Below are 57671 nucleotides of genomic sequence, written 5' to 3'. Positions count from 1 at the left end.
TTCCAATTTTGGCAGGTATCTTTTTGGTAGAAAATTTATCAGTGATTTTACAGGTAAGCTATTTTAAATACACCAGAAAGAAATTTGGTGAAGGAAAACGCATATTTAAAATGTCTCCATTGCACCATCATTATCAAAAATCAGGCTATCATGAAAGTAAAATTGTAACCAGATTTTGGATTGTTGGAATTATGTTAGCGGTATTAACCATAGTAACTTTAAAGTTACGATAAATGAAAAAGTTAGTTGTACTAGGTGCAGGTGAAAGTGGTGTTGGAACAGCGATACTTGGTAAACAAAAAGGGTATAATGTTTTTGTTTCAGACAAAGGAGCAATTGCAAATAAATACAAACAAGTTCTTTTAAATAATGATATTTCTTTTGAAGAAGAAAAACATACAGTAGCTAAAATTGTTGATGCAACAGTTGTGATGAAAAGCCCTGGAATACCAGATACAATTCCTTTAGTAAAAGAATTAAAGGAAAAAGGTGTTTCGGTAATTTCTGAAATAGAATTTGCGTCTAAATTTTCAAAAAGTGTAGTTGTTGGTATTACCGGTTCAAACGGAAAAACCACCACTACAATGTTGGTAAATCACATTTTGAAAAAAGCCAATTTAAGTGTTGGAATGGGTGGGAATATTGGAGCTAGTTTTGCGCAACAAGTTGCAGAAAGCCATGTTGATATTCAGGTGTTAGAATTAAGTAGTTTTCAATTAGATGGTATTGAAGAATTTGCACCACATATTGCAATAATTACCAATATTACACCAGATCATTTAGATAGATACGATTATAAGTTTGAAAACTATATCGCGTCAAAATTTAGAATAACAAAAAATCAAACAGCAAACGATTTTTTAATTTATGATGCTGATGATGAAGTGATTGTGAATTGGTTAAAAAACAACCAAGTTAAAGCCACTTTATTGCCTTTTTCTTTGAAAGAAGAAGTTGAAAAAGGAGCATACATAAAAGATAATAATATACGAATTAAATATAATACAGACGAAAATATAATGAAGACTAAAACTTTAGCATTAAAAGGAAATCATAATACCAAAAACGCTATGGCTGCAGCTATGGCAGCAACCTTGTTAAAAGTAAGAAAGGAAACAATAAGGGAAAGTTTGGAAGATTTTGAGGGTGCTGCTCATAGATTGGAACCTGTGTTAAAAATTAATGGAGTTCAATATATAAACGATTCAAAAGCAACAAACGTAAACGCAACATATTACGCGTTAGATTGTATGCAATCTCCAACCGTATGGATTGTTGGTGGTGTAGATAAAGGAAATGATTATTTAGACTTAATGCCTTTAGTTAGAGAAAAGGTGAAAGCAATTATTTGTTTGGGTGTAGATAATCAAAAAATAATGCAAACTTTTCACAATGTAGTAGATTTAATTGTTGAAACTGCTGGAGCTGAAGAAGCTACAAAAGTTGCTTATAAAATTGCAGAAAAAGATGATACCGTATTATTGTCTCCTGCTTGTGCAAGTTTTGATTTGTTTGAAAACTATGAAGATAGAGGTAATAAATTTAAACAAGCTGTAAGAGAATTATAAATGAAACGTATCCTTAAAAATATTGAAGGTGATCGTGCTATTTGGGCTATTGTTACAATTTTAGCAATTTTGTCCTTTTTGCCGGTATACAGTGCAAGTACCAATTTGGTGTATGTAGCCAATAATGGTACCACTACCTATCATTTATTTAAGCATGCTTTTTTATTATTTTGTGGCTTTTTTATAATTTATGCGGTGCATAAAGTACCTTATAGATATTTTAGTGGAGGTTCCGTACTAGCGCTGCCTCTAGTTATTGTTTTGTTAATTTATACGTTGTCTCAGGGAACCACTATTGGAGGTGCAAATGCAAGTAGATGGATTCAAATACCAGTAATTGGTATTGGTTTTCAAACATCAACTTTGGCGGCATTGGTTTTAATGGTGTACGTTTCAAGGTATTTAGCTCGAAATAAAGAAAAAATTATATTATTTAAAGAAAGTATTTTACAATTATGGTTGCCTGTAGCGGTAACTTTAATGTTTATTTTACCAGCAAACTTTTCAACTACCGCCATTATTTTTTCAATGGTTTTATTACTTTGTTTTATTGGCGGATATCCATGGAAATATTTAGCATCTGTTGTGGGGATAGGTGTATTTGTGTTAACTCTGTTCGTGCTTTCTGCAAAAGCATTTCCAAATGCAATGCCGAATAGAGTTGATACCTGGATAAGTAGAATTGAAAATTATTCTGATAAAAACGGAAGTGAAGGCTATCAAGTTGAAAAAGCTAAAATAGCCATTGCAAGTGGAGGAATAAAGGGTAGAGGTCCGGGAAAAAGTATTCAAAAAAACTTTTTACCTCAATCGTCTTCCGATTTTATTTTTGCAATAGTGGTTGAAGAATTTGGACTTCTAGGTGCAGGAACTTTAATCTTTTTTTACCTCTTTTTGTTGATTCGAATTTTAATTGCAGCAAAAAAAGCAACAAGCATTTTTGCTACTTTATTGGTAATTGGTGTAGGCTTGCCAATTATTTTTAGAGCTATTATAAATATGGCTGTGGCTGTAAATCTGTTTCCTGTAACTGGGCAAACACTACCATTAATTAGTAGTGGAGGTACATCAATTTGGATGACCTGTATTGCAATAGGAATTATACTTAGTGTAACAGCAAACAATGAAAAGTCAACTAATGAAATTAGTGATGAAAACCCTTTAAATGTACTGCATGAAACAATCGGTTAATATCATATTAAGTGGAGGTGGAACAGGCGGACATATTTATCCGGCTATTTCTATTGCAAATGAATTGAAGGCAAAATATCCTAATGCAAATTTCTTGTTTGTAGGAGCGCAGGATAAAATGGAAATGGAAAAAGTTCCGCAGGCAGGTTACGCTATTGAAGGGTTGTGGATTTCAGGTTTGCAACGTGAATTGACTTTGAAAAATTTGTCGTTCCCGTTCAAGTTAATTAGTAGTTTGTGGAATGCACATAAAATTATTAAAAAATTTAAACCAAACGTAGTTATTGGTACGGGTGGTTTTGCTAGTGGTCCAACGTTGTATGCTGCAAGCAGAAAAGGAATTAAAACTTTAATTCAGGAGCAAAATTCATACCCGGGAATTACCAATAAATTATTGAGTAAAAAAGCAGATAAAATTTGTGTTGCTTATGATGGTTTAGATCGGTTTTTCCCTGCGAATAAAATTGTAAAATCTGGGAATCCTGTTCGTCAAGATTTATTAACTATAAATGATAAACGATCTGAAGCTATTGAGTTTTTTAAGCTAAATAAAACTAAGAAAACCTTAGTGATTATTGGTGGAAGTTTAGGAGCTAGAGCTGTAAATAACTTGGTTGAATCGCATATTAAGTGGTTGGTTGAGTTAGGAGTGCAGGTTATTTGGCAAACAGGTAAATTGTATTACGAAGAATTTAAAAAATACGATAAGCTAGTAGGTGTTCAAACATATGCATTTTTAAATAGAATGGATTTAACCTACGCAGCTGCCGATGTTCTAATTAGTAGAGCAGGAGCAAGTTCTATTTCAGAATTGTGTATTGTTGGAAAACCAGTGATTTTTATTCCATCACCAAATGTGGCTGAAGATCATCAAACTAAAAACGCCTTATCAGTTGTAAATAAAGATGCTGCATTATTGCTAAAAGAATCAGAAATAACAGTGTTTAAAACAATGTTTTCTGAACTGATTAAAGATGAAGAATTACAACAAAAGTTAAGCGAAAATATTAAGAAACTAGCTTTGCCAAATGCTACAAAAGATATTGTAAAAGAAATTGAAAAATTAATGATTAGTTAAGAAATTTGAATTTAAGTAATATACATAATGTTTATTTTATAGGTATCGGAGGAATCGGTATGAGCGCTATTGCAAGTTATTTTATTAGCAATGGAAAGCAAGTAGCTGGTTATGATAAAGTGCCAACTGACATAACAACATCTCTTGAAAATTTGGGTGTTCAAATTCATTTTGATGATGCTGTAGAGCTAATCAATTCCAATTTTAAAAACAATCAAAATACAATAGTAATTTATACGCCTGCGGTTCCTAAAAATCATGCTGAATTAAATTATTTTTTAGATCATAATTTTAAAGTATTGAAGCGCTCTGAGATTTTAGGTGAAATTACCAAAAATACTATTTGTTTGGCTGTAGCTGGTACACACGGAAAAACTACAACTTCAACAATTTTAGGGCATATTATGAAAGAAGCGCAAACAAATGCAACTTCTTTTTTAGGTGGAATTTCAGAAAATTATAATTCAAATTTAATTTTAGGCGGAAATGAAATTTCAGTAGTTGAAGCTGATGAATTTGACCGTTCATTTTTAAAACTATCTCCAAATATTGCTTGTATCACTTCAATGGATGCTGATCATTTGGATATTTATGGTAATTCAGCAGCGTTAGAGGAGTCGTTTAAAGCATTTGCAAATAAAGTTTCAGACACGTTATTTGTAAGAAAAGGATTGCCAATAAACGGAGTAACTTTTGGAATTGAAGAGCGAGCAGATTATAACGCTTCAAATATTAGAATTCAAGAAGGAACGTACATTTTTGATGTTGCTACACCTTCAGAAATAATAAAAGATATAGAACTTAATTTACCAGGAAAACATAATGTGCTAAATGCAGTGGCAGCTTTAGCAATGGCACATAGTTTTGGAGTTTCCTTAGCTAACATTGCTAAAGCTTTACTTTCTTTTAAAGGAATTAAAAGGCGTTTTTCTTATAAAATTAAGACAGATAATCTGGTGTTAATTGATGATTATGCGCATCATCCAACTGAAATAAATGCGGTAGTTGATTCGGTAAAAGAAATGTACCCATCAAAAAAAGTACTTGGTGTTTTTCAGCCACATTTATTTAGTAGAACAAACGATTTTATTGACGATTTTGCAAAGGCACTTTCAAGGTTTAATGAAGTGATTTTATTGGACATTTATCCGGCAAGAGAATTACCAATTGAAGGGGTAACTTCGGCTTGGTTATTGGGTAAAATTTCCGCCGAAAACAAGCAAATTTCAACCAAAGAAAATTTAGTTGAAAATATTTTGAAATCTAACGCTCAAATTATTGTTATGATTGGGGCAGGAGATATAGGAGAATTAGTGGTAAATGTTAAAAATATTTTGAGCGTTGAAAATTAATTGGAATTTCATAAAAGGCCCTGTTTTACTGGTGTCAGTAGCGTTTTTGGTTGGGTTTTCTCATGTGAAAAACAATGCCAAAACAGTGCGTGAAATTACCATAGAATTTGAAGAAGGAAACAGCCTTTTTATGGATTATGAGATGGTTAATAAATTGTTAATACAAAATGGAAAGACGGTTGTAAATGAGCCCAAAACTGTTATAGATTTACACAAACTAGAGTTGAATGTGCTATCGCACCCCATGGTAGAAAATGCTTCAGTTTTTTTAACGATTGATGGTTCGCTTAAAACAGTAGTAAAACAGCGAACACCTATTGCAAGAGTTATATCAAATTTAGATAGTTATTATATTGACAAACAGGCAAAAAAAATGCCTTTGTCTAAAAATTACTCGGCGAGAGTTATAGTAGTTTCTGGGGATATAAGTGAAGAGGATCATACGCAAATTCATACGTTGATTACAAAAATTTTGAAAGATGAATTTTTGAAAAAACAAATAATTGGAGCGCGTAAATTAGAAAATAATGAGTTTGTTTTAAGTACTCGCATTGGAGATCAAAAAATTGAAATTGGGAAAATTGATGATTTAGATCAAAAATTTAAGAACCTAAATTCATTTTTTAGTAAAACAATGGCAGACCAAACAATAGATAATTATTCGTTAATAAATTTAAAGTACAACAACCAAGTTGTGTGTAGTAAAAGGTAAGGTATGGAACACAATGATATTTCAGTAGGATTGGATATAGGAACAACAAAGATTGTTGCTATGATTGGACGCAGAAATGAATATGGTAAAATAGAAATACTTGGTATTGGAAAAGCCAAAAGTTTAGGTGTACATCGTGGTGTGGTAAATAATATTACACAAACCATTCAGTCTATTCAAATGGCGGTTGATGAAGCTATAGCAGTTTCAGGAATTAAAATTACAGATGCCGTAGTTGGTATTGCTGGGCAACATATTAGAAGTTTACAACACAGTGATTATATTACACGTGCAAATTCTGAACAGGTTATTGATGATGATGATTTAGACATGTTAGAAAAGCAAGTGCATAAATTGGTTATGCTTCCTGGTGAAGAAATAATTCATGTGCTTCCGCAAGAATTTAAAGTTGATGGTCAAGGAGAAATTACTGAGCCTGTTGGAATGTACGGAGGTAGATTAGAAGCTAATTTCCATGTAGTTGTCGGCCAGGTTTCTTCCATAAGAAATATTGGGCGTTGTATTAAAAGTGCTGGGTTAAATTTAGCTGAAATAACATTAGAACCATTAGCATCTGCAGAGGCTGTTTTAAGTGCTGAAGAAAAAGAAGCAGGTGTTGCTTTAATTGATATTGGAGGTGGAACAACAGATTTAGCTATTTTCAAAAATGGAATTATTCGTCACACAGCTGTAATTCCGTTTGGAGGAAATGTAATTACTGAAGATATTAAAGAAGGTTGTTCTATTATTGAAAAGCAAGCCGAATTGTTAAAAACAAGATTTGGATCTGCTTGGCCTGGTGAAAATAAAGACAATGAAATTGTATCAATTCCTGGTTTAAGAGGAAGAGATCCAAAAGAAATTACATTAAAAAATCTTTCAAAAATAATTAATGCACGTGTTGTTGAAATTATTGAGCAAGTATTTTTAGAAATAAAAAATTACGGCTACGAGGAATCAAAGAAAAAATTAATTGCCGGAATTGTGATTACAGGAGGAGGAGCCCAATTAAAACATTTGAAACAATTAGTTGAGTACATCACAGGAATGGATTCAAGAATTGGTTATCCTAATGAAAATTTAGCTGGTGATTCTGATGAGAGTTTATCAAGTCCGCAATACGCAACCGCAGTAGGTTTGTTAATGAACGGTTTAAAACAACTTGATAAGGAAAACGCAAAATTGGCAGAACAACCAAAATTAGAAGAAGAAGTTATTGAGCAGAATGAGCCTGAAATAGAAAAGGTTGAGGAAGAAGAAAAGGAGGAAGAACCAAAACCACCAAAGAAAACCTTATTTGAAAAATGGGGAGAAAAATTCAAAGAATTTTTAGATAACGCAGAGTAATAAAAAGTAAAGAAAAAGAATCAACATACCAAAATACATATTTATGAGCAGTTCAGATTTTAGCAACATTTCATTTGATTTACCAAAAAATCAGTCCAACGTAATAAAAGTCATCGGAGTAGGTGGTGGTGGTAGCAATGCTGTAAACCACATGTACTCACAAGGAATTAACGGAGTAGATTTTGTAATTTGTAATACTGATGCTCAGGCATTACATAATAGTCCTATTCCAACAAAAATTCAGTTAGGTGCTGATTTAACTGAAGGTTTAGGTGCTGGTGCTAATCCTGAAGTTGGTGCACAAGCAGCTGAAGAAAGTATTGAGGAAATTAGAGCTATGTTAGGTACACATTCTAAAATGGTATTTATTAATGTAGGAATGGGTGGAGGAACCGGAACCGGAGCTGCGCCAGTTATTGCAAGAGTAGCAAGAGAATTAGATTTGTTAACTATTGGTATTGTAACAATTCCTTTTACTTTTGAAGGTAAAATGCGTAATGATCAAGCTCAAAAAGGAATTGAGAAGTTACGTGAATATGTAGATTCTTTAGTAGTAATTAATAATAATAAATTAAGAGAAGTTTATGGAAACCTTGGCTTTAAAGCTGGTTTTTCTAAAGCAGATGAAGTGTTGTCAACAGCATCAAGAGGTATTGCTGAAGTTATAACACACCATTATACTCAAAATATAGATTTAAAAGATGCAAAAACAGTATTGTCAAATAGTGGTACAGCTATTATGGGATCTGCAACAGCATCAGGAACTAATAGATCTGAAGAAGCAATTTCAAAAGCGTTAGATTCTCCATTGTTAAATGATAATAAAATAACAGGAGCTAAAAACGTACTATTGTTAATTGTTTCTGGTTCTGAAGAAATAACAATTGACGAAATTGGAGAAATTAATGATTTCATTCAATCAGAAGCCAAGTCAAACGTAAATATAATTATGGGTGTTGGTGAAGATGAAGCATTAGGTGACTCAATCTCAGTAACTGTTGTGGCTACTGGTTTTACTAAAGATCAGCAGTACGAAATTTCAAATACAGACCCTAAAATTGTTAAACATATACTTGGAGAAGAGCAAGAAGCTACTTTTGATTTGACAGATAACAAAGGAGTTGAAGTAACAAGTAAATCGCCAACAAACCCTTTAAAAGAAGAGGCGGTGAAAGATGAAATAATTGTTCATGATTTAGGTGAAGAAGTTGAAGATGATTTCAAAATTATTCCAACAACTGAATTTATAAATAATTTAGATGTTATTTATGAGGAAGTTGCAGTAACATCACCTGAAGATTTTGTAATTACAGATGTTACACCTAAAGTTGAAGAGCCTAAGGTTGAGCCTGAAGAAGAAAATCAAATTTCATTTACATTTGATATGCCACTTTCAAAAGCACCTGAACCAGTTGCAAAAGAAGAAAAGATTGTTGAAAATTTGGAAGTTGAGCCTAGCTTAAAAATTAAAGAAATTGAAGTTGTAGATCATCAGGTAATTGAGCCTGAAGCAGCGCCAATAGAAGAGCCTGTAAAAAAGGTTGAAAAGGATGTGTATTTTAGCTTAGAAGATTATACTGAATTAGAAGATAATTTAGTGAATGCTAAACCAAAACCGGTTGCAAAAGTTGAGGTTGAAGAAGAGCCGTTAGATATGAATATTACACTTCGTTCAACAGAAGAAATTGATATTAATGAACAAGAAGTAGTTGATCATAAAGAAATTTCTCCATTAGATTTAACAATTTCTGAACTTCAAAAAAGAGCTTCAGAAAGAAGAGAGAAAATGAAGAAGTTCAATTATAATTTTAAGAACAATGTGAGTTCTAATATAGAAGAAATTGAAAAAGTTCCGGCCTATAAAAGAATGGGTGTAAACTTAGAAAATAATTCGCATTCATCAGAAACAAAGGCTTCTAGAACTACACTAGAAATTAATGATAATGATGATATTCAGTTTAGATCAAATAATTCATTTTTACACGATAACGTAGATTAAAAAATATTGCCCAAAGACGATTGCCCTTAGACTATTTTTCTAAGTTTAGACTCGAAAATCTTCTCTTGTTATTGAAGATTTTCGAGTTCTTTTTTTTTATATTCGCAGTATAAAATATGACAAGATGAGTTTACAAGCAGAAATAATGGTTAAAATGAAAGAAGCAATGAAATCTAAGGATGCCGTTGCGTTAGAGTCTTTAAGAGCTATAAAAGCTGAAATATTATTAGCTAATACTAAAAATGGAGGGTCAGAAGGTTTAAGTTCTGAAGATGAAATTAAATTACTTCAAAAATTGGTGAAGCAACGTAAAGATAGTGCTACTTTGTATATTGATCAAAATAGAAAAGATTTGGCTGAACCTGAGTTGGCTCAAGTTGAAATTATTGCTCAGTTTTTACCAGAACAAATGAGCGCAGATGAGTTGCAAAAAGTTGTAGCAGCTATTATTTCAACTACCGGAGCTACTTCTATGAAAGATATGGGGAAAGTAATGGGAATGGCTTCAAAACAATTGGCTGGTAAAGCTGATGGTAAGGCAATTTCTGCTGTAGTAAAAGAACTGTTAGGATAACATATTAGGCCTTGTGGCGCAACTGAATAGCGCACTGGATTTCGGCTCCAGCGGTTGCAGGTTTGAATCCTGCCAGGGTCACTAAATAGAACCTTCAACTTTTTAAGTTGGAGGTTTTTTATGTTAAAAGAAAAGTGCATAAAAAGTACTATTAGTTAACTACTTTAGTACTTTTAGTTGTTGTTTAACTTGTATTTTTATAAAATATAAAAGTTGTTTAAGTAGCTATTTTTTAGGGTTCTGTGAAAAGTGAGTTGCAGTTGTTTTTAAATATTATTAACTTCAAATTTATACAATTTAGCTTCTTTTAATAATTATCAGTTCCAAAAAAGGTTGGATAAAAATTAAAAATGTAATACATTAGAAAAATACAAAATCTAGAAAAATACAAATTAATGCGTCGTAGTTTTAACTTATTAATAGTTTTAATAGTTGTTTTTTCAAAAGGATTTTCACAAACCTCCAATTATCGATTTAGAAATTTAACCACTTCCAACGGACTTTCTCAAAGTTCTGTAATAGCCATTCATCAAGATCAACTAGGACAAATGTGGTTTGGAACTAGAGATGGTTTGAATAAATTTGATGGTACAAGTTTTGAAATATTTAGAAACAATCCAACTGATTCACTAACGTTAAGTAATAGTGATATTTTGGCAATTGAAGAAGATGCCTCAGGATTAATTTGGGTTGGTACTTATAACGGATTAAACAGCTACAATCCTGTTGAAAAGACATTCAAAAAATATTTTCACACAAATAATTCTACGTCTTTATGTAATAATACAATTTGGAGTATTAAAGAAATTAAAAATGAAATATGGATTGCTACTTCTAACGGAATTTCAATTTTTAATAAAACAACAGGTGTTTTTCTGAATGTATTTCATATCCCTTCAAACCCAAAAAGTTTACCAAGTAATTTTGTGCTAAAAATTATTGAAGTTGCTAATGGTGATATTTGGATAGCTACTTCTAAAGGTGTTTGTAAATTAGTTGAAAGAGATGGAGCAAATTTTGTTTTTAAAGAATATAAAACCAACTCTGGCGATTTAAATACTGAAATTTTTGTACAAGACATTTTAGAAGACGAAGCTCATAATTTATGGGTGGCTACAAAATCAAAAGGTTTACTAAAATACAATTCAAATACTGATGTTCTTGAGCTTTTTTCAACCAAAGAAAAATTAGATTCAGATGTAAGAACTTTGCATATGGATGTACATCATAATTTATGGATTGGCGGTTATAGCGGTGTTTATGTGTTGAAACAAAAAAACAGCAAGCAACCTAAAGTGGTAGCTATTAAAGATAAAAATATAACAAAAATAAAATCTATTTTTTCTGATGTAAAAGGATCAGTTTGGGTAGGAACCTATTATGGAGGTGTACATTTGTGGGATAAAACAAATGTTAATTTTACAAATTTAAATCAAAATTCTACCAATGCAGCATTGAGTTTTAATGTTGTAAGTGCTATGGTTACAGATGGTGAAAAAAATATTTATTTGGGAACCGAAGGAGGAGGAATTACGGTATTAAATACAAAAGAGAATAGTGCCGCTTACTTAAATATGGATAATGTATATGGTTTGCCTACAAACAGCATTAAATCTTTATTGTTTGATGATAAAGAAAATTTGTGGATTGGAACCATTGGACAAGGTTTGGTTGTTTATAATGTTAAGAAAGAAAAAGTTTTAGATGTTGCTTTAAGTGCAGAATTAAAAAGATTGTTAAAAGGTGTTGGTGTTTATGTAATTAAAAAAGATGGAAATACTATTTGGCTTGGTACTTTTGGAAATGGTTTAATAAAATATAATAGTAAATATAAATCTTTAGAGGTTTTTAAAAGTGATAAAGAGCATAAAATGTCGCTTACAAATAATAGAATTAGATCACTTTTAATTGATTCAAAAAAGCAAATATGGGTTGGTACTCAAAGTGGTTTAAATTTAATTTCTTCAAATAATGATACAATAAAACATTACTTTTTTAATTCTGAAGCATTTTCTGGAGATGATATTTTAACGCTCTTTGAAGATAGTAAAGGCGCAATTTGGTTAGGTGTTAAGGCAAAAGGCTTTTATAAGTTTAATGGTGTAAATTTTGAGCGAATTAGTATTGATAATGGCGAATTTGAGATAACTTCAATACATGCTATTGTTGAAGATGATTATGGCAGTTTGTGGTTAAGTTCAAATAATGGAATTGTTAAGTACAATACATTAACTTTTGAATCTACTATTTATAATGAAACAGATGGTTTAATAAGTAATGAGTTCAATAACAATGCGAGCTTAAAATTAAATGAGAATAATTTCTATTTTGGTGGGCCTGCTGGTGTTTCTTATTTTAACCCTAAAAATATTGTAGTTAACAAATACGCACCACAAGTAGTACTCACTAATTTTAAAATTCAAAATAAAATTGTTGAAGTGAGTCATGATAACAATGCTATTTTAACAAAAAACATTTCGTTTACAAAAAATGTTACTCTGGATTATAATATGGCTAATTTCAGCATTTCTTTTGCAATACCTAATTATGTAAATTCAGCAAATAACCAATACGCATATAGATTAGTAGGACTAGAGGATGAATGGATCTCAACAACAAATACCGAAGCAAATTATACAATTCAAACTCCCGGAACTTATACTTTTGAAGTAAAAGGCGCTAATAATAATGGTGTTTGGAATCAAACGCCAACAAAATTAAAAATAGTTGTGTTGCCAGCGCCTTGGAAAAGTTGGTGGGCATTTATGTTATATGCCATTTTATTAGCTTCTGTATTGTTTGGACTCTATTTATTTTTAAAGTCAAAACAAAAATTACAACATCAGTTAGAAATTGAACATCTCGAAAACGAACGTATTGAAAAGATCAATCAAGCTAAGCTGCAGTTTTTTACAAATATTTCACACGAATTTAGAACACCACTAACCTTAATTTTAGGTCCTTTACAACAATTATTGTTAAACTATAAAGGTTCCAATAAAATGCATAAAAAGTTGTTGGTAATTGAAAGTAGCGCTAATCATTTACTGCAACTTATTAATAGGTTAATGGATTTTAGAAAGCTTGAAAACAATCAATTTAAGCTATATTCAGCTCAAGGAAATATTGTGAAATTTTTAAAAGAAATATATTTTTCATTTAGTGAATATGCTAAAGATAGAGACTATACCTATACCTTTGAATGTTCTAATGAAACTATTTTAGTGTATTATGATAGAGCAAAATTAGAACGTGTATTTTACAATTTAATATCAAACGCATTTAGGTTTACGCCAAAAGGAGGCGAAATTAAATTAAAAGTCACCAATAATAATGAGCATATTTTTATTGCTGTAGAAGATAGTGGAGTTGGTATTGCAGAAGAATATAGAGATAAAATATTTGATCGTTTTTTTGAAATTGAAATTCATAACAATTTAAAAGAAGATTATAATAAAGGTACAGGAATTGGACTTTCAATTGCTAAAAACATTGTGTCATTGCACAAAGGCGCTATTAATGTAACAACTAATAACCCAAAAGGAACCATATTTGAAGTTGCTATTCCTTTAGGAAGAGCACATTTATTAGATGAAGAAATTTTAAATGATTTTAAAACAAGTGATGATTTAAGTCAATATATAACGCAATTAGAAACTTCTAAGGTTGAATTTGAAGATGATATTGATGATTTAGTAGTTGATGATAGCAAGCCTGTAGTATTAATTGTTGAAGATAATAAACCATTACGCTCATTTATTAAAAACTTACTAAAGCCAACATACAACACCCTGGAGGCTGAAAATGGAAAGGTAGGTTTAGAAAAAGCAATACAACATGTTCCTGATCTTATAATTAGTGATGTAATAATGCCTAAAATGGTTGGAACCGAAATGTGTTCAAAAATTAAAGAGAATTTAAAAACAAGTCACATTCCAATAATGCTATTAACGGCACGTTCTTCTTTAATTTATAAATTTGAAGGTTTAGAAAGCGGAGCAGATGCATATATTAGTAAACCTTTTAATGTAAAAGAGTTTAAATTAAAGGTAAAAAACATGCTTGAGGCTGTGCATCGTTTAAAAAGTAAGTTCTCTCAAGACACTAATTTATCTCCAAGTGAAATTACAGTTTCTTCTGTTGATGAAGAATTGTTAAAAAAAGCATTTAAAATTGTAGAAAACAATATTTCTAATGAACATTTTGATATTCCATTTTTTTGTGAAGAATTGGGAGTGAGCAGAACCATGTTGTTTACCAAAATAAAAGCTTGGACAAATTTTACACCAAATGACTTTATTCAAGAGATTAGAATGAAGAGAGCAGTGCAATTATTAGAACAAAATAAAATTAATATTTCTCAAATTAGTTATAAAGTTGGGTTTAAAAATCCGAAATACTTTAGTAAATGCTTTCAAAAAAAATATGGAGAAACACCTTCACAGTATCAACGCAAGTTTTCCAGTCAATTTTTAGATGAATAATAGCATTTTTATGCAATTTGAATTGAACATGCTTTTTTGGGATGTTTAGCTACCTTTTTTTGAACTTTTCCACACTAGAATTCCCTTACATTTGTTGACAAATTTGGTGTAAATCAAAAAAAATATAATTCAAGTAATTTGGGTGTCAAAAGTGATAAATAGGGTGATTTTGTTGGTCAATTAACAGATTTATATTGTATAATATCATTTTTCTGTCAAAATTCGCTAAAATTATTTCGTGTTAAGAAATAATTAACATACATTTGGCTCTATAAAATTGGATTACCAAATTGGTTTACCAAATATTTAAACTTAAATTAACTTAAATTGAATAACAAATGAAATTAAAAACCAGACTAAGTTTAATTGTGATATTGCTTGTCAGTATCTCATTATTCTCACAAGAAAAACATGAAATATCAGGGACCGTGTCTGATATCGCAAACAACCCTTTGCCGGGGGTAAATGTTATTGTAGCGAATACGTCAAGGGGAACAACCACCGACTTTGATGGAAATTTTCAACTGGAGGTTAGTACAGGTGAAGTTGTAGAATTTTCATCTTTAGGATATGTTGCTAAATCTATTACCGTTACAGATGCAACAACATTAACTATTGTATTAGAAGAAGATTCTGCACAATTAGACGAAGTTGTTGTAGTTGGATACGGAACTGTTAAGAAAAGTGATGTAACAGGATCTGTTTCTTCAATTAAAGCAGATGAATTAACAGCTTACCCAGTTCAAAATGCTGAACAAGCATTACAAGGACGTGCAGCCGGTGTTGTTGTTCAGTCTAACAATGGTGGTGAGCCAGGAGCTCCTATTAGTATTAAAATTAGAGGTAACACTTCTATTGGTGCAAGTAGTTCTCCTCTTATTGTTGTTGATGGTTTCGTAGGTGCTCAAATGCCTCAAGCTAATGACATTGCTTCTATGGAAGTTTTAAAAGATGCATCTGCAACAGCTATTTATGGTTCTAGAGGATCTAATGGTGTTGTAATGGTAACAACTAAAAAAGGTAAAAAAGGTAGAATCTCTGTAGAACTTAATACAACTTACGCTGTTCAAAATACTTCAAACAGCTTAGATTTATTAAGTGCTAGTGATTTTGTTGACTATCAAAATGAGATTAGATCTAATCAAGGAAATACAACTCCTTTCCCAGATGCTGGTTATGATACAGATTGGCAAGATTTAATTTACCAATCAGGTAGTACTCAACAACATCAAGTTTCTGTGTCAGGTGGTTCTGATAACATTAACTTCTATGCTTCAGGTACTTACTTTAAACAAGATGGTGTTATTGTAAACTCAGGTTTTGAAAAAGCAACATTCTTATCTAATATTGATACTCAGATTACTGATAAATTAAAATTCGGTATGAACCTTACAGGAAGTAGAGAAACTAAAGAAGGAGTAGCAACACAATCTACAGGTTCCAATGGAATTGGTGGTGGTGGAGATGATGTTATTTCTTTAGCAATGAGATTTGCTCCAGACCTTCCAGTTCAAAATGCTGACGGTAGCTATACTACACAAACAGCTGTTGGTGATCCAATTGATAACCCATACGCAGTAGCAACTTTAAGAACTGATGAAACAAAAACTGATGACTTTAGAGTAAATACTTATTTAAGTTATGATATTTTAGAAAACCTTACTTTTAAAACAACGTTTGGTTACAGTACAAGAAATAGAACTCAAGGACTTTATGTTCCTTCAACTTTAGTTGTTTCTGCAAGTGCAGTAGGAGGTAGAGCTAGTATCCAAAATTGGAAAAATACTACAGTGTTAAGTGAGAACTATTTAACATATACAAAAGAATTAGGAAATGGTAATTTAACTGTATTAGGAGGATACTCTTACCAAAAAGATGTGAATGAAATGTCATATGTTGCTGGTACTGGTTTAATCTCTGATAGCTTTATCTACTATGGTTTAGGAAGTTCAACAGGATTTTTACAACCAGATTCATCAATTACTACTAGAGAAGTTCAATCTGTATTTGGTAGAGTTAATTATGATTGGGCAGATAAATATTTAATTACAGCTACAGTAAGACGTGATGGTGCATCTAACTTTGCTGAAAATGAAAAATATGCAACTTTCCCTTCAGCTGCTTTAGGTTGGAAAGTTTCTAATGAAGATTTCTTAAAAGATAGTGAAACAATTAGCAACTTAAAATTAAGAGCTAGTTATGGTGTTACTGGTAACCCATCTATTGCTTCTTACCAATCTTTAGCTAGATTCGAAAGTCTTTATGCTTCTAGCAACGGTGAAACTGTATTAGCTGTTACACCTGACCAACCTGCTAACCCAGATTTAAAATGGGAATCTTCTTACCAAGCAAACTTTGGTGTAGATTTAGGATTATTTGATAGTGCAATTAGAGTTTCTTTAGACTATTATAACATTGATACAAAAGATTTAATTTTAGGAAACAACGGTACTCCTGAGTACTTTGGATTCTTAAATGATGAAATTTTAACAAACTTAGGTGAAATTAACAACTCAGGTTTTGAGGTAACTATTAACACAAGAAATATTTCAACTGATGATTTTTCTTGGACAACAAACTTCAATATTTCTAGAAATAAAAATGAAGTTGTTAGCTTAGTAAATGATAAAGATTTATTTTTCGATGGTACTCCAAGTTACTTTAGTTTAGATGACAGTACTATTTTAAGAGTAGGTGAAGAAATTGGTTTATTCTGGGGTTATGACTATGCAGGTGTATACCAAGGTGGAACTGCTCCTGATGGAACAGCAACTTTACCTGATGCTGTAGCTGGTGACCCATTATTTTACGATGTAGATGAAAGTGGTGATATTACTGAATCTGATAAAACTATCATTGGTAATCCAAATCCAGATTTCAACTGGGGTCTTAATAATGACTTTAGATACAAAAATTTTGATTTAAATATTTTCTTCCAAGGTTCATCAGGTGGTGAAATCTTCAATATGACAAACGTTCAGTTAGCAAACGGAGATTCAAATACTACTTATGACTATTATAACAATGCTTGGAGAGCTGGAAACACTGATACTGATGTTCCTCGTGTTGGAAATAACAGTTTTAGAGAAATTTCTTCTCGTTTTGTTGAAGACGGAAGTTATGTAAGATTAAAAAATATTGCTTTAGGATATAACTTACCTGGAGAAATTACTGAAAAATTAAAAATGCAAAATATTAGATTCTCTGTAAGTGCTCAAAACCTTCTTACAATTACTGATTATTCTGGTTTAGATCCTGAGGTTAATTATGAAGGAACTAGTCCTGATAGTAATATTTCAAGTAACACTCTTAGTGGTTACGATTTCGGAAATTATCCAACTGTAAAATCAGTAAACTTTAGTCTAAATATCAAATTTTAAAAAAAAAATAATAAAACATGAAAACATATAAATATATATTCTTATTGATAGGATTATCAATAATGGGATGTTCTGATTTGGTAGAAGAGCCGATTGGTGTATTATCGCCTGATGGATTCTTTCAGACCACAAATGATATTCAAACTGCCGTTGAAGGGGCTAAAACACACGCCATCAACGAGAAGTTTTGGGGTAGAAAATTATCTATTGCTTTGATGTTACGTTCAGATATGGTAAACCTACAATCTGATCAAACAAGAAGGGTAGAACATGATCAATTAACTACGTTAACTGATAATGGAATGATTAGTGAGTTTTGGTTAAAAACGTATCAAGGTATTGCAGCTGCAAACCTTGCTATTGAAGGAGCTGAGCAAGTAAATGTTGATGATGATATTAAAAACCCAGTAGTTGCGCAAGCATATTTTATTAGAGCGTTTTATTATTTTCATTTAGTAAGACAGTTTGGAGCAGTTCCTTATCTTGATGCTTCTGTAACAGATGCTGAGGCTTCTAGTTCTATTAGCAGAACTCCTGCTGATGAAGTATATGCTAACATTATTTCAGATTTAGAATTTGCTAAAACTTGGTTACCAAATACACAAGTATCTGCGGGTATACCTTCTAAAGCAGCAGCTAGTTCATACTTAGCATTGGTTTATTTAACAATGGCTGGTACAGATGATCAAGCAATGTTCCAAAAAGCTTATGATGAAGCTGTTGAGGTAATTAATACTTCAGCTTACGGATTAGATTTAGATGATAACTTCCAAAACTTATTCAACGCTACTGAGATTGACAATTCTCCTGAACCAATTTTCGCATTAGATTATAACAATGTTGAAGCATCAAACAATGCTTATGATCAAATCGCACCAATGACTGGTATTAGAGGTGATGATAGAAATGAAGGTGGTGGATGGTCTGTAGCTGTGCCTACAGAAGCAGTATACGCATCATTTGATCAAGATGATTATAGAACTCACGTAAGTTTTGAAGAAGAAGCTAATATTGGTGGTGTTTTTGTAACTTACGAAAACTTTACAATTAGTGGTCACCAACACGCAAGAAACACTCCTTACATTGCAAAATACACACGTTACCCAGGAGAATTTGCTCGTGGTAGTGCAAGAGCAACAAGTCATAATTACTCAATGATTCGTTTTGCTGAAGTATTATTAATTGCTGCTGAGGCTGGTGTTGAAATTGGTCAAACAGGTCCTGCTTTAATGTACTTAAATAGAGTTAGAGAGCGTGCTAGACTAGGTGGAGATTACAAAACTGGTGCTGATGTGCCTATGACATTTGCTCCAAGTGCTGTTCCAGCGGATCTTACTTCAATTACTGTTGAAGATGTATTAGAAGAGCGTAGAGTTGAATTAGCTTTCGAATGCAAAAGATGGTATGACATTGCAAGAAGAAGAATGGGGAACGAAGTATTTGGTGCTTCTGGATACGAAGGTCTTAAATCGAACTTTGATGAAAATGATTATTTAATGCCATTACCTGGTGATGAGTTAGAGAGAAATCCAAACTTACAACCAAACAATCCTGGTTACTAAATAAATGTTATATAGATATTAAATTAAATATCTAAAAATTATGAATTGGGTTTACAACTTTTTAAAAGTTGTAAACCCAATTTTTTTTTGCAATAATTTCATTTTGGAATGTATATGTAAACCAATAGCGTTTTATATATCCCATGAATTTATAGTTGTTTTTAGTAGTAATAATAAGGGTTTGTATTTTTGTATACCCTTTTTTGTATTTATAATTTTAATTTTCAATTTACTTTTGAACTATTAAAAGCAGTGTAAAAATATTTTTATAAAACACATATTTGAACATTGTAAATACATCATTTTTAAGTATTAATTTATGCATTCAAAACATTATTTTAAGGTATTTATTTTAGTTGTTGGACTTCTTGTTTCTTGTAATACCAAAGAGCAAAAAAAATCAAATCAATCAATAAAATTAGAACATAGGTATGAGAAGCTATTAAGTTATAAGGTAGACTCTTTAAGTTTTCCTAGAAGTATGTCTTTAAATCCTGAAAATGTTCATAAGGTGCCTTCTAAAGATTGGACAAGTGGATTTTTTCCGGGTAGTTTATGGCAAATTTATAAATTAACAGGAGATGAAAGATATAAAGAACGAGCTGCTGCTTGGACAGCTTTAGTAGAAAATCAAAAATACAATGATAAAACGCATGATATGGGTTTTAAAGTGTACTGTAGTTTTGGTGAAGGATTAAAAGTTGAAGATAACCAATTCTATAAAGATGTTATTGTTGAAAGTGCCAAAACCTTATGTACTCGATTTAATTCAAATGTTGGTTCAATTCGTTCTTGGGATTTTAATAGCGATATTTGGGAGTTTCCTGTTATTGTTGACAATATGTTGAACTTAGAGTTGTTGTTTGAAGCTACAAAAATTTCTGGTGATAGTACCTTTCATAAAATTGCTGAAACACATGCAAATACCACACTTAAAAATCATTTTAGAGCAGATAACAGCATTTATCACGTGGTAGTTTATGATACTATTTCTGGTGCTCCAAAAATGAAAGTTACACACCAAGGATTTAATGATGAATCTACTTGGGCACGTGGCCAAGGTTGGGGAATTTACGGGTATACAATGGCATATCGATACACTAAAAATCCTGCTTTTCTAAAGCAAGCTGAGGCAACTGCAAAATTTTATATGGAACATGAAAATTTACCTGAAGATGGGATACCATATTGGGATTTTAACGATCCTGCGATTCCAAATGCTCCTAGAGATGCATCAGCTGCAGCAGTTGTAACATCTGCTTTATATGAGTTGTATGGTTTTACGCAAAATAAGGTGTATTTATATTTTGCTAATAAAGTGCTAAACAATTTAAACTCTTCTAAATACCTGTTAGATGATACGGTAAACGGACCATTTATTTTAAATCATAGTACTGGGAATTGGCCAAAAAATGATGAAATAGATGAGCCAATTTCATATGCCGATTATTATTTTTTAGAAGCTCTATTAAGAAAAAAAGCACTTTAAATTATCATTGATCCTAAAATTATAGATATGAAATTTTCAACATCTAATTACTTTTATAAACTTGGTAAGTTATGTATCCTATTCCTTACAATTACTTTAAGTTCTTGCTCAAAAGAAACTGCCGAGCGAAGTAAAACAAATATTAACCAGAATTGGACCTATTTAGAAAACGATTCAGAAGAAATACCAAATACACAAACCAATGCTTGGCAAAGTATTAATTTACCACATTCATGGAATAGTACTGATGTAACAGACTTAGATCCGGGTTACCGAAGAAATGCAAGTTGGTACGCAAAATCTTTAGCTATTGATGAAGTTATTCCAAATCAACTTTACTTTTTGTATTTTGAAGGAGCCAATATTAACTCTAAAGTATACGTAAACGGTGAATTGGCAGGTAGCCATATTGGTGGTTATATTGGTTTTGAAATAGATATTACTAAATTTATTCAAACAGGATTTAATGAAATTTTAGTTCGTGTTGATAATGCATATGATCCAGAGGTAATTCCTTCCCCAAAAAGTGATTTCTTTATTTTTGGAGGAATAACAAGAGATGTTTTTTTAGTTACAAAACCAAAAACACATATTGAAAATATTCAAATTACCACACCAACTGTGTCAAATGAGCAAGCTTCCTTAAGTATTGTATCCACAGTAAAAAATATTGAAAATACAGCCAATTTATCTTTAAAAGCAAACTTGTTAAGTCCAAATGGAGACCAAGTTGCTACGCAGAGTGTTCCTGTTTCAGGAGCAATAACTACTATTTTATTTGAAGAAATTGTAAATCCTGAATTATGGGATACCACAAACCCAAACTTATATACTGTTCATGTGTATTTAGTTGAAAATAATACTGTAACAGATAAAGTTGAAGATAAAATTGGTTTTCGTTGGTTTGAATTTGTAAAAAATGGCCCTTTTTATTTAAACGGAAAGCGATTATTGTTGCGAGGTACACATAGACACGAGGAGCACGCAGGTGTTGGAGCCGCAATGAGCAATGAACAACATCGTGCGGATATGGAGCTAATTAAAGAAATGGGGACTAATTTTGTTCGTTTAGCACATTATCCTCAAGATCCAGAAGTGTATAAAGCTTGTGACGAGTTAGGAATATTGGTATGGGATGAGTTGCCTTGGTGCCGCGGAGGTATAGGAAATGAAACTTGGAAAACCAATACTAAAAATATGTTAGGTGAAATAATAACTCAAAATTACAATCACCCAAGTATTATTATTTGGTCTTTAGGGAATGAAATTTATTGGTTGCCAGATTTTGAAGGAGGCGATGATACTGCAAAAATAAATACTTTTTTAACAGAGTTAAATGAGCTTTCGCACCAATTAGATCCAACACGTAAAACGGCAATTAGAAAATATTATGAAGGTTCACATATTGTTGATGTTTTTTCTCCTTCAATTTGGTCTGGTTGGTATTCAGGAAGTTATAAGAGTTACCAAAAAGCAATTGATTTATACAAAAAAGAATACAATCATTTTTTACATGCAGAATACGGTGGTTCTAGTCACGTTGGGCGTCATTCAGAAAATCCTATCACTGGTGAAGGTTTAATTAAAGCCGAAGGTTGGGAAGAAGCTATAGTACAAACAAAAGTGGCTAACATTGCACAAATAGGAGATTGGAGCGAAAATTATATTGTTGATTTATTTGATTGGCATTTAAGAATTTCAGAAACTGACCCTACTTTTATTGGAAATATTCAATGGGCGTTTAAAGATTTTGGAACACCTTTACGTCCAGAAAATGACATTCCTTATATGAACCAAAAAGGATTGGTAGACCGTAATGGAAATCCGAAAGATGCTTTTTACGTATTTAAAAGTTACTGGAGTAATGTGCCGTTTACATACATAGAGTCACATACTTGGACAGAACGTCAAGGACCAAAAAACAAGGCAAGAAAAATAAGTGTGTATAGTAACTGTGATAAAGTTGCTTTTTATCACAATGATCAACTTTTAGGTGAAAAAGAACGCGATATTACTAAGTTTCCTGCATCTGGTTTAACTTGGAATGTGAATTTTACTGAAGGTGAAAATAAGTTGGTTGCTGTTGGTTTGCCTAATGAAGAAACTAAAGTTTCAGATACATTGCATGTAAATTACCGTTTTCAAAAAAATGGAACTGCTAAAGGCCTAAACCTATCATATGCTAAATTAGAAAATGGAAATTATTTGGTTACAGCAACTGCTGTAGATAATGAAGGTTTACGCTGTTTAGATTATGAAGAACGTGTGTATTTTCAATGTTTATCTGGTGGAAAAACAATGAAAAGTCAAGGAACTCCAACAGGATCAGAATCTATAAAAATGTCAAATGGAAAGGCGAGTATTGAAGTAGTTCCAAGTAATGCACAACAAATAGAAGTAATGGTTTTAAATCAAAGTTTTAAAGGAACCTATGTAACTATTAAAAATGACTTATAAATAATTGAATTAGATTGTTAAATGTGTTTTGATTTTAGAAGGGAGTTCGTTTTGTAAAAAATGGCTTCCTTCTTTAAGTTTAAAATCAACATTTAAATAATAAATACTGATTTTTGCAAACAACATTTAAAGCGAATTATATTTTTTTGAATCAATATAATGCCATTTCTCTTGTTGGCTAAACTCTAAATTTTCTTTAGTAATTATTTCAAGTGGAGAATAAACTTTTTGTTGAGGAATTTTGTTTTGAATTAAGTAATCCGTCAGTATTTTAACTGATTTTAAGCCTTGATTGAATGATTTTTGAGAAATTAAAAATGTAATCTTATCATTTTTTAAAAACGTAACATTTTGTTGTGTGGTGTCAAAACCAATCAAACTTAATTCTTTTAATTTTTCTGAATCTATACAACTTGAAATTGTTGAGATTCTACTCGATGGAACCAAAACTCCTGATATATTTTTATGAGTTTCAAACACTTGTTTTAGTTGCTGTTTTACTTGCTCTAAATTATTTAAATCTTCAAAATTTAATGAAACAGATTCAAAAGGAATATTATTCTTGTTAAAATAAGAATAAAACCCTTGTACTCTTCCTTCTATAACATTGTTATTGTGTAGTTTAGATTCAATATCAGTGATTAAATATGTTGCTTTTTTTTCAGTGCATAAATGCATTAATTTCCCTGATAAATAACCTCCTTTATAAGAATCTTGACCAATAAAAGAAAGGTTGTTAAATCCTTGCATTTCAATATTTAAGAAAATATAAGGAATCTTTTTTTTATCTAATTCGGCAACCATTATTTTAGTTTCATTTAAAAATAATGGTGTAAGTATTACAGCTTCAGGATTGCTATCAATTAATTTTTGAAAACTTTCTAAATAAGATACTTTGTTTAACTGATTAAAAGTGAATTTTTTTACTTCAACACCAAAACTAATAACTTCTTCAGCGCCTTTTGAAATTCCTAATGAAGGTGATTCCCAAAATAAATTATCTACATCAAAATCAGGAATTAAAACAGAGATGTTGTACTTTTTTTTCATTGCCAATGATCGGGCAATATTGTTAATTTTAAAGTTTTCAGCTGTTAAAATTTTTTGAACTTTTTCTCTCGTTTTCTTTGAAACACCTTCTCTATTATGAATAACTCTATCAACTGTCCCAACTGAAACATTCGCAATCTCCGCAATTTCTTTAATTGTTATCATAATTTTCTTAAAATCAAGGCAAATATTAAAAATTTATATGAATTAAAAAGAGAATTTATAAAATAATTTCAAAAAATGTGTGCGCACACAAAAAATATTTATTAGATTTGTGTGCGCACACGAAATAAATGTTTCTTTATTAAAAGTGCGAGATAGTTAACTTAAAAAAAGCTTGTTAATAAAATATAAGCTAGTATTAAAATAGACAGGATAGATCAGTACAATGTATTGAAGATAATTTTTATAAAAAACAAATTAATAAATGAGTAAAGTTATTGTATTAACAGGAGCAGGAGGTGTTTTGTGTAGCACTTTGGCAAAAGCATTGGCAAAAGAAGGTCACAAAATTGCCGTTTTAGATTTAAGAATTGAAGCAGCAATTAAAGTTGCCGATGAAATTAATGCAGATGGTGGAGTAGCTATTGGAGTTGAAGCTAATGTTTTAGAAAAAGATTCATTAGTGGCAGCTAAATTAGTAATAAATGAAAAATTAGGTGCTTGTGATATTTTAGTGAATGGTGCTGGTGGAAATCACCCATTAGGAACAACATCTAACCCTTTTTTAGAAGTAGCCGATTTAGAAAATACTACCGAAGGTTTTAAGACTTTTTTCGATTTAGATCCAAATGGAATTGAATTTACATTTAACTTAAATTTTATTGGTACGTTATTGCCAACACAAGTTTTTGCTACAGATATGGTGGGTAAAAAAGGATGTAGTGTTCTAAATATTTCATCAATGAATGCTTTTACGCCTTTAACAAAAATACCTGCATATAGTGGTGCAAAAGCTGCGGTTTCAAATTTCACACAATGGTTGGCAGTTCATTTTTCAAAAGTTGGTATTAGAGTAAACGCTTTGGCACCTGGATTTTTTCTGACAGATCAAAATCGTACTTTGTTAACCAATGCTGATGGAAGTTTGACGCCAAGAGGAAATACAATTATTGAGCAAACTCCAATGGGAAGATATGGTGAACCTGAAGATTTAATTAGCACAACTTTATGGTTATGTGATGATGCTTCGTCTTTTGTAACCGGTGTTGTTGTGCCAATTGATGGTGGATTTAGTGCTTTTAGTGGTGTATAATAAAATTTAAAATTATGGAACAAACTTGGCGTTGGTACGGGCCAAATGATCCCGTACAATTATCAGATATTAAGCAAGCAGGAGCAACTGGTGTTGTGTCAGCTTTACATCATATTCCAAATGGAGAACTTTGGACTGTTGATGAAATTAACAAGAGAAAAAAAACAATTGAAGATGCAGGTCTTACTTGGAGCGTTGTAGAAAGTATTCCTGTGCACGAAAATATAAAAACAAGATCTGGAAACTTTGAATTGTATATTGAACGATACAAAGAAAGTATACAAAACTTAGCAGCTTGTGGAATTAACATTGTTTGTTACAATTTTATGCCAGTATTAGACTGGACAAGAACAGATTTAGGCTATAAAGTAGAAGATGGTTCTAAAGCATTACGCTTTGATATGATTGCTTTTGCTGCATTTGAAATGTTTTTATTGAAAAGACCTGGCGCAGAAGCTAATTATTCTGAAGCCCAGCAAAAAGCTGCTAACGCATATGTTGAAAGTCTTTCAGAAGAAGAAAAAACAAAATTAGTAAACAATATTATTGCAGGTTTACCTGGTGCAGAAGAAGGGTATACATTAGAGCAATTTCAGCAAATATTAGATACTTATAAAGATATTGATGCTGATAAATTAAGAACAAATTTAGTTGAATTTTTAAAAGAAATTATACCTGTAGCTGCACAAAATGAAGTACTAATGTGTATTCATCCTGACGATCCTCCAATGCCAATTTTAGGATTACCAAGAGTTGTAAGTACTGAAGCAGATTATGCGTATTTGTTTGAACAAGTACCAAATAGAGCTAACGGAATTACATTTTGTACAGGTTCTTTAGGTGTTAGAGCTGATAATAATTTGGTTCAAATATTTAAAAGGTTTGCTAATAGAGTTCACTTTTTACATTTAAGAAGTACTCAAAGAGATGCCGAAGGAAACTTTTTTGAAGCCAATCACCTAGAAGGAAATGTTGATATGTACAGTATTGTAAAAGAAGTTGTTTTGGAAGAACGACGAAGAACAAATGCAAAAATGTTAGATGCTCAAATTCCAATGCGACCAGATCACGGACATCAAATGTTAGATGATTTACGTAAAAAAACAAATCCGGGTTATTCAGGTATTGGAAGGTTAAGAGGTTTAGCAGAACTACGAGGCTTAGAGTTTGGAATAGCTAAAAGCATCTAAGTAAAGATTGAAAAAATCATTTTAAAATATATTAAAAACATTAATTATGTCTACAACATACGAATCACGTTACGCATCAAGTCCGGCTGCAGTAAAGCAGTATAACACGCAACAATTAAGAGATGAGTTTTTAATTGATAATTTAATGGAAACAGGTAAAATTACTCTTACCTATTCTCATTACGACAGATATATTGCAGGTTCTGCAGTGCCAGTTGAACCATTAAAGTTAGAAACCATTGATCCTTTAAAATCTGATTATTTTTTGGAAAGAAGAGAGATTGGAATTATCAATGTTGGAGGAGAAGGATCTATTGAAGTAGACGGAGAAGTTTACGAATTAGGCTTTAAAGATGCGTTATATATTGGAAGTGGAAAAAAAGAAGTTGTTTTTAAAAGTAACGATGCAAGTACTCCTGCAAAGTATTATATAAATGCAGCACCAGCGCATCAAAGTTTTTCAACGGTAAAAGTAAGTAAAGCAGAAGCTAATAAAATTGAATTAGGTTCTTTAGAAACTGCAAATCACCGTACAGTAAATCAAATGATTATTGGAGGTATTGTTACAACTTGTCAGTTACAAATGGGAATGACCGAGTTAAAAACTGGAAGTGTTTGGAATACCATGCCAGCACACGTTCACGATCGTAGAATGGAAGTTTATTTTTATATGGATATTCCTGAAAGTCAAGCAGTTTGTCATTTTATGGGAGAGCCAAATGAAACACGTCATATTTGGATGAATAACCATCAAGCGGTTATTTCACCACCTTGGTCAATTCACTGTGGATCAGGAACATCAAATTACACATTTATATGGGGAATGGCTGGTGAAAACTTAGATTATAATGATATGGATGTTGCAGAAATAACAGCGTTAAGATAAAAAGTTATGAGTAGTTCATTATTTAATATTAAAGGAAAAATAGCACTTGTAACAGGGAGCACACACGGATTAGGAATGGCTATGGCTAAAGGTTTAGGTTTAGCAGGTGCTACTATTGTTGTGAACGGAAATTCTTCACAAGAAAAGATTGATATTGCAGTTGCAGCTTATAAAAAGGAAGGTATTACAGCTTACGGATACAAATTTAATGTATCTAATGAGCAAGAAGTAATTTCGGCCATCCAAAAAATAGAACAAGAAGTTGGAAATATAGATATTTTAATCAATAATGCTGGAATTATTAAGCGTACTCCGTTATTAGAAATGGAAGTTGCTGATTTTAAAGAGGTTATTGATATTGATTTGGTAAGTCCGTTTATTGTGTCAAAGCACGTAGTAAAAGGAATGGTTGCCAGAAGAGAAGGTAAAGTAATCAATATTTGTTCTATGATGAGTGAATTAGGAAGAAATGGTGTTGGTGCTTATGCTGCCGCCAAAGGAGGTCTAAAAATGTTAACTCAAAATATGGCTACAGAATGGGCTAAACACAATATTCAAGTGAATGGAATTGGTCCAGGTTACTTTGCAACGTCTCAAACGGCACCAATTAGAGTAGATGGTCATCCGTTTAATGAGTTTATTGTGAACAGAACTCCTGCTGCAAAATGGGGAGATCCAGATGATTTGGCCGGAGCAGCAATATTTTTAGCTTCAAAAGCAAGTGATTTTGTAAATGGGCAAGTGGTGTATGTTGACGGAGGTATTTTGGCTACTATAGGCAAACCTTCAAACGAAAATTAATATGAGAAATTTAATCATCATTTTAATTTTAAGTGTTTTTATTGGTTGTGCAGAGCAATCTTCAGAAACTAAAATAATTGTATTAAAAAATACTTTAGAAATTCCTCGTTTAAATGAAACTGTTGAAATTTCTAAATCTTCATTGGGCTTTTCTAAAGAAGAAAGTTTTGAATTGTATGGTGTTAAAAATATGGAAAACAACACGTTTTTAACCACTCAATTTATTGATGAAGATGCAGATGGAAATGTGGATGTTTTGTTATTTCAACCAATGTTGAAAGCAAATTCTGAAGCAGAATTTCAAATTGTAAAATTAGAACAAGCTGAGGAAGAGAAATCAGTAGCTATTTGCTATTCAAGATTTGTGCCTGAAAGAACAGATGATTATGCCTGGGAAAATAATAAAGTAGGTTTTAGAACTTTTGGTCCTACAGCTCAAAAAATGATTGAAGAGAATGTAAAAGGAGGAACTTTAACTAGTGGTATTGATGCTTGGTTAAAAAAAGTAGAGTATCCAATTATTAATAAATGGTATCAAAAGGCTACAAATGGTGAAGGTACGTATCATGAAGATACTGGTGAAGGTTTAGATAATTTTCACGTTGGAATAAGTAGAGGAGTTGGAGGCGTAGCCGTAAAAGTTGATACTTCGTATTATTTTTCTAAAAACTTTAGTGCTTGGAAAACAATAAGTACTGGTCCAATTAGAACAAGCTTTATACTTACGTATAAAAATTGGGATGCAGCAGGAAATGTAATTTCAGAAGAAAAGCACATCTCATTAGATTATGGAAGTAATTTGTCAAAATTCGAAATTTCAATAACAGGCACAAACCAAATAGCCACAGGTTTAACCTTGCACGAAAACGATGGTGAAGCTACTGTAAATAAAAACGAAGGTTGGCTAAGTTATTGGCAACCTCATGGTGATTCAGAACTTGGAACCGGAATTGTAGCTCCAAAAGAGTTGTTCGTTGGTTCAGAAAATTATGTAACCAAGTTAAAAGACGCAAGCAATTTATATGCTTTTTTAAAAGTTGAAAACCAAAAAGTTATTTATTACGCTGGTTTTGGATGGAAAGAAGCAGGCGAATTTAAATCCAAAGATTCTTGGAATGCATATTTACAACAGTTCGCAAAAAAAGTAAATAACCCAATACAAATTCAATTTAAATAGTTGAAAAAATGAATGCAGAAAAATTTATAACAGAAAACTTTTTGCTCAACTCAAAAGAGGCAGAAGTTTTATACCATCAGTATGCAAAAGATATGCCTATAATTGATTATCACAATCACTTGTCAGCAAAGCAAATTGCAGAAAATAAGCCTGTTGAAAACATTACAAAGGTTTGGTTAGATGGTGATCATTACAAGTGGAGAGGAATGCGTGCAAATGGTATTGATGAGTCTTTTATTACTGGAGCAGCATCTTTAGAAGAGCGTTTTAATAAATGGGCAGAAACGGTTCCTCAAACTTTAAGAAACCCTTTATTTCATTGGACACATTTAGAGTTGAAAAGATACTTTAATATTGACCAAATTTTAAAACCTAGTTCAGCAGCAGGAATTTATAAAAAAGCAAATGAAATTTTAGCTACAAAAACGCCTGCTCAATTGTTGGAAGATATGAAGGTAGAAGTAATTTGTACCACGGATGACCCAACAGATGATTTACAATACCATAAAGAAATTGCGCAAAAAGATTTTTATACAAAAGTATATCCAACTTTTAGATCTGATGAGTTGTTTTTTATTGGAGAAGAGAAATTTTTAACATATCTGCAAAAATTAAGTAAAGCGGTAAACTTTGAAATTACTTCATATACTGATTTTATAAAAGCAATTGATGCTAGAATACTTTACTTTAATGATCTTGGATGTTGTGTTTCAGATTTTGGAGTTGGTGAAGCACTTGCTATTGAAGCGTATACAGAAGAAGAGGTTGCTGTAATTTTTGCTAAAAAGTTAACTGGTGAAGCACTTACAGTTTTAGAAATTAATAAATATAGAACAAGTATTTTTATCCATTTAGCAAAACAATACCATAAGTATAATTGGGTGCAACAATATCATTTAGGTCCAATTAGAAATAACAATACACGATTAGTAGAACAAGTTGGTTTAGATGCTGGTTGCGATTCAATTGGAGATTTTCCAATGGCAACATTTATGTCGAAGTTATTTAATACACTTAATTCAACTGATCAATTAGCAAAAACAATTACCTATAATTTAAATCCAGCACAAAATGAAGTTTTTGCCACTATGATGGGGAATTTTCAAACTGGAGGTGTTCCAGGTAAAATGCAATGGGGTTCAGGTTGGTGGTTTTTAGATCAAAAAGATGGAATGGAAAAGCAGTTAAATGCACTTTCAAATATGGGTTTATTAAGCAAATTTGTTGGTATGTTAACTGATAGTCGTAGTTTTTTATCTTTTCCAAGACATGAGTATTTCAGAAGAATTTTATGTGATTTAATTGCAGAGGACATAAACAAAGGTTTGGTTCCAAATGATATTCCCTTTTTAGGGAAAATGATACAGGATATTTGTTATAACAATGCTGTATCCTATTTTAATTTAAAAAAACAATAACTAATTATGAGTGAAACTAAAAACATAGGGAACTATCGTTATAGAATATTAGGACTACTAATGTTTGCTACAACAATCAATTATTTTGATAGAAGTATTATAGGAGTAATGGCACCAACCTTAGAAAAAATGTTTGGTTGGACCAACAGTGATTATGCAAATATTATGGTATCCTTTAAAATTGCATATGCATTAGGATTGCTATATATGGGTGGTTTAATAGACCGTTTAGGTACTAAAAAAGGGTACACTTTATCAATTGCTATTTGGAGTATTTTTGGGATGTTACACGCGTTAGTTAGACCAGGATTTAGTGTTATTGGATTTGCTGCAGCCCGATTTGGTTTAGGTTTTGGTGAGGCAGGAAATTTTCCAGCAGCGATTAAAACCACTGCAGAATGGTTTCCAAAAAAGGATAGAGCATTTGCCACAGGTTTATTTAATGCAGCTACAAGTATTGGAGCAATTGCAGCACCATTTGTTGTTGGATGGATTGTTCATGAAGATGGAAAAAACTGGCAAATACCATTTTTAATTACAGGAGCATTAAGTGCTATTTGGGTGTTTTTATGGTTTCGTATGTACAAAAAACCAGAGGTACATCCAAAAGTATCAAAAGAAGAATTAGCATATATTCAATCAGATTCTGAGGTAGAAAGCGAAGAGAAATTACCTTGGAAAAGTGTACTTGATAAGCGTCAAACTTGGGCGTTTTCTTTAGCAAAAGTAACAGATGCTGTTTGGTGGTTTTACCTTTTCTGGGGAGCTAAATTTTTAGCAACAACATTTGATGTAAACATTAAAAATATAGCATTGCCATTTTTTGTAATTTATATTTTAGCTGATGGAGGTAGTATTTTTGGAGGTTACTTATCTGGGGCTTTAATGAGAAAAGGTTGGACAATAAACAAAGCTAGAAAAATTACGTTGTTAATTTGTGCCTTAATTATACTTCCAGTGAGCTTTGTAGCTGTTACAGAGAATAAATGGGTTGCTATATTGTTAATAGGTTTAGCTGCTGCTGGACATCAAGCGTGGTCAGCAAATATATTTACATTGGTGTCAGATGTGTTTCCAAAAAAAGCAACAGCTTCAGTAGTTGGAATTGGAGGAATGGTTGGAGCGGTAGCTGGTATTCTTGCTGATATTGCATTAGGATCCGTTTTAGATAAAGCAGGGAATACTGGATATTTTTGGGCTTTCTTAATCGCAGGTTCTTGTTACTTAATTATATTAGGTTTGGTGCATTTATTAATGCCAAGAATGACACCACTAGACGAAAACTTAAAACTTATAAAAAAATAATTTTATTTAGAAATTTGGGTTTGATTTGTTAGCTAATATTCTTCGTTTAACTTTGCGTTATTATTTTTAAGTTCTAATTAATCCGTAAAATTAATGAGAGAGAATTCGGTTAAAATTCTAGGAAAAGACTATTTAGGTCAAATATTACAACTAACAAAGCAGTTAAATCCAACGTTGACAAGTTCTGAGTTGGAAAGCAGGCAGCTTCAAATGTTTGAATTTGAAAATTACACTTGTTTTGGATTGTTTGAGGATGAGGTGTTAATTGGTGTTGCAAGTGGTTGGATTACAGTTAGGTTGTATTCAGATAGGCAACTGGAGATAGATAATTTTGTAATTGATAGCGATTTACAATCAAACGGCTATGGGAAATTATTTATAACTGAAATAGAGTTGTGGGCGAAAGCAAATAATTGTAAAACTGTTGAATTGAATACCTATGTTCAAAATGATAGATCACATAAGTTTTATTTTAATAAAGGGTATCGTATTTTAGGTTTTCATTTTCAAAAGAAGTTTTAAGTATAAAAAAAACTGCTCAACTTTTAAGAGTTGAGCAGCTTAAACAATCAAACCAAACTTATTATGAAAAACTTTTATTATTTTTTTATAAATAATTATAGTACAAATATAAGGCGGTTCTGTTTTTTTGAACACGACACAACGTGTCTTCCTAATCTTTTTTAGCGCGTTCAATTATTTTTTCTTTCAATTCGTTGAATTCTTTTTCGTTGATAATACCTTTATCTTTTAATAATGCCAACTCTTTTAATTCTTGAATATAATCAATCTTTGGAGTGGTTTTGTAATTGGCAGGTAGTTCATAATTATTATCAGTAAATTCTTTAAACTCATCTTGACTTCTTAACCATTTTAAATCAGGATTCGTTTTAATGTTGTTCCAATTTTTATAGCCGTTCGCCACAGCTGAGTGTAAATAAGAAAAGGCATTGTTTTTGTCTTCAATTAATGAATAAAAGCAAGCTAAGTCAAAATTAGTTTCTGGATTTTTAGAATCGTTAGATAAAGAATTTTGAAGTGTAGTAAGGTATTTATTAAGGTCGGTATGTTCAACTTGAACAGATTTTCCTGAAATATAATTGTAGTAGGATACTAACAATTTATTCATAGTAAGTTCTAAACTTGTAACGGCATCTACATATTGCTTTCTAGTGCTGCCATCTTTTTTAAAAAACATTCTATAGTCATATTGCGCTTCTGGACCTTCAAATATATAAAACTCGCCAACGGTATATTCAAATAAAACGTTGTTGTTTTTAATGTTAATTTGAACGGTATATTGCATATGGTTTACATTTTTTATTCCCATAGATTTATACCACCAAGCATTATGTTGAAACCCTTGAAGCTTTATTTTTTCATTTATCAAGTTTTCTTTTAATGCATCTTTTGGGTTTTTAAAGGTTTCTTGAACCCATAACATTGTTTTATTGTAAATGTCAGTTGAATTTAATTTTTCAAACTCTAATTCAATAGGAGCAACTCCAGTTTTGGTTAATTTTAACTGCGGAATGTCTTGGCTGAAAATAATTCCTGAAATAAGAAACGAAATAACTAAAAGGATTTGGTTTTTCATATGTAATTATTTGAAGTATCATCAAATTTAAAGATTTCATTTTATAGAAGGTATGATATTAAGCAGTTAACAACAATTTTGTTATAAAAAAAACCGCCTAACTTTTTATAAAAGTTGGCGGTAAAACATTTAATTTGAAAAAACGTGTAATATTAGTAGTTATTACGTTACAAATGTAAGGTGTAAATTTCTTGATATAGACGACATGAAATGTCTTATTACAAAAAAGACCTGTTCAAATTTGAACAGGTCCTTCATAGCATTTCCCCTAATATGTTTTTCTTTTTCCTATTGTAAAAGTATAGTAGATTTGGAAATTAAAAGAGGGGAAAAGCACTAAAAAGTAGAGGGGAAATATCCCCTTAATTTAATTTACAATGCTTGTTAACCTAACCAACCTTCACGGTCTAAACTTCTATATTGTATAGCTTCAGCTATGTGAGAAGAGTTAATCTGTTCTATACCTTCTAAATCTGCAATAGTTCTACTTACTTTTAAAATTCGGTCAAAAGCTCTTGCAGATAGGTTTAAACGATCCATTGCATTTTTTAAAAGTGTCATGCTTTCATCGGTTAATTTGCAGTATGTTCTAATTTGTTTTACACCCATTTGTGCATTGTAATGTATGTTTTCATAAGATGAAAATCGTTTCGCCTGTATTTCTCTTGATTTGGTTACACGATCTCTAATCACTTTACTTGATTCAGCTTGTTGTTCTTCTGTTAATTTTTCAAAAGGAACTGGGTTTACTTCAATATGAATATCAATTCTATCAAGTAAAGGACCAGATATTTTACTTAAATAACGTTGCATTTCAGCAGGAGATGATGTTGCAGGTGCATCGGGATCATTGAAATAGCCGCTAGGACTTGGATTCATACTTGCAACTAACATAAAACTGCTAGGGTACGTGACCGTAAATTTTGCTCTTGAAATTGTAACTTCTCTATCTTCTAATGGTTGGCGCATTACTTCTAACACGGTTCTTTTAAATTCGGGTAATTCATCTAAAAATAAAACGCCATTGTGCGCCATTGAAATCTCTCCGGGTTGTGGATATTGTCCGCCACCAACCAAGGCAACGTCTGATATTGTATGGTGTGGAGATCTAAATGGGCGTTGGCACATTAATCCTGCGTCTTTTATTCTTCCAACAACTGAATGTATTTTTGTGGTTTCTAAGGCTTCGTGTAAAGTCATAGGTGGTAATATGGAAGATAAACGTTTGCTCAACATTGTTTTTCCGCTTCCTGGAGGACCCACCAAAATTATATTATGACCTCCAGCTGCTGCAATTTCCATAGAGCGTTTAACAGATTCTTGACCTTTTACATCAGCAAAATCAAATTCAGGGTTGTCTAAGTTTTTATGGAATTCAGCTCTAGTGTCAATTATGGTTGGTGCTAATTTTGTTTTTTCATTAAAAAAATTGATTACATCTATTATGTTTTCAACACCATAAACTTCTAAGTCGTTCACAATAGCAGCTTCTTTAACATTGGGTAATGTGTGGGTAAATAATTATTACCTATATTTGATTGTTAAATAATGTAATTACAATGTTAGGAATTTATACACGTATATCAAAAGATAGAGATAACCAAGTGTCAACTGAAGTACAAAAAGAATTAGGTGTTAAGTTGGCTAAAAAGTTAAATGTAGCGTATCAACTTTATGAGGAAGCTAAAGGTACATCTGGAGGTAAATCAATTGAGGAAAGACCACAGTTACAAAAATTGGAGGATGATATATATGATGATAAAATTAATTCGGTTTATTTCTACAGTCAAGACCGTTCAACAAGGGATGAAGTAACTTGGTTTACCTTTGCTAATCTTTTAATTGAAAAAGGAGTTGCATTATATGAAAATGGTAATTTAGTTGATTTAAATGATACTGATACATACATGCTATCGGGGTTTAAGGCAATTATAAGTGCATCATTTAGAAAAAAAACAGGAAAAAGAATTAAGGATTCTTTGTATAAATTAGCTAAATCAGGGATTGCAACAAATCCAGTTTTACCCTATGGTTATAAAAAAGATGACAAAAAGTATATTGTAGTTGATGAAGAAGAAGCAGAAATAGTTAGACTTATTTTTAAATGGTCGCTAGAAGGTATTGGTTCAACTAAAATATCTTATAGATTAAATGATAAAGGTATTAAGACAAGATATGCTAAAACAGCAAAAGGTACCATCACAACCAAAAATAAAATTTCGGGAATTATAACTACTAAAGATAAAAGTACCGTGCAATGGTCAGGTCAAACAGTATTACAAATTATTAAAAACACATGGCTCATTGGACAAAGGCCATATCAAGGAGAAGTTTTTGAAGTGCCAGCAATAATGAGTGTAGAATATTGGCAAAAAGTAAATGACAATCTTCAAAATAATAGATTAGCACCAGGAAAAAAAACACATCAATATTTACTTAAAGGAATTTTAAAGTGTGCTTGTGGATGCAATATGTATGGCAAAAACAATGTGTCTAAAGCTGAAGATTATTATAGTTGTTCATCTAAAAGAACTAGATTTAATTCTTGCGGGTCTCCATCTATAAATAGACCTAGGTTAGATACTGTTATTTGGTCTAGTTTTTTCCTCGATAAATCACTATCAAAAATGGTTGCAGAGCATTTTGAAAACACAGATGACAAAGCGATGGTAGAAGAGTTATCTGTTAAACTTGGGGCATTAAAAAAGCAAATAATCACAATTGAAGCACAAAATGATAAAGCAATAACATTTGCAACAAAAAATATTATATCAGCTGAAGAACTCAATACTCAGCTTAAAAGAATTAGAAGTGACAAGAATGATGTTATGACTCAAATATTGAATATAGAAAATCAAATAGACACATATAATAATGTGCTTAAATCATCTGACGATATTATTAGTGAGCTAGATGAATACCATTCATCAACGTCTTATAATGACCAACATTTGATAATACATAAGCATATTAAAGAAATCATAGTTGATTTTAAAGAAAGTCACTATGTGGTGAAAATTAATTTTCATATTCCAAATATTCTACCGTACTATATGATAATTCAAAGAAGATTCTACTATTATGTTGAACCGTTTTTTGGTGGTAGTCCTGATGAAGCTATTGTTATTTATAATAAAGTAGATAAAATTAAAAAAGGTAAGGTAATTCCAAGAACTGACGGTGAATTTTTGAATGATGTTTTTAAAAGTAAAGAAGTGTTGAAAATTACAATTGAATTAGCAAAGCAATTGAATGAATCATTAAATATTACCTGACTGTTTCAATATGTTTGGTTGGATTAATGTTCTACTTTTGTCAGAGGAACATTATAAGCATGTGTAACTTAGGTCTATAATTTTAATGGTTTTAACATAATGTCGATTATAACACTTAATTACTACGTCATTAATTGATGATATGAGCATTCATTTTAAATCTGCTGAATCTTTCATTTCGAATCGCATATTTATATAATATGTATAAACTAATCCAATTTCTTGACCAAATGGAACTGCAATGGATAGATTGCCAAATCAATTCTTTTGTAAAATGGAAAAATAAATCAACACGAGATGCGACTAAAATTAAGTAAATCACAATTCCAGCTTCTGAGCAATAACTTTGTTATCGTTGAAAATGGATTGCAACAACGTGATACCAACCTCATCATGGAATCCTTAAAAGAATATAAAGTTCGCATTCATTTTAATGGGTGGGTATCTGAAATAAGAATTGGTGCAAGTAGTTCTGGTTCTGCGTTAGCAATTGCCAAACTCATGTTTCCCAAATATTTGGTTACTGGAAGTGTAAAACAAGTTTAAATACTATTATTAATTAGCAATAATCAATACATAAGTTTTATATGAAAATTATGATCGATGAGAATTTCATTCTCATCGACCATAATTAATTATAATAAATCTCTAAGTTTTTGGGTAACATTGGTAAGCCTCCATGCCATACCTTTTTCGGTGGTTAAATAGCCACCTTGCACAAGTAAATTGAAATCGTCTAAAACCTTTTTTCTTGAAACGCCAAGCTCTTTACCCATTTCAGAACAAGTCTTTCGATATCCTCCTTCCATTTGAATTACAACTTGAGAATTGTCCAATACCAAGCCTAAAATCAATTTCTGAAGAGGTCTAAACTCTTTTAATCTTAATAATTCTGGTTGTATTTTCATTTGCTATTTTTTTTAATTGAATCCATTATCTTATCAATTGGCTTCATGTTTACTCTTATCTTATTATACAAGCCTTGCCTTGAAAGACCTAGGTACTTTGCCATTTCAGGATAACTCTTGAAAGCAATGGTAGTTCCATCACTTTCAATAAGTGTTAATCCGTCTATTGTGTATTGATTAGTGTAATGATGGCGTATATCCACTAATATTGGTTTTGTAATATTTATCATAATCAATATTTTTATATACCATCGGCTCTATCCGCTGCAAGTGATTCTGGGTCTAAAGGCTTTCTCCTGTTAATATTTTCATTGGCTCTTTTTCTAGCTCTTTCACAATCCAGCATTTTATTGTTATCAAACACTTCACTTTTAACAAGTTTTATTGCTTCTACCTTGGTGTCACGGTTGCTAGAACAATTTTCAATCTCAGTTACAACTTTCTTTAAAAAAGATTTTTTCTCTTTATCAATCATTTTAACTAGTTCTGATTTCACATCATACACATCAAAATCACCTTTTATTAATTCTGTATATGTTTCAGCAATATCAGGTGTAAAGAAATCTTGTAAAGGCATTATAAATTTGGCTAACTTCATTAATAACTCTTCTCTTGATAGTTTTGGTGTTGAAGGTATATCAACGGTTTCTGCTTTTTGTTGAGAAGTAGGTTCTCCACTTTGCGCTTCATTAGTAATAATCTCCTTTTTGTTGAGGTTTCCATATTCACTTATGGTATAAAAATTTTTATTACTATTTCCTATTTTTGACTTTCTGATGTAGCCACATTCAACTAGCAGTTTTATGGAAGCTCTATAGGCTTTAGCTCCGATACCCATTCTGTTCATAAATAATGTCTCAGAAAATGTAAACCTATCAGAATCAGATAGAATTTCTATCATGAGGATTTTTGCATTTGAAGTTAGGCTCTTGTCTCTAAGTATAGTGTATTTTACCATGGTAAATTCACCATCTTTATTCTCTTTACGTATTACATGTTTGTTTTTCATGATTTAAATTGTTTTGATTCAACGGTTATTTGTTGAAGCTGAATCATACTTCAACCGTATATGGTAAGAATAATGAATTTTTACATATAAGTAAATAGCTTTACTTAAATTAATTAATTTATTTTAAAGTTTTCTAAAATAAATTGAACATGTATCAGTAAGGTTGAAATGGACTTGATACAGGGGGCTAAATAATACGTGTATAGGTGTCTAAAAGAGACTATATACTATAAGTATATTATACAACACTTATTGAAGGTGGGGTGTTCTGTTGAACCCCACCATTCAAACGTGAACCAAAGAAAGGGTTACGTTATTTATTTTGACTGGTATTGCTGAAATAATTATGGAGAAACTCACTTCAACTATTGCGGAGCAACTAACTTTATTTTTCCTAATAATTATTTCACTTCAATGTTGCGAAGCATTTATTGAAAACTAGTTCAATTAAAATTATTTCAATAATGCTAAACTAAATTTATAGTAATAGTTCAACTAAAAACAGTTGTTGTTGCGTAGCAATAACTTTTAGCTAAACCTCTTCAATCAAATAACAGTTACTATGGCGCAACTACCAACCTAATATTTATGATTAATAACTTGTTTTTCAATTCAACTTTAAAACAAGTGATGTAAGAGCCTTTCGGTTGAGGTAGTTATCTTGTGCTAATTTCAATTGAAAACAAGCTTAAATTACGCTTAAAACCTGTTAGATGTTACATAAAGTTGAGGTAGTGGTTATACATTTCAAAATTAGTTTATCTGGTTGCTACTTCAATCAAATAACGTATTTCAGATGATACAGTTCCACCATCCCTTATAGCTAATTTTTTTATTTTTTCTTTAAGTTCTTTACTTATTCTTACGTTTAGAATTTCGGTATTTTCGGTAAATTTTAATTTTTTCATGTTGTTTTCTTTTGTATATAAATATGTAAGCTTCAACCCAAAACACCACAAATTTTAATTTACATTGTTAACGGTACCTGAAAGTAAAACTACAGCCCCAGGAATAAAGTGTATACTTTGATTGAAGTGTCGTTTTTAAGCCTATTTAAACACTTGCAGAGGGACAGGTGTTCAACGTTGCGTAAGTTTATTGTAATTCTAAATTAGATACCCTACCGACTGTGACTCGCTTACAATAAGGTCAAATAAAATGGTGTCCACACAAAGCAGTCCGTATGGTAAAAATATTTTTCTAGAAATTTTCAGGTTATTTTTATAAGTAGAGTAATACAACTAAAATATATTATTATAAAACATGATCTTCCGTAGGAAGATTATGTTTTATAATTGAATAAGGTAATAAATAAGGGTATATTTGGATGTTGGTTATTTTTTCCTACATCTTTTGCATAGCAATTTACCACCTCCTATTAGGGTGTTTTTTTTAATAAAGATTACATAATAAATTATAAAAAGGTTCTCTTCTAGTTATAATTTCATTAAATTTATGCTTAAATTGAACTAATACAATCAACAAACATTCAACTAACGATTTGCTACCACCGAATAATCTCCGATTTTTCAGTCGCACAAATCTTATAAAAACCTATCACTTATCATTAGAATAAACTATGAGACCACCAAGATGGCACAGAGATGAAATAATACTTGCTTTGGATTTATATCGAACTATAGAACCAAAAGAAATGGATAATAAAAATCCTAAAGTGGTTGAATTATCTGAACTTTTGAATAGACTTCCAATCCATATAGAAAGGATGGAAAATCAGAAATTCAGAAACCCGAATGGTGTTGGTTTAAAACTTAGTAATTTTAAAGCAATCGACCCTGAATTTGAAGGGAAAGGAATGTCAAGTTATAGTAAAAGAGATAAAGAAGTATTCTTTGAGTTTCAAGGGAAAAATGAAGAACTTAAATCTATTGCAAACCAAATAAAAAAAACAATTTATAATCAAAAAGTTAATCAGAAATTATATCAAATTCCAGACGAAGAAGATGAAGAAACTCATTCTGTTAAAGAAGGAAAGGTAATTTATAAACTTCATAAACTTAGAGAGCGTGACAATAAAATCAATCAAAAAAAGAAAGACCTATATTTTGAACGAAATGGAAAACTTGATTGTGAAGTTTGCGGATTTGACTTTTATGAAACTTATGGAGATTTAGGGAAAGGATTTATTGAAGCTCATCATAGAGTTCCATTATCAGAAATAGAAGGAGAGACAACAACGAAATTAAAAGATTTAGCTCTTGTATGTCCGAATTGCCATAAAATGTTACATAAAGCAATTGACACATTGAGTGTTGCTGAATTAAAAAAGAAAATAAAACGGTAGGTAACACCATATATAATTTATTGCTAGTTCTCGCCTATTTACGAAAATCAACTAATATTTTTATCACGGTATTTTATTTTAATTAGAGTATGGTCTAATTGCATACACTAAATACAGCTAATATCCTGGTTTTCAGGTGTATTATTTTGCCACCCTAAATAAATACACTATATTTGTATCATAGCTACAAAATCAGTTATTATGACCAAAGTAAAATACATTAGAGTTTCAACAATTGAACAAAACACTTCCAGACAAGAAATTAATTCAAATGAATTTTCTAAGATATATATTGAAAAAGCTTCAGGTGCAATAAAGTTCGAGGAACGTGTTGAGGGTGCAAAACTTTTAAATGATATAGAGAAAGGTAATATAACTGAAATCCATATTGCAAGTCTTGACCGCTTGGGTCGTTCAATACTAAATTTATTAACTATGATTGAATATTTCAATTCTAAATCTATTAACCTATTCGTTGAAAATATTGGTATGTATTCCATGATTAATGGTAAACCAAACCCAACATTCAAGATGATAGCATCTGTGCTCGGTAACGTGGCTGAGATGGAACGTACAAATATGTTGGAACGTCAGAGAGCTGGAATTGAATTGGCGAAGTTACAAGGCAAGTATAAAGGTCGTTTATATGGTTCTAGAATGACCGATGAGGAATTCTTGAAGAAATATAAGAAGGTTGAGGTTGAATTGCGCAATGGCGAATCATTAAGAAGAGCTGCTAAATTGGGTGGTGTTTCATTGGGAGTTGCTCAAAGGGTGAAAAGATTGATGTAGGCAGATATTTGGAATATTTTATGGCAATTTAAGCACTTTATCTAACTAAATATTTACCCCTACATTACCCAATGCAAAATCTTTTGCATTTTGTTTTGGAAGAATAAAACCTTTAAATCCTTCTTCTCTTGCTTTTATAGCAATTGGTAATGCACCTTTAATTGGTTGTAAACTGCCGTCTAAAGACAATTCGCCCATGATTATAAAATCTCCTATTCTTTCAAATTTAATTTGGTTAGAAGCAGCTAAAATACCTATAGCTAAAGTAAGGTCGTAGGCTGAACCTTCTTTACGCATATCGGCAGGAGCCATATTTATGGTGATTTTTTTACCTGGAAGTTTGTAACTATTGTTGTTAAGTGCAGCAGAAATACGATAACTACTTTCTTTAATGGCATTGTCTGGTAAACCTACCAAATGATATCCAATTCCTTTATCTATATTTACTTCAACGGTAATAGTTGTGGCTTCAACACCAAAAACGGCGCTGCCATAAATTTTCACTAGCATATTTTTCTTTTTTTATAAAAATAAAAAAAATATCAAGTGTTATAAAGAAATTAACCGATTATTATTTTTGTTAAAATTTAATAAATAGTTTCTTAGTTGATTCTCTTTCAACCAATTCGGTTTTAATAATTTCAGTTTTAATGTCGTTAAACGGAATGTTTTCTTCAATTTTATTAATTAATCTTGTGGCTGCAACTTCACCTGTAGTATGTGCAAATCTATTAACGCTAGTTAATGGAGGTGTACTGTATCTTGATAAAATACCATTTGTAAATCCTATAATTGCAATGTCTTCAGGGATTTTAATATTTCGTTTATTTAAAACTTGTGTTGTAATTGCGGCAGAAACTTCGTCTATAGTAAAAATACCATCTACTTGGTTTTCATCTAACATTTTGTTGATACGTTCTTTAAGTTTTTTCTCACTTTTTAATTTTATAACAAGCTCTTCGTTAGGTGTGATTCCGTATTTTGTTAAGGCTTTTAAGTATCCTTTAATTCTAAATTTACTTATGTTTAATCCTTTTGTAGTTGAAATTAGTGCAATATTTTTACAATCTGATTTCATTAAAAAACGAGTTGCTTTATAAGCACTTTTAATATTATCAGTTACTACTTTGTCACAATTAATATCTTTATGAACTCTATCATATAAAACAATTGGAGTTCCTTCTTCTAAAATATCTTTGTAATGGTCAAATTTTTCAAGTTTTAACGTTTCTTCAGAAATACACGCTATAAAACCATCAATGGTTCCATTAGAGAGCATTTCCATAGTGTCAACTTCTTTTTTATATGATTCGTTTGTAATACAAGTAATAATATTGTATCCTTTTTCTGTAGCTACTTTTTCTATTCCACGCAGTACTCTGGCAAAGTAATAGGTTAAAATGTTTGGTAATAAAATACCAATAGTTTTAGTTTTTTTATTTTGTAAGCTTAGCGCTAAAGTGTTCGGTTTGTATTTATGTTCTTTAGCGTAGGCTTGAATTTTTTTCTTTGTTTCTTCACTAATTTCATAGCTGTCGTTTAATGCTTTTGAAACAGTTGAAATAGAAACGTGTAATGCTGCTGCAATCTGTTTTATGGTGATTCTTTTACTCATTTTTTTTCGCTATAGTTAGTTTTGTTGAACTCGAAATTATTTCGTTTTTATTTAGTTTCATTTTTCTGAATTCTCCTTTGTTGTACATTTCAGCTTGATCTTTATAATGTGAGCTGAACGGATTTCCAGATTGGCCTGTTGGCAATATACTCATACTATTTTCAATATCAGAAAAATCAACAATTCTTCTTGTTGAAGGCCCTGCAGTTACATTGTAAATTCCAGTAGTATTGTATACGTATCCTCTATTATTAATTACTTCTTTAGCTCCGTTGATAGAAAAAGGACCAACATTAAAATAGCTTTTTAAAGCGGCTACTGTTCCTAACGGATGTTTGTGTTCTAAAGTATGAACTTTTCCCCAATTCCAGGTTAAAATATCATTACCAAGTTGTGTTTCTAGTTTTGAAACGGTTTCAATAAAAGAATTGGTTAAAATAGTTTTTTTATCTTCAACTAAAGTTGGAGTTTGTACATTGTCCCACCAAATTGATGCGTTTTTTTGAAGTTGTTCAGCAATCATTCGTTTCATTAAATGTGTGTTTACAAATTGCGCGAACAATTTTTCACCCATTTCATCTTCAAAAGTGTTTTTTAAATACGTAAAAATCCATTTATTATAAATGGTAGGAGCAATGGCTTCTATTTGATTTGCACCGTCCCAATTTTTAAGTATGTTTAATGCTTTTAACTCTTGACTTGATAAGTTACCTGTATTAATAACTGCTATTAATTGTTGAATGTTTTGCGGTGCAACTGCTGAAGTTACATCATTAATCATTTCCCCAAAGGTTTCTTTATTCCAGTTGTTTTTAGGTTCAATTAAATTTACAATTCTTTTGGCTCTGTCTTCAGATAAATAATAGCCAGGGTATAAGGTGTTGGCAATGGAGTCGGGCTGATTATTGGCAGAATATACATATTCCCAAGAAGGGTTTTCAGCCATTGGGTTTTCACTAAAATCTAGGTAATTTACAATATCATCTTCTCCTGAAGCGCCTTCTAAAATAAATTTAGAATTGACATGAGGTTTGTGTTTGTATAATTGTCCGGCTGCCCACCAAGCAATATTTCCTTTGGCATCACCGTACATAATATTTAAACCTGGCGCATGAATCATAGCAGCACCTTGTTTAACATCATTCATTTTTGAAGCGTTTGAAATGGTGTATAGCGCACTTAAAACATCTCCTTCAAATTGGGTGAAAATCCAAGACATTGCAATGGGTGAAGTTTGTGAAATTTCATCAATTACGTCATTCATTATTGGACCATGCCTAGAGTTTCTAACTTCAATTATTACATCTTCAGCATCTTTTACTTTAATAGTTTTTGATGTGATTTTATATGCTGAATAGCCTGTTGGTGTTTTATAGCTGTTTGCTTTTGTAGGATGGTTTTCTTCTTTGTAAAAATCTATATCATCATTTTCAAACATGGTTAAACCGTAGGCGTAATTTCGGTTGTGGCCTAAAAGTGGAAAGGGTACGCCTGCAATATGATAACCGTACATTTCGTAATTTGGTGTAATAATATGAGCTTCAAACCAAGTAGCTGGTTGTGAAAATCCTATATGAGGATCATTAGCAAATAAAACTTTACCCGTTGATGATTTTTTTGGAGAAACTACCCAACTATTACTGCCTATAAATGGTGGAATTGGTAAAGCATTCATAATACAATGAACACTTGATACCATATTTTCGTAGGTGTCAATATCTTGATTAGTTGTTTTTATGAGAGTGGTATTCGGGCGAACGTCTATAGCTAATTCCTTTAAATATGAATCGCCTAATTTTGCTTTTAATACACTTAAAAGAGGATCAGTTTTATGTGCCATGGCAAAACTAAAAGACATATAGCCTAAAATATTGTAAATGTCATTTAGTTGGTATTTTTCTTTTTCAATACCAATTAAGGTAAATTCAATTGGTGTAGGACCATTTTCAATAAATTGATTGACACCATTTAAATAAGCTTGTGCTAATTTATATGTTTTCGAATTTGTGTTTAAATTTTTAACTGATGTGGAGGTTGCTTCTTCAATACCTAAGTTTTTAAAAAACGTATCGGTTTTTAGCATATCTATTCCAAAAATTTCAGACAATCTTCCAGGCGCAATTCTTCGCATTAATTCCATTTGCCACAATCTATCCTGTGCATGAACATAGCCTAAGGCAATCATAGCATCTTGTTGATTTTCGGCATAAATATGTGGAATACCAAAATCATCAAAAAATACTTCTGCATTTTCTTCAATAGCTAAAAGCTCAACTTCTCCGGCATAACTTGGTTTTAAGCTATTTAAATACACCCATCCACCAAGAACTGCAACAGTAAGTAGTATGACAATTATGAGTAGTATTTTTTTGAAAAATCGCATTTATTAAAGAATAAATCATTTGATTTTTCAAATGTACGCATTTTTACGAAACGGGTATAGTAAAAATTACTTGTCTAAATGTAAAAAATATTTTACTTTTGAAGTTGTTGTTTTGATCTAGTTTATTGATTTTAAACATTTTAACTATTGATTTAAGAATTATGAAGTTCTTATTTTTTTTGTTAAAGTTTTATGAAATCAATTTTTTTAAATGTTGTTGAGGTTTTAAAAACTTTTATTGAAGCAAATGATAGCAACAAATTATATTAAAAAAGAAATGTAAAATGAAAAATACTATAAAGGTAGAACGGGCAATTTATAATTTAACGCAGGCTAAATTGGCCGAAATAATTGGTGTTAGTAGGCAAACAATAAATGCTATGGAATTGAATAAGTATGTCCCATCAACAGTACTGGCTTTAAAAATATCAAAGATATTTAAAAAGCCAGTGAATGAAATTTTCTATTTAGAAGCTAAAGATTAAAGATATTTTTCTTTAATCACTTTTAAATGATGTGTTTGATGTCCTGCAATTATAAAGCCTAAGGCTCTAACGGTCATATCACTTTCGTTTGATGAGCCTGTATAGGCTAACATTTCAGAAGTGAAACTTTGAAATAATGAAATGCTTGCCTTTCGTACAAGTGAAAATTCATTTAATATGTCTTTAAAATCTCTTTCGTTTCCGTTAGAGTTGTCTACATACCAATCTTCATTAAAACCGGGTAAATCGGTCGCGTCATTTCTTGAAAAACGTAAAGCTCTGTAGCTTAAAATTCTCTCAGCATCAATAATATGCTGTACTAATTCTTTTATGGTCCATTTTCCTTCTTCGTAGCGATATGTTAATTTTTCTTCAGGTAGTTTTTGAAGAGTTTCTATTAAATCGTTAAAAGAATCATTTAAAACTTCATATAAATTTACATCGCCTAAAACGTTAATATATCCTTTGTAAAAAGGAGCATATTCATTTTCATTTAATTGCAAAGTTGTCATGATTAAGCAGAGTTTCTACTTGCATTTATATTTCCAAATAAAGAGCGAGTTACCATTTTTTCGTAAATTTTAAGCTCTTCTTCATTTATTGGATCTTCTTTTTGTAATTCTTGAATTTTACGTAAAGCAAATTGTTGAATAGTTAACAAAGGCAATACTATATTCTCGCGAATATCAATAGAAGCTTTTCCTACCGGATTGCTCTGCATTAAAATATCATAATCACAAAGTTTTAATAATAAACGTTTTGATGTTAAATATTCTTCATGAATAATATTCCAAAATTCACCAAATTCTTCGTCTTCAGCCATATATTCTGTCAATTCAAAGAAAGATTTTGATAAAGCCATCATGCTATTTCCAATTAAAGCTTTAAAGAAATCTGAATTTTGGTAAAAAGATTTTACTTTGTCAAACTCACCGTTGTCTTCATATTTTTTTAGTGCAGTTCCTACACCATAAAAACCTGGTACATTTTGTTTTAATTGACTCCAAGATCCTACAAAAGGAATGGCACGTAAATCTGAAAAGTCTAATTTAGAAGAACTTGATCTTTTTGATGGTCTACTTCCAATATTTGTTTTTCCGTAATATTTTAATGTACTCATACGCTCTAAGTAAGGCATGAATTTTGGATGACTTTTAAATTCAGAATATGCTTTGTAGCTAGTTTCTGCTAAATCATTCATTACTTGAATTTCACTTTCTGAAATTATATCATTTGAATTATTGAATAATTCATTTGAAATTCCGGCACTTAGCAATTGTTCAATATTGTATTGAGAAGAGTCTAAAGTTCCAAAATTAGAGCTAATTGTTTGCCCTTGAATTGTTAATTGAATTTCTTCATCTTCAATTTTTGGTCCTAATGATGCGTAAAACTGATGTGTTTTTCCACCACCACGCGCTGGAGGTCCTCCACGACCATCAAAGAATATAACTTTAATTCCAAACTCTCTTGAGATTCTAGTTAGGTTTTCTTTTGCTTTGTAAATAGACCAGTTAGCCATTAAATAACCACCATCTTTTGTTCCGTCAGAAAAACCTAGCATAATTGTTTGCTTGTTTTTTCTGTTCTCTAAATGTTTTTTATAAGCCTCATTTGAATATAAAATTCGCATAACACCTTCGGCATTCATTAAATCATCTACTGTTTCAAACAATGGAATAATATCTGTAGTTATGTTGTGTGCAAATCCACATAAATTAAACATTGCAAATGTTTCCATTACATTTACAGCTGTTTGGTTGTTACTAATTATATATCTGTTTGATCCTTTTTCACCGTTTTGTTCTTGAATAGTTTTAACAGCTTTTACAGAACCTAAAGTTTTGTTAACCATTTCATCTTTAAAAATTGAAATGTCAACATTGTCTTCAACTTTTGAAAGTATTTCTATTTGTTCAGCTTCAGGTAATGATAAATAGTTGTTAGGGAATAAAGTACTACCATTTTCTTGTAGTGTTTGTACAATTTGTGAGAATACATTGTGGTGAACTCTACTGTCTTGTCTAATATCTAAAGTTGCAAAATGGTATCCGAAAATATGAACCTTATTAATAAAATCATTTATTTCTTCTAAATAAATAGACTGGTGTTCAGTAATTAATAAATTTCTAATTTCGTAAAGTTTTCCTTTAAATTCTTCTAAAGGAATCATTGTATTTAAATCTGGGTTTACACTATTATCAAATAGGATCACCTCTAATTCAGAAATTACGTGCTCAATACCAGCAAAAGTAAGTCTCTTTTTTAAAGTTCTTATATCTTGGTAGTAATTTTTCAAGATCATTTTCTTTAAACGTTTTGCAACATTTAAAGTAATTTCAGTAGTTACAAATGGATTTCCATCTCGGTCCCCACCTGGCCAAAATCCAAGATTTATAATTTCGTTAGGGATTTCTTTTCCGTCAAAAATATTATTTTGAATGTAGTTGTAGGTGTCCGAAACAGAGTGGTAAAATACGTTTTCTAAATACCAAATTAAACTTACAGCCTCATCATAAGGTGTTGGTTTTTCTTGTTTGTAAAAAGGAGTTTTACCTAGTTGAGCTAATAATTTATTTATAAGTAACAGGTCGTCCTTTTCAATGGCTTCAGCCAAATCTGTTATAATTCCTAAAACAGTTCCTGGGTAAAATTGAGTTGGGTGTGCTGTTAAAACAATTCGTACTTTAAAATCTTCAAGATGCTTTTTTAAAGCTTCTTTTTTATTTTCTTTAACGGCTGTTTCTTTGGTACTTCTCATAGTACCAACACCATCCATATTATTTACATTTGAAAATGAAGCATCTTCAATAGCATCAAATAAAACTACTTGGCGCTCAATATATTGAATGAAGTGAAATAATAATTCTAGTTTGTCTTCTTCCGTTGCATTTACTTGGTAATTTTCAAAAAAGGTTTCAACTATTTCTGTAGGGTTTTGTTTTAATGAAAAACCTTCTTTACATACTTCGTGAAATAAAGGAAGTAAAACACCTGTTTTAGATATAGAATCAAACGGAAGCGTCATGAAAATACTGTTGTAAATTTGATATTTTGACAGTACATTTTCACTGAATCGGGTAAGTTTTGGTTGTTTATGCATATTTTTTTAGTTATAAAGTGGAAAATTACAAAAGCATCTTTTAAAATCCGACTTTTGCAAAATATTTTAACGAAATCGATTTTTTATTTTGAAGGTTTTAAAGCGGGTTTTTTGCTCTAGGTTTGTACAAATCAGAGACTTTAAAAAATGCACTTTCTAAAACTAATTTTTGATTAATTTTATTATAAGAATCGTAAATATAAGTACTTGGACTATTAGAAATTTTGTAGAACGGAATAGTGAAATCTCCTGCTTCAATACTTCTTTCATTTAAATATAAAAACTGGTACGATTTTAAACATAGTCGCTCATTTACATTTAACATGCTATTTAAATCATTTGAAATTTGCACAGATGTATAAATGCTTACCGGAATTTTGTGGATACTATCAGTTTTATGCTCTTGTGAAAACCCCGCACTAATTACTAGTAAGAAAATGAAAGTAAAATATTTTTGAAATGAATTCATAAATTACTAATATTTAAATGTTAAGCTATAAAATTACAATTTTATTTTTAATATGGTTGAAGTTGTTTTTGACACCTTAAATCTATTGTCTAATCGTTTGCCAATTACCCAAACTATATCGCCGTTTGAGCATAAAAGCCAACTGTTTTCTTTTTCAATAAGCGATAGTTTTTCATCTTTAAAAAATTTGCTTATTTTCTTTTTACCATTTAATCCAATAGGGTAAAAGTAATCTCCTTTTTGCCATTTTCTAATGGTTAATGGAAATTGAAGCTTATCATAATCTATTGAGATAGTATTTGGTTTATCTGAAATTAATTCACTAAAAACTTTATTAGGGTGGTTTTTGGTGTCAAAAGGAATGTCTACTTTTTTAAATTTAATTTTAAAAGGTTCTTTAATTTTAGAGGTGTTCTCTAAAACTTCAAAACTTCTAACTTCTTCAATAGTATTTTTTTCTGATAAAATTAATACTTCCCGGTTTTTTAACAAGCAATGTGTTTTGCTAAAAACTTGCTTTCCGCTTTGGGCATCTAATAAATTGGTAACATCATCCCACTCTGTAAATCCATACTCTTTTAAAATTTCGTAAAAGTAAATTTTTGGATTGCTTAATTTTTTTAATTCAGCAACAGAAAAGTGCAAATCATTTCCTGAAGATGTAATTACTTTTTCTTTTACTTCTGAAATACGATCATTAACAATTTGTTGGCTTCCTTTTAAATTTTGTAACGTATTGCTAAAGGTTTCTAATAAACTTGGATTTAATTCTTTTAAAAAAGGAACTACTTTATGTCTAATTTTATTACGAACATATTTTATTGAAGAATTAGTACTGTCTTCTCGCCATTGTAATTTATTACGTGTTGCATGAACTAAAATTTCATTTCTTATAAATGGTAAAAGCGGACGCACTACATTTTTATTAACTTCAGGAATTCCTGTTAAGCCATCTAAACCGGTTCCTCTAGTTAAATTTATTAGAAACGTTTCAATAACATCATCCTTTTGGTGAGCCGTTATTAAATAGTCAAGGCTATGTTCTTTAATTAACTCTTGAAACCAATTGTAGCGCAAGCTTCTTGCTGCCATTTGAGTAGAAAGATTATTTTCTGTAGCGTATCCTTTGGTGTTAAATTGAATAGTGTACGTTGGTAGGTTTAATTGTTCACCTAAATCTTTTACAAATATTTCATCTTTATTACTTTCTTTTCCTCGAAGCATAAAATTGCAATGTGCTAAAGAAATATCAAATTTTAATTGATGAAGTATGTGAGTTAATACAATACTGTCAATTCCTCCAGAAATGGCAACTAACAGTTTTTTACCTTTTAAAAAAGGTAAATTTTGGTTGATGTGTTGTTTTACGGCAAATAGCATAAGGTAAATATACTTATTTAGTGTTTAATAAAACGTGTTTCATTGCTTTTGCTTTTAACAAGCATTCTTCGTACTCTTTTTCAGGACTAGATTGTGCAGTAATTGCACCTCCAACAGAATAGGAAACATATTTTTTTGTTGCGTTGTACAAAATACTTCTAATAATTACATTAAAATCAAAATCTCCATTTGGCGAAAAATAACCAACTGCACCAGAGTATAAGCCGCGTTTGGTTTCTTCTAATTCTTCCATAATTTTTAATGCTGAAATTTTTGGTGCTCCTGTCATACTTCCCATTGGAAATGTATTTTTAATTATATCAATTGGATGTGTATTTGTAGAAACTTCACAAGAAACGGTAGAAATAAGTTGGTGTACTTGTTCAAAAGTGTACACTTTACACAATTCATCAACTTTTACGGTGCCTTTAATGGCGCATTTAGATAAGTCGTTGCGTACTAAATCTACAATCATAATATTTTCAGCACGTTCTTTTGGGTTTTTCTCTAATGCAGCTATTAATTCTAAATCTTCTTGTGGTGTAGATGCTCTTTTTTCAGTTCCTTTAATTGGTTGTGAAATAACAGTTGTACCTTCTTTTTTTAAATAACGCTCTGGCGAAGCAGATAATAAATAGTTGTTATTTAACTTAAAAAAAGTGGCAAAAGGAGGTTTTGAAATTTCATTCAAATGTTCATACACTTCAACGGGATTTATAGTTGAATTTTCGCTATAAAATTCTTGACAAAAATTAGCTTCGTAAATGTCACCACGGTGAATGTGATTTAATACTGAATTTATTTTTTCAAAATACTCATCTTTATGAATGCGCAGTTTTATTTTAATATTACTTTCGCTTGTTGACGGTTTGTTTTTAGAAGAACTTATATTTTTTAAGTCTAGCTCAATTTCATTTTTACAGGTTGAAATATACTGTACTTCAACAGTATTTTTTTTAATTAAAAATAACTTTTTAGGTTGAAAAAAATACAAATCAGGAAAGTGTAAACCATCAAAGTTAGTTGATGTTAAATCTTCAATCGCATTTTTTAAATCATAGCTTAAATAACCAAAAATATAATCGTTAGTATTGGTTTGAAATGTTTTTAATTGTTGAAATGCATTGGTGTAGTTACATTTAATTTCAGAAGCGGCATCAACTGCTAAAACAGCTTCAAAACTTGAATGTTTTTGTTGATAGTTGTTGCTGTCAAGCCAAACAGCAGTTTTAAATTGCTGTGCCCAAACTAATAATTTCGATTTAAATTCAGAAATATTTTCAGGTTGAAATTGATGACTTGTTCTGTTCATTTCAGCAAAAATAAAAAAGTCCTTTCAATATGAAAGGACTTTTGTTGAATATGTTATTCCTACAAGTCTAGGAATCTGTTTGGTATACTTTATTAACTATGAATTGCTCTATCGTTTACTGCTAAACAAGCTTCTTTAAAAGCTTCAGTATATGTTGGGTGTGCGTGTGATGAACGTGCAATATCTTCAGAAGAAGCTCTAAATTCCATTGCTATTACAGCCTCAGCAATCATATCTGCTGCTCTAGCTCCAATCATATGAACACCTAAAATTTCATCTGTCTTAGCATCAGCTAATACTTTTATTTGTCCGTCAATATCCATACTAGCTCTAGCTCTTCCTAAAGCACGCATTGCAAATGATCCTGCTTTGTAGTTTATGCCAGCTTCTTTTAATTGTTCTTCAGTTTTACCAACGCAAGCAACTTCAGGCCAGGTATAAACAACTCCTGGAATTAAATTGTAATCAATATGTGGTTTTTGACCTGCAATTAATTCGGCTACCATTGTTCCTTCTTCTTCAGCTTTGTGAGCTAACATAGCGCCTTTAACAACATCACCAATAGCATAAATGTTTGAAACATTAGTTTGTAAGTGTTCGTTGGTTTCAATTTGACCACGGTCTGTAACTTTAATACCTACGTTTTCTAAACCTAATCCTTTTGTATAAGGTGATCTTCCTACAGAAATTAAAGTGTAATCTCCTTTAAACTCTGTTGCTACACCTTTTTTATTGTCTGCAGTAACCACAACTTCTTCTCCGTTGTTAACCACAGAAGTAACTTTGTGACTAGTATAGAATTTAATACCTTGTTTTTTTAAAGATTTTTGTAATTCTTTTGAAAGCATTGCATCCATACCTGGTGTAATTGTTGGCATATATTCAATTACAGATACTTGAGCTCCCAATCGGCTGTAAACCGAACCTAATTCTAAACCAATAACTCCACCTCCAATTACAATTAGATGTTTAGGTATTTCTTTTAAACTTAATGCTTCTGTTGAAGTAATAACTCTTTTTTTATCTAATTCAATAAATGGTAAAGTAGAAGGTTTTGAGCCTGTTGCAATAATAGTTTTTGCAGCTTCAATTTCTTCAGAAGTACCATCTTCTTTTGTTATAGTAATATGTGTAGCGTCTTTAAAACTTCCTACACCTTGAATTAAGGTGATATTATTTTTATCCATTAAATAGTTAATTCCTCCAGATGTTTGGGCAACTACTTCATTTTTTCGAGCAATCATTTGCTCAAAATTAATAGCTAAACCTTTTACATCAATACCGTGTGTTGCAAAATGTTTAGTGGCATCATAATAATGGTGAGACGAATCTAATAATGCTTTAGACGGAATACATCCAACGTTTAAACAAGTACCACCTAAGGTATTGTATTTTTCAATAATAGCGGTTTTTAATCCCAATTGTGCACAGCGTATTGCTGCTACATATCCTCCAGGTCCTGAGCCAATAACGGCTATGTCGTATGTATTCATTTTTTTAGTTTTAGCGAATGTTTATTGCAAAAATAGAATTTTTTATGAATTGAAATAATTTTAATCAATTTACTTTGTTCTTTTCTCTTTAGTTTAAGTTGCTTGTAGTTAGTGTTTTAGGTTTGTTACTGATGTTTGTTGATGAAATAAATTCTTAAAATCGTAAAAATAATACCATTTATCATAAAAATTTTGCCATTTGTTAAAAAAGGTTAAAATAATGAATAACAGAAGGTTATTTATTTAGTTGACTGTAGTATATTTGATATAGAAATTGATAAAGGATCCCCACAGATTCCATTCATATTACAAAATAATCCCAAAAAAAAGTAGTAATACACTAAAGCTGTATTGCTGTATTATTGACCTTAAATTTTAAGGTTTAAAACTTGTACTTATAGAATTCACTTTAACGTTTTAGTTTAGGTTGGATGCTGTAGTCGTATAATATATTTTAATTATGAGGATAAAAATTATTTCAGCTAGTTTTCGTACAAACGTTATGTTTTTAATGTTTTTTGTATTTGGGTCAGTAACTGTTTTTGGGCAATCTAATAATTGTAATGCAGAAATTAGTGCTATAAAAAATAGAGATAATAAAAAGGTAGTAACTACGGTACATTATAAAATGGTTATTACAAATAAAGGTAATCTAGCAGATGTTTTTACTCTGAGTTCAGAAAATATTAATAGTACTTGTGCTAATATTGATGGTAGTTCAACTATAAATAATGTGATATTGAATTATAGTTTTTTAGATGTTGATAAAAACCCAATTACAAAAGTTGAACTTAAATCAGGTGAATCTTATAATTTTTTGGTATTAGCTGAAGTACCTGTAGGCACCCCACTTGAAAAGTGGTCTTGTATTGAAGTAAGTGCAAGTTCTAAATTATGCGCAGATTTTAAAGTGAGCACTGTATTACAGACCTATGTTTTTAAACCTAGTGAAGAGTAATTTCAAATAATTAATTGAATTTCATATATCTAACTTATAAAATTATTAGTTATGGAAAAAACATTACAATTTAAAATGAAGGATAACGTAAAGAAGAAATCAGTAAGCTTACTGTTGTTATTTCTTTTAGTGGCATCCTTTTCATTTGCTCAAAATATAGTTACTTCAAGATCTATTACAGTGGGTGAGAATTTAGGTTGTGGAAAGCTAATTGACGTTGAATTAGATATTGCAGGTTCAGGAGATGTTAGTACGCCTTTAGAAGTTGTCTTAGTAATTGATGTTTCTGGAAGTATGAGTGGTGATAAGATTGATGATGCCGTAACAGCTGCAGAAGCATTTGTAGATAAGTTTTTTGATGCTACTGATCACACCGTACATCCACAAAGTAAAATAGGTATTGTTAAATTCGAAAGTTCAGCAAGTGTTGTTCAATCATTAACGAATAATAAAAATGCTTTTTCTGCGAATGATTTTTGGAATTATGGTAATAACGATAATTTTGATACTGGCGGGGGAACAAATATGGAAGATGGAATAGAAGAGGCTTATGGTCTTTTAAATGGAGGTTCAAGTGCGTGTAATGTAACAAAAACAATCATTTTTTTATCAGATGGAGCAGCAACAAGAAGTAATGCTTCAGGGACTTGTAGTAGTAGTTGTGAGGCCGAGAGAGCTATAAACGAAGCTCTAAATGCTCAGTCTATTGCACAAATTTATACTATTGGATTTGATTTAAATGTCAATGATGATGCTACAGCAATAAATACCTTAACCGAAATGCAAAATGCAGGTTTTTTTATTGGAGCTGATGGTGATGATTTAGATGATATTTATACAAATATTTTTAATGAGCTAATATGGGTAGCAAAAGCGCCATTAGTTGGTGCTTTTGATGTTGAAACTATTGAAGATGAATTTGAAATATTAACTTCTTCAGTGTCCGTAACAAAAGGTTCTTTTTTAATTGATACAAATGCAAATACAATAGATTGGGATATTGATTTTTTAAAATCGGGGGAAACAGTTACACTTTCGTATCAATTGATTTCAAATGGCGCATGCGGAGATATTGTTAATGTTAGTACTTCTTCAATGTCATTTTTAGATTCTTCATGTTCTAGTGTTTCTCAAAATCCAAATCCAGTTTCAGTAAATATTGTTTGTGATGAGGAGCAAATAGTGTCTATTTGTCCAGGAGGATCTGGTGAATTTACATCAACAATAGATTGTCCTGATGCAGGTGACACTTCTAGTTATAAGTTAGAGAAATATGCAGGGACAGGTGTTACAAGTGGAGATGGTGATGCTTGGGATACACCTGGAAATATTACTGCTGATGATGGTGTTTCTGCAGTGTTGAGTTATGAATCAGGTGATTCAGAATATTTAACAGCTTCAAATTTTAATTTTTCATCAATACCTACTGATGCTACAATTACAGGGATTTCTGTAGTTGTTAATAAATGGGCATCTTCTTCTGATGGAACTAATGGTGTGAAGGATACCGAAGTACATTTATTAAAATCAGGTAGCGCTAGTGGAATTACAAATAAAGCAAATACTGCTGATGTTTGGTCAACAAGTTCTGGAACTATTGTAACTTATGGAGGAGAAACTGATCTTTGGGGAACATCTTGGAGTCCATCTGATATAAATAATAGCTCTAATTTTGGAGTAAGATTAGAAGCTAATATCAATGGTTCTAGAAGTGCTTTTGTAGATTATATACAAATTAAGGTTCATTATTATACAGTTGTTAGCGGAGCAGGAGATTTAGAGTGGTACACGGTTTCTTCTGGTGGAACTAGTGTGGCAACAGGAGCTACGTTCGACCCTATAGGAGATGCAGATGTTATTGCTCAAGGAGGTGATTATGCTAATTTAGCAAATACGAACACCCCAGGAACTTACAATTTTTATGCCGGATGTAGCAATTTAATAGGTTGTAGAAAGTTATATCAATTTGTGATAAAAGATGATGAATCACCTGTGATAATTTGTCCAACAGTATTAAGTTCTTATAGTGCTGACGAAAATGATTGTACTTATACAGCTGTTGGAACTGAGTTTGATGCTACAGCGACAGATAATTGTACATTGAAATCATTAACATATGTTTTAACAGGTGCAACAACAGGAACTGGTGAAAGCCTTGCTGGAGTTGTTTTTAATAAAGGTATAACTACGGTAACTTGGAAAGCGAGTGATGCGATTGCTGCAAATGATGTTAATTGTAGTTTTGATATCACTGTTACAGATACGACAGCACCTGTGATTACTTTAACCGGAGCTGCAACAATGACCTTAGA

General features: G+C 31.2%; 43 protein-coding genes, 1 tRNA gene and 2 pseudogenes (1 of these 46 running past the window's edge). 30 read left to right on the top strand and 16 right to left on the bottom strand.

The genetic code is table 11. The features are described 5' to 3' along the window. The 15 genes from mraY to ACFQ5N_RS12670 all read left to right on the top strand — a co-directional run. A protein-coding gene (gene mraY / locus ACFQ5N_RS12740; RefSeq protein ID WP_386810016.1) for a phospho-N-acetylmuramoyl-pentapeptide-transferase crosses the window boundary here: on the top strand, positions 1-233 show its 3' portion. It extends 994 nt beyond the left edge of the window; only the last 233 of its 1227 coding nucleotides appear in the window; its start codon lies beyond the left edge, outside the window; the stop codon is at positions 231-233. Continuing rightward, on the top strand, positions 234-1568 hold the full coding sequence (gene murD, locus ACFQ5N_RS12735; RefSeq protein ID WP_386810014.1) for a UDP-N-acetylmuramoyl-L-alanine--D-glutamate ligase: 1335 nt from the start codon (positions 234-236) through the stop codon (positions 1566-1568). It begins immediately after the preceding gene. Continuing rightward, the gene (locus ACFQ5N_RS12730) at positions 1569-2759 is read left to right on the top strand and encodes an FtsW/RodA/SpoVE family cell cycle protein (RefSeq protein ID WP_386810012.1); all 1191 of its coding nucleotides are present in this window, start codon (positions 1569-1571) and stop codon (positions 2757-2759) included. It abuts the gene before it with no gap. After that, the gene (gene murG / locus ACFQ5N_RS12725; protein WP_386810011.1) at positions 2743-3837 is read left to right on the top strand and encodes an undecaprenyldiphospho-muramoylpentapeptide beta-N-acetylglucosaminyltransferase; all 1095 of its coding nucleotides are present in this window, start codon (positions 2743-2745) and stop codon (positions 3835-3837) included. The genes ACFQ5N_RS12730 and murG overlap by 17 nt, the downstream gene beginning before the upstream one ends. A 5-nt stretch (positions 3838-3842) precedes the next feature. Continuing rightward, complete coding sequence (murC, locus tag ACFQ5N_RS12720; protein ID WP_386810010.1) at positions 3843-5189, top strand: UDP-N-acetylmuramate--L-alanine ligase; 1347 nt, start codon at positions 3843-3845, stop codon at positions 5187-5189. Further along, complete coding sequence (locus ACFQ5N_RS12715) at positions 5179-5901, top strand: cell division protein FtsQ/DivIB (protein WP_386810009.1); 723 nt, start codon at positions 5179-5181, stop codon at positions 5899-5901. The genes murC and ACFQ5N_RS12715 overlap by 11 nt, the downstream gene beginning before the upstream one ends. 3 nt (positions 5902-5904) lie before the next feature. Then, a complete protein-coding gene (gene ftsA / locus ACFQ5N_RS12710; RefSeq protein ID WP_386810008.1) occupies positions 5905-7248 on the top strand; it encodes a cell division protein FtsA in 1344 nt (447 codons plus the stop codon). Positions 7249-7291: 43 nt separating this feature from the next. Beyond that, complete coding sequence (gene ftsZ, locus ACFQ5N_RS12705) at positions 7292-9247, top strand: cell division protein FtsZ (protein ID WP_386810006.1); 1956 nt, start codon at positions 7292-7294, stop codon at positions 9245-9247. Between the two features lie 124 nt (positions 9248-9371). Beyond that, entirely contained in the window at positions 9372-9821 is a 450-nt protein-coding gene (locus ACFQ5N_RS12700) for a GatB/YqeY domain-containing protein (RefSeq protein ID WP_386810004.1), read from the top strand. Positions 9822-9828: 7 nt separating this feature from the next. Continuing rightward, positions 9829-9902, top strand: a tRNA-Arg gene (locus ACFQ5N_RS12695). Between the two features lie 314 nt (positions 9903-10216). Then, positions 10217-14305: a two-component regulator propeller domain-containing protein gene (locus tag ACFQ5N_RS12690; RefSeq protein ID WP_386810003.1), complete on the top strand. Its 4089-nt coding sequence runs from the start codon at positions 10217-10219 to the stop codon at positions 14303-14305. 338 nt (positions 14306-14643) lie between these two features. Beyond that, positions 14644-17685, top strand: a complete 3042-nt coding sequence (locus ACFQ5N_RS12685) for a SusC/RagA family TonB-linked outer membrane protein (RefSeq protein WP_386810001.1) — start codon at positions 14644-14646, stop codon at positions 17683-17685. Between the two features lie 17 nt (positions 17686-17702). Continuing rightward, entirely contained in the window at positions 17703-19247 is a 1545-nt protein-coding gene (locus ACFQ5N_RS12680) for a RagB/SusD family nutrient uptake outer membrane protein (protein WP_386809999.1), read from the top strand. A 319-nt stretch (positions 19248-19566) separates the two neighbouring features. Next, positions 19567-20736, top strand: a complete 1170-nt coding sequence (locus ACFQ5N_RS12675) for a glycoside hydrolase family 88 protein (protein WP_386809997.1) — start codon at positions 19567-19569, stop codon at positions 20734-20736. Between the two features lie 27 nt (positions 20737-20763). Further along, on the top strand, positions 20764-23193 hold the full coding sequence (locus tag ACFQ5N_RS12670; RefSeq protein WP_386809996.1) for a glycoside hydrolase family 2 protein: 2430 nt from the start codon (positions 20764-20766) through the stop codon (positions 23191-23193). A gap of 126 nt (positions 23194-23319) precedes the next feature. Here ACFQ5N_RS12670 and ACFQ5N_RS12665 read toward each other — a convergent pair whose 3' ends face one another. Continuing rightward, positions 23320-24408: a substrate-binding domain-containing protein gene (locus ACFQ5N_RS12665; protein WP_386809995.1), complete on the bottom strand. Its 1089-nt coding sequence runs from the start codon at positions 24406-24408 to the stop codon at positions 23320-23322. A 262-nt stretch (positions 24409-24670) separates the two neighbouring features. On the opposite strand from ACFQ5N_RS12665, the gene ACFQ5N_RS12660 reads away from it, so the two are divergent. The 8 genes from ACFQ5N_RS12660 (at position 24671) to ACFQ5N_RS12625 (ending at position 32797) form a co-directional block, all read left to right on the top strand. Continuing rightward, positions 24671-25498 carry an SDR family oxidoreductase gene (locus tag ACFQ5N_RS12660; protein ID WP_386809994.1) on the top strand — a complete coding sequence of 276 codons (828 nt, stop codon included), beginning with the start codon at positions 24671-24673 and terminating at the stop codon, positions 25496-25498. Between the two features lie 14 nt (positions 25499-25512). Further along, complete coding sequence (gene uxuA, locus ACFQ5N_RS12655) at positions 25513-26688, top strand: mannonate dehydratase (RefSeq protein WP_386809992.1); 1176 nt, start codon at positions 25513-25515, stop codon at positions 26686-26688. 46 nt (positions 26689-26734) lie between these two features. Further along, positions 26735-27574 (top strand): 5-dehydro-4-deoxy-D-glucuronate isomerase, encoded by an 840-nt coding sequence (kduI, locus tag ACFQ5N_RS12650; protein WP_386809991.1) that lies wholly within the window; start codon positions 26735-26737, stop codon positions 27572-27574. A 6-nt stretch (positions 27575-27580) separates the two neighbouring features. Continuing rightward, positions 27581-28375, top strand: coding sequence for a gluconate 5-dehydrogenase (locus ACFQ5N_RS12645; RefSeq protein WP_386809990.1), 795 nt, complete (start codon positions 27581-27583; stop codon positions 28373-28375). 1 nt (position 28376) lies between these two features. After that, positions 28377-29552, top strand: a complete 1176-nt coding sequence (locus ACFQ5N_RS12640) for a DUF4861 domain-containing protein (RefSeq protein WP_386809988.1) — start codon at positions 28377-28379, stop codon at positions 29550-29552. A gap of 8 nt (positions 29553-29560) precedes the next feature. Next, a complete protein-coding gene (gene uxaC, locus ACFQ5N_RS12635; RefSeq protein WP_386809987.1) occupies positions 29561-30970 on the top strand; it encodes a glucuronate isomerase in 1410 nt (469 codons plus the stop codon). A gap of 6 nt (positions 30971-30976) precedes the next feature. Beyond that, positions 30977-32275, top strand: coding sequence for an MFS transporter (locus ACFQ5N_RS12630; RefSeq protein WP_386809985.1), 1299 nt, complete (start codon positions 30977-30979; stop codon positions 32273-32275). A gap of 93 nt (positions 32276-32368) precedes the next feature. Continuing rightward, positions 32369-32797 (top strand): GNAT family N-acetyltransferase, encoded by a 429-nt coding sequence (locus ACFQ5N_RS12625; RefSeq protein WP_386809983.1) that lies wholly within the window; start codon positions 32369-32371, stop codon positions 32795-32797. A 151-nt stretch (positions 32798-32948) separates the two neighbouring features. Here the strand turns inward: ACFQ5N_RS12625 and ACFQ5N_RS12620 are convergent, their stop codons facing one another. After that, positions 32949-33872, bottom strand: a complete 924-nt coding sequence (locus ACFQ5N_RS12620; protein WP_386809981.1) for an SHOCT domain-containing protein — start codon at positions 33870-33872, stop codon at positions 32949-32951. A gap of 384 nt (positions 33873-34256) precedes the next feature. After that, a pseudogene (locus tag ACFQ5N_RS12615) lies at positions 34257-35372 on the bottom strand (YifB family Mg chelatase-like AAA ATPase); the annotation flags it as partial. 59 nt (positions 35373-35431) lie between these two features. Here ACFQ5N_RS12615 and ACFQ5N_RS12610 point away from each other — a divergent pair. After that, complete coding sequence (locus tag ACFQ5N_RS12610) at positions 35432-37147, top strand: recombinase family protein (protein WP_386809979.1); 1716 nt, start codon at positions 35432-35434, stop codon at positions 37145-37147. A 393-nt stretch (positions 37148-37540) separates the two neighbouring features. Then, positions 37541-37693, top strand: a complete 153-nt coding sequence (locus tag ACFQ5N_RS12605; RefSeq protein WP_386809978.1) for a hypothetical protein — start codon at positions 37541-37543, stop codon at positions 37691-37693. 89 nt (positions 37694-37782) lie between these two features. On the opposite strand, the gene ACFQ5N_RS12600 is transcribed toward ACFQ5N_RS12605, so the two are convergent. From ACFQ5N_RS12600 to ACFQ5N_RS12585, 4 genes are all read right to left on the bottom strand, one after another. Beyond that, positions 37783-38055, bottom strand: coding sequence for a hypothetical protein (locus ACFQ5N_RS12600; protein WP_386809976.1), 273 nt, complete (start codon positions 38053-38055; stop codon positions 37783-37785). Beyond that, positions 38052-38258: a hypothetical protein gene (locus ACFQ5N_RS12595; protein ID WP_386809974.1), complete on the bottom strand. Its 207-nt coding sequence runs from the start codon at positions 38256-38258 to the stop codon at positions 38052-38054. Before ACFQ5N_RS12595 ends, ACFQ5N_RS12600 begins: the two co-directional genes overlap by 4 nt. Before the next feature lie 38 nt (positions 38259-38296). Continuing rightward, a complete protein-coding gene (locus ACFQ5N_RS12590; protein ID WP_386809972.1) occupies positions 38297-38956 on the bottom strand; it encodes a hypothetical protein in 660 nt (219 codons plus the stop codon). A gap of 866 nt (positions 38957-39822) precedes the next feature. Continuing rightward, positions 39823-39972 (bottom strand): hypothetical protein, encoded by a 150-nt coding sequence (locus ACFQ5N_RS12585; RefSeq protein ID WP_386809970.1) that lies wholly within the window; start codon positions 39970-39972, stop codon positions 39823-39825. Positions 39973-40643: 671 nt separating this feature from the next. Here ACFQ5N_RS12585 and ACFQ5N_RS12580 point away from each other — a divergent pair. Next, the gene (locus tag ACFQ5N_RS12580) at positions 40644-41369 is read left to right on the top strand and encodes an HNH endonuclease (protein WP_386809968.1); all 726 of its coding nucleotides are present in this window, start codon (positions 40644-40646) and stop codon (positions 41367-41369) included. A gap of 201 nt (positions 41370-41570) precedes the next feature. Continuing rightward, entirely contained in the window at positions 41571-42161 is a 591-nt protein-coding gene (locus ACFQ5N_RS12575; RefSeq protein WP_386809965.1) for a recombinase family protein, read from the top strand. Between the two features lie 69 nt (positions 42162-42230). Here the strand turns inward: ACFQ5N_RS12575 and ACFQ5N_RS12570 are convergent. The 3 genes and pseudogenes from ACFQ5N_RS12570 to ACFQ5N_RS12560 form a co-directional block, all read right to left on the bottom strand. Beyond that, positions 42231-42671 (bottom strand): annotated as a pseudogene (locus ACFQ5N_RS12570) (magnesium chelatase domain-containing protein); the annotation flags it as partial. A 70-nt stretch (positions 42672-42741) separates the two neighbouring features. Then, positions 42742-43776, bottom strand: a complete 1035-nt coding sequence (locus ACFQ5N_RS12565) for a LacI family DNA-binding transcriptional regulator (protein ID WP_386809963.1) — start codon at positions 43774-43776, stop codon at positions 42742-42744. Further along, positions 43769-46159: a penicillin acylase family protein gene (locus tag ACFQ5N_RS12560; protein ID WP_386809961.1), complete on the bottom strand. Its 2391-nt coding sequence runs from the start codon at positions 46157-46159 to the stop codon at positions 43769-43771. Before ACFQ5N_RS12560 ends, ACFQ5N_RS12565 begins: the two co-directional genes overlap by 8 nt. A 284-nt stretch (positions 46160-46443) precedes the next feature. On the opposite strand from ACFQ5N_RS12560, the gene ACFQ5N_RS12555 reads away from it, so the two are divergent. Then, positions 46444-46644 carry a helix-turn-helix transcriptional regulator gene (locus ACFQ5N_RS12555; RefSeq protein ID WP_386809959.1) on the top strand — a complete coding sequence of 67 codons (201 nt, stop codon included), beginning with the start codon at positions 46444-46446 and terminating at the stop codon, positions 46642-46644. Here ACFQ5N_RS12555 and ACFQ5N_RS12550 read toward each other — a convergent pair. From ACFQ5N_RS12550 to lpdA, 6 genes are all read right to left on the bottom strand, one after another. Next, a complete protein-coding gene (locus tag ACFQ5N_RS12550; protein ID WP_386809957.1) occupies positions 46641-47156 on the bottom strand; it encodes a DinB family protein in 516 nt (171 codons plus the stop codon). The two genes, ACFQ5N_RS12555 and ACFQ5N_RS12550, sit on opposite strands and share 4 nt — an antisense overlap. 2 nt (positions 47157-47158) lie before the next feature. Further along, the gene (locus ACFQ5N_RS12545; protein WP_386809955.1) at positions 47159-49747 is read right to left on the bottom strand and encodes a phosphoenolpyruvate carboxylase; all 2589 of its coding nucleotides are present in this window, start codon (positions 49745-49747) and stop codon (positions 47159-47161) included. 97 nt (positions 49748-49844) lie between these two features. Next, positions 49845-50216, bottom strand: coding sequence for a hypothetical protein (locus tag ACFQ5N_RS12540; RefSeq protein ID WP_386809953.1), 372 nt, complete (start codon positions 50214-50216; stop codon positions 49845-49847). A gap of 33 nt (positions 50217-50249) precedes the next feature. Further along, complete coding sequence (gene tilS, locus ACFQ5N_RS12535; RefSeq protein WP_386809951.1) at positions 50250-51596, bottom strand: tRNA lysidine(34) synthetase TilS; 1347 nt, start codon at positions 51594-51596, stop codon at positions 50250-50252. A 13-nt stretch (positions 51597-51609) separates the two neighbouring features. Next, the gene (locus tag ACFQ5N_RS12530; protein ID WP_386809949.1) at positions 51610-52908 is read right to left on the bottom strand and encodes an anthranilate synthase component I family protein; all 1299 of its coding nucleotides are present in this window, start codon (positions 52906-52908) and stop codon (positions 51610-51612) included. A gap of 92 nt (positions 52909-53000) precedes the next feature. Next, positions 53001-54401, bottom strand: coding sequence for a dihydrolipoyl dehydrogenase (gene lpdA, locus ACFQ5N_RS12525; protein ID WP_386809948.1), 1401 nt, complete (start codon positions 54399-54401; stop codon positions 53001-53003). 460 nt (positions 54402-54861) lie between these two features. On the opposite strand from lpdA, the gene ACFQ5N_RS12520 reads away from it, so the two are divergent. After that, a complete protein-coding gene (locus tag ACFQ5N_RS12520) occupies positions 54862-55359 on the top strand; it encodes a hypothetical protein (protein WP_386809947.1) in 498 nt (165 codons plus the stop codon). 51 nt (positions 55360-55410) lie between these two features. Then, positions 55411-57671: vWA domain-containing protein (locus ACFQ5N_RS12515; protein WP_386809945.1), on the top strand; the 2261-nt coding region annotated here is incomplete at its 3' end.

Source organism: Lutibacter holmesii, assembly GCF_042679665.1.
Lineage (GTDB): Bacteria > Bacteroidota > Bacteroidia > Flavobacteriales > Flavobacteriaceae > Lutibacter > Lutibacter holmesii.
The sequence above is the reverse complement of the archived record's forward strand: the minus strand, read 5'-3'. Positions and strand labels throughout refer to the sequence as shown.

What these genes read in the sequence shown, in the direction of transcription:
- murD (WP_386810014.1), top strand. Translation starts at nt 234, where the DNA reads ATGAAAAAGTTAGTTGTACTAGGTGCAGGTGAAAGTGGTGTTGGAACA.
- ACFQ5N_RS12730 (WP_386810012.1), top strand. Translation starts at nt 1,569, where the DNA reads ATGAAACGTATCCTTAAAAATATTGAAGGTGATCGTGCTATTTGGGCT.
- murG (WP_386810011.1), top strand. Translation starts at nt 2,743, where the DNA reads ATGAAACAATCGGTTAATATCATATTAAGTGGAGGTGGAACAGGCGGA.
- ftsA (WP_386810008.1), top strand. Translation starts at nt 5,905, where the DNA reads ATGGAACACAATGATATTTCAGTAGGATTGGATATAGGAACAACAAAG.
- ftsZ (WP_386810006.1), top strand. Translation starts at nt 7,292, where the DNA reads ATGAGCAGTTCAGATTTTAGCAACATTTCATTTGATTTACCAAAAAAT.
- ACFQ5N_RS12700 (WP_386810004.1), top strand. Translation starts at nt 9,372, where the DNA reads ATGAGTTTACAAGCAGAAATAATGGTTAAAATGAAAGAAGCAATGAAA.
- ACFQ5N_RS12690 (WP_386810003.1), top strand. Translation starts at nt 10,217, where the DNA reads ATGCGTCGTAGTTTTAACTTATTAATAGTTTTAATAGTTGTTTTTTCA.
- ACFQ5N_RS12685 (WP_386810001.1), top strand. Translation starts at nt 14,644, where the DNA reads ATGAAATTAAAAACCAGACTAAGTTTAATTGTGATATTGCTTGTCAGT.
- ACFQ5N_RS12680 (WP_386809999.1), top strand. Translation starts at nt 17,703, where the DNA reads ATGAAAACATATAAATATATATTCTTATTGATAGGATTATCAATAATG.
- ACFQ5N_RS12675 (WP_386809997.1), top strand. Translation starts at nt 19,567, where the DNA reads ATGCATTCAAAACATTATTTTAAGGTATTTATTTTAGTTGTTGGACTT.
- ACFQ5N_RS12670 (WP_386809996.1), top strand. Translation starts at nt 20,764, where the DNA reads ATGAAATTTTCAACATCTAATTACTTTTATAAACTTGGTAAGTTATGT.
- ACFQ5N_RS12665 (WP_386809995.1), bottom strand. Translation starts at nt 24,408, where the DNA reads ATGATAACAATTAAAGAAATTGCGGAGATTGCGAATGTTTCAGTTGGG.
- ACFQ5N_RS12660 (WP_386809994.1), top strand. Translation starts at nt 24,671, where the DNA reads ATGAGTAAAGTTATTGTATTAACAGGAGCAGGAGGTGTTTTGTGTAGC.
- uxuA (WP_386809992.1), top strand. Translation starts at nt 25,513, where the DNA reads ATGGAACAAACTTGGCGTTGGTACGGGCCAAATGATCCCGTACAATTA.
- kduI (WP_386809991.1), top strand. Translation starts at nt 26,735, where the DNA reads ATGTCTACAACATACGAATCACGTTACGCATCAAGTCCGGCTGCAGTA.
- ACFQ5N_RS12645 (WP_386809990.1), top strand. Translation starts at nt 27,581, where the DNA reads ATGAGTAGTTCATTATTTAATATTAAAGGAAAAATAGCACTTGTAACA.
- ACFQ5N_RS12640 (WP_386809988.1), top strand. Translation starts at nt 28,377, where the DNA reads ATGAGAAATTTAATCATCATTTTAATTTTAAGTGTTTTTATTGGTTGT.
- uxaC (WP_386809987.1), top strand. Translation starts at nt 29,561, where the DNA reads ATGAATGCAGAAAAATTTATAACAGAAAACTTTTTGCTCAACTCAAAA.
- ACFQ5N_RS12630 (WP_386809985.1), top strand. Translation starts at nt 30,977, where the DNA reads ATGAGTGAAACTAAAAACATAGGGAACTATCGTTATAGAATATTAGGA.
- ACFQ5N_RS12625 (WP_386809983.1), top strand. Translation starts at nt 32,369, where the DNA reads ATGAGAGAGAATTCGGTTAAAATTCTAGGAAAAGACTATTTAGGTCAA.
- ACFQ5N_RS12620 (WP_386809981.1), bottom strand. Translation starts at nt 33,872, where the DNA reads ATGAAAAACCAAATCCTTTTAGTTATTTCGTTTCTTATTTCAGGAATT.
- ACFQ5N_RS12610 (WP_386809979.1), top strand. Translation starts at nt 35,432, where the DNA reads ATGTTAGGAATTTATACACGTATATCAAAAGATAGAGATAACCAAGTG.
- ACFQ5N_RS12605 (WP_386809978.1), top strand. Translation starts at nt 37,541, where the DNA reads ATGGAATCCTTAAAAGAATATAAAGTTCGCATTCATTTTAATGGGTGG.
- ACFQ5N_RS12600 (WP_386809976.1), bottom strand. Translation starts at nt 38,055, where the DNA reads ATGAAAATACAACCAGAATTATTAAGATTAAAAGAGTTTAGACCTCTT.
- ACFQ5N_RS12590 (WP_386809972.1), bottom strand. Translation starts at nt 38,956, where the DNA reads ATGATAGAAATTCTATCTGATTCTGATAGGTTTACATTTTCTGAGACA.
- ACFQ5N_RS12585 (WP_386809970.1), bottom strand. Translation starts at nt 39,972, where the DNA reads ATGAAAAAATTAAAATTTACCGAAAATACCGAAATTCTAAACGTAAGA.
- ACFQ5N_RS12580 (WP_386809968.1), top strand. Translation starts at nt 40,644, where the DNA reads ATGAGACCACCAAGATGGCACAGAGATGAAATAATACTTGCTTTGGAT.
- ACFQ5N_RS12575 (WP_386809965.1), top strand. Translation starts at nt 41,571, where the DNA reads ATGACCAAAGTAAAATACATTAGAGTTTCAACAATTGAACAAAACACT.
- ACFQ5N_RS12565 (WP_386809963.1), bottom strand. Translation starts at nt 43,776, where the DNA reads ATGAGTAAAAGAATCACCATAAAACAGATTGCAGCAGCATTACACGTT.
- ACFQ5N_RS12560 (WP_386809961.1), bottom strand. Translation starts at nt 46,159, where the DNA reads ATGCGATTTTTCAAAAAAATACTACTCATAATTGTCATACTACTTACT.
- ACFQ5N_RS12555 (WP_386809959.1), top strand. Translation starts at nt 46,444, where the DNA reads ATGAAAAATACTATAAAGGTAGAACGGGCAATTTATAATTTAACGCAG.
- ACFQ5N_RS12550 (WP_386809957.1), bottom strand. Translation starts at nt 47,156, where the DNA reads ATGACAACTTTGCAATTAAATGAAAATGAATATGCTCCTTTTTACAAA.
- ACFQ5N_RS12545 (WP_386809955.1), bottom strand. Translation starts at nt 49,747, where the DNA reads ATGCATAAACAACCAAAACTTACCCGATTCAGTGAAAATGTACTGTCA.
- ACFQ5N_RS12540 (WP_386809953.1), bottom strand. Translation starts at nt 50,216, where the DNA reads ATGAATTCATTTCAAAAATATTTTACTTTCATTTTCTTACTAGTAATT.
- tilS (WP_386809951.1), bottom strand. Translation starts at nt 51,596, where the DNA reads ATGCTATTTGCCGTAAAACAACACATCAACCAAAATTTACCTTTTTTA.
- ACFQ5N_RS12530 (WP_386809949.1), bottom strand. Translation starts at nt 52,908, where the DNA reads ATGAACAGAACAAGTCATCAATTTCAACCTGAAAATATTTCTGAATTT.
- lpdA (WP_386809948.1), bottom strand. Translation starts at nt 54,401, where the DNA reads ATGAATACATACGACATAGCCGTTATTGGCTCAGGACCTGGAGGATAT.
- ACFQ5N_RS12520 (WP_386809947.1), top strand. Translation starts at nt 54,862, where the DNA reads ATGAGGATAAAAATTATTTCAGCTAGTTTTCGTACAAACGTTATGTTT.